The following is a 57,671-nucleotide window of genomic DNA, read 5'->3' on the forward strand; positions in this document are numbered from 1 at the left end:
CCGGGCCTCGCTGCCGCGGCGGGGCGACAAGGGTCGAGATGACCGGCTGTTTTTGGAGGCCCTGCATTATGTCTCCGTTAACAATATCACCTGGCGCGGCCTGCCGGAGCGCTATGGACATTGGAACAGTGTCTGGAAGCGCTGTTCCCGATTGAGCAAGGCGGGTGTTTTTGAGACTTTCTTCGAGCACCTTGCCAACTTGAGCACGTCGGCCGATCTGGTTCAGATGTTCGATAGCACCGTGGTGTGCGCGCATGTTTCGGCAGCAGGAGCAAAAGGGGGCAATATGGCCAAGCGCTTGGACGCTCGCGAGGCGGCTTCTCTACCAAAATCCACCTGAAGACCGATCCCATCATCCTCTGTGCACATATTGTCTGTCGTCGAATGATTTGAGACTTTTCCTGCTCTGGAAGATTGGAGTTTCCGGCTCAGTTTACGTGTTGATTTAAGCCGCTTTGGCCTGGTGGTTCAAGCGGCGCTGTCTGATTGTGTCTCGTTTGATCCTTTCGCGTTCCAGCAGGATGGTCTGGCCGCGTCCGAAGTAGACGTCGGCCGGAGTGAGATTGTCGAGGCTCTCGTGATGTCGGCGATGATTTGTAATGCTCGACGAAGGTCGCGATCTGCGCCTCAAGGTCCTCCTGGAAGAAGTCGTTTTCGAGCAAGATGCGGTTCTTGAGCGTCTGGTGCCAGCGTTCGATTTTCCCTTGTGTCTGTGGATGGCCGGGAGCTCCATGGACCTGATCAATCTTATATTTCTCCAGCCATGCGCCGAGATCGGCGGCCACGTAACACGGGCCATTGTCGGATAGCAGACGCGGTCGATGTTCGACCTTGACTTTGTCGCAGCCTGAGGCGGTCAGTGCCAGGTCGAGCGTGTCTGTGACGTCATCGACCTTCATGCTGGTGCAAAGTTTCTAGGCGATGATGTAGCGGGAATAATCGTCGAGGATGGTCGATAGGTAGAACCAGCCCCAGCCGATGACCTTCAGATAGGTGAAATCGTTCTGCCACATCTCGTTTGGCCGCGTGGTCTTGTCCTTGAGCTCGTCGTTGGCCTTGATGACAATATAGGCTGGCGAGGTGATCAGGTCATGGGCCTTGAGCAGACGATAAACCGAAAGCCTCGGGACTGTCAGGAATTTCGTGTACGGGAGTGCATAATGGGTATGATGGAGACCACCCATAGCACGACGGAAAGAGCCGGTTATCCCGGACACGATATTGGACCAATTGCTCGGCGGGGCTGATGCCAAGACGGCCTTTGACGGCGGCGGTCTGCTCGACCAGTTGAAGAAGGCGCTTGCGGAACGGGCGCTGAACGCGGAGATGGATCACCATCTCTCAAGCGAAAGTTCCAGCGGCAACAGCCGCAATGGCTATGGAAAGAAGACTGTTTTGACAGACGGCGGTTCTCTGGAACTGTCGATACCGCGGGATCGGCAATCGAGTTTTGATCCGCAGCTTCTGGCCAAATATCAGCGGCGGTTTCCCGGCTTCAACGACAAGATCATTTCGATGTACGCGCGAGGGATGAGCACACGCGAGATCGTCGGCCATGTGCAGGAACTCTATGGTGTGGATGTTTCGCCGGACCTGATCTCGGCGGTCACTGATGCTGTGCTCGATGAGATTGCGACCTGGCAATCGCGTCCGCTGGAGCCGGTCTATCCGCTGGTGTTCTTCGATGCGCTTCGGGTCAAGATCCGCGACGAAGGCACGGTGCGCAACAAGGCCGTCCATGTGGCGCTCTGCGTTCGCGGCGATGGAACCAAGGAAATTCTCGGTCTTTGGATCGAGACCAACGAGGGCGCAAAGTTCTGGCTGCGCGTCATGAACGAGATGAAGAATCGGGGCGTTAGGATATCCTGATCGCCGTCGTCGATGGGCTGAAGGGCTTCCCCGATGCCATCAACGCGGTCTTTCCGCAAACGACTGTGCAGACCTGCATCGTCCACCTGCTCAGAAACTCGCTGGATTTTGCCTCCTGGAAAGACCGCAAGGATTTGGCGCGCGCCATGAAGCTGATGTATTCGGCCGTCGATGACACGGCTGCTGAAGCCGCACTAACCTCGTTTGAAGCGGGCTTCTGGGGCCAGAAGTTCCCGGCTATCGGCCAAATGTGGCAGCGCGCATGGCAGGAGGTCATTCCCTTCTTTGCCTTTCCCAAGGACGTGCGCCGGATCATCTATACGACGAACGCCATCGAGGCTTTGAATTCCAAGCTACGCCGCGCGGTGCGCGCAAGGGGGCATTTCCCCTCCGATGAGGCGGTGACCAAACTCCTGTATCTGGTCTTGAACAGATCGGAGAAAGAGTGGAAAATGCCGCCAAGAGAATGGGCAATGGCGAAATCCCAGTTTGCCGTTCTCTTCGCGGATCGCTTCCAGGCCGCGAGGGCGTAGACAGAAATGTTCAACCGCACGTCCGTACACGAAATTCCTGACAGTCCCCGCTGGTTCGGTCTATCGCCACGTATAGATGGAGCTTCGCCTCGGCAGTACGCATTTCGACAATGTCGATGTCAACGGACCGAGGCTGCGCAGCAGCGCCAGAACGACCCGAGAATTGTGGTCGGCAATATCCTCCGGGCTGATACCCGGTCCCGTGCGGGTGCCCTAACCTGTGCGCGCCTTGGTCTTGGCCAACGTCTCGTCCACACAGACGAGACGTGAGGGGCTCTTTTGCAGAGCGGGTTGACGATGTTCGCGCCACTCATCGCGCTCCCGGCGCATGTCGGCGGGTTCGCGTTCTGATGTCAGCAGTGTTTTTTATATGTCATCCGCAGCACGTCTGCTTTCCCAGACCATTGCTGTTGCCTGCCCCCGCAGCGCCCAACACTGAACGTTCGTCTCTGATAATCAAATTTCATCAAGAGATTGCAGCTCTTCTCCGACGGCGCAAGCCTTGCTCAAATGAGAGCGCAGACGGTCTTGGTTTCCAGATAATTCTCCAGTCCCAGTGCGCCGTTTTCATAGCCCCAGCCCGACTGGCGGTGGCCGCCTTTGGGCAGTTCGGGCGAAAAATAGGAATGGCAGTTGATCCAGATCGTGCCGGCTTTCACCTGTGCCGCCAGGCGGTGGGCGCAGGACAGGTCTTTCGTCCAGATGCTGCCGGCCAGACCGTAAGGGCTGTCATTGGCATAGGTCAGGGCTTCTTCCACATCATCAAAGGGTGTGACCGCAACGACGGGGCCAAAGATCTCCTCGCGCATCAGGCGCATCTCCGAGCGCACGGCCGTAACCACAGTCGGCGCGTAGAAAGTGCCACACTCGCCGCTCTGGGTACCGCCACTGGCGATGTTGGCGCCCTCTGCCTGTCCCTCTGCAACATAGGCGGCGACACGATCCGCCTGGCGGCGGTTCACCAATGGGCCAAGATCGGTTGCCGGATCAAGCCCATGGCCGAGCCGCAGCGCCGACGCCGCCTTGGACAGCCTGTCCACCACCGCGTCGCAGACCGATCTGTGGGCATAGACGCGCGAGGCGGCAACGCAGACCTGGCCGGAGTTTGAAAAGATACCGCGTGCCACGCCATCGATCGCCAGTGTCATATCGGCATCGGGCAGGATGATAGCAGGTGATTTTCCGCCCAGTTCCAGCGTCAGTTTTTTCAGGTTTCCGGCCGCAGCCGCAACGATCATCTTGCCCACTTCGGTGGAACCCGTGAAGGCCACCTTGTCGACATCGGGATGGGCGGTGAGGGCTGCTCCGACAACCTCGCCAAAACCGGTGACGATATTGACCACGCCGTCCGGCAATCCGGCCTCCAGCATCAATTCGCCCAGCCGAAGCGCAGTCAGCGAGGTTTCCTCGGCCGGCTTCAGCACCACGGTGCAACCGGCCGCCAGTGCGGGCGCAAGCTTCATCGCGGCCATCAGCAGCGGCGAGTTCCACGGCGTGATGGCGGCCACCACGCCGACCGGTTCACGCGTCGTATAGGCAAAGATCTGTTTTCCCGCCGGCTGGTAGCTGATCGAGGTAGGAATGGTGGTGCCGAGGATTTTCGTGCAGAAGCCGCCGAAATAGCGGAACTGTTCGGCAGAGGCTGGAATTTCAGCAAAGCGGCTGGTCCTGAAGCTCTTGCCCTGATCGAGCGTTTCCAGTTCGGCCAGTTCGTCTGCATGGGTGTCGATCAGTTCAGCGATTTTCCACAACAGCTTGCCGCGCTGCGACGGCGTCAATCCCTTCCATGCGGTCGAGGAAAGGGCAGTGCGGGCGCTTGCCACGGCTTCATCGACATCAGCCACCGTGCCTTCGCAAAGTTCGGCAAGGATCTCGCCAGTGGCCGGATCAGCCGTTTCAAACCAGCTCGCCGATGCGCCGTTCCGCCATGCACCGCCAATCAGTATCTGCTTGCGGCGCTTTGCCAGAAAATCTCTGGCTCCCTGGCTCTTCGGGGCGATGGTGGTGAGTGCAAGTGTCATGCCGGTGTTCCTTCAGCGCAACTGAGCGGTGCGGATGCGGGAGGCAGCGTTCAGCGCGCCCCTGATGATCGAATGATAGCCGGTGCAGCGACAGAGATTGCCTTCAAGTCCGGCGCGGATTTCCCTCTCCCCGGCATCGGGTTGTTCGGCAAACAAGGCAACCAGCGCAAGTGAGACGCCAGGTGCGCAGTAGCCGCATTGGAAGGCGTTTTCCTCCGCCAATCCTTCCCGCACCGCCTGTCCCAGCGGATGCGCTAGGAGCCCTTCGACGGTCATGATATCTGCGCCCTCAAGCTGGAACGCCATCAGCAGGCAGGCATTGGCCAGCCGGCCGTTGATCAGAACCGAACAGGCGCCGCAGCGGCCGATGCCGCAGGCAAGCTTGGTGGCCGTTCGCGCCAGATGCTCGCGCAGGATGTCCGTCAGGCGCGTATCGGCCGTGCATTCGAGCAACACTGGTTTGCCATTGAGAGTGAAATCGAGGGTCATTCGGGCACCGCGAGACGGGACAGAAGGGCTTCCGGGTCAATTGGCGTGACAGCCGGGCAATAGCCGGTGGCGGCAAAAATGGCGTTGGCGATGGCCGGTGTGATTGCCCCGATACCAAGTTCGCCTGCCCCGCGCGGCCCAAGCTCGTCGCCGGCATCCAGTTCCTCCCGTGCGAAGATGCTGAGGTCAGCCGGTGCATCCTGGATGCCGGGCAGCATGTAGGTGTCGAGGTTGGTGGCAAGATGGGCACCGTCACGCATCTTGCAGTCTTCGCTGAGCGTAAAGCCCAACCCCTGCACGGCACCACCCTCAAGCTGGCCGAGATAGGCGGCAAGATCGATGATCGGGCCTGCGGCAGAATGCTGATGCAGATCGAGCACCCGCAACTGGCCCGTGACGCGGCTGATCGCAACGCGGGCCAGCGCGGCCCCGAAGGCGAAGATATAGCGGGCATTGCTGGCGGGATAATCGGTCTTCGGAAATTCGTAGGTTACCGTCACAGAGGGAAGATCGGCGTCCGGCAGGTGGTCGGCCAGCTGCCGGTAGGTCACGAGCAGTTTCCCGCTATTGCTGCCTGCCTCCGCCAGCCCGCCGGGCGCGAACACCAGCCGCTGCGGATCGCATCCCAAAAGGCCTGCGGCCGCGTCACACATCTGCCGGCGGAATTCAGGGGCCGCTTTGCGCGCGGATGCCCAAACGACATAGGTGCCGCGTGAGGCCGTGGTGGAGCCTGAATCCGGCGCCAGCCGCGTATCACCCGTGAGCGGCCGAACATCGGAGCGCGCGCAGCCAAGCTCTGTGGAAACCGCGCCGCAGATCGCAGTGAGCAGCCCCTGCCCCATCTCGTCCAGCCCGTAGGCACCTTCGATGAAGCCATCCTTTGTCAGGGCAAGCCGACCGGCGCAGGGGTCGGGGATGACCGATCCGAGGCCATTTCCCTGGTAGTTCATCGCCATGCCCGTGCCGATCAGCCATTCTGCGTCATCGCAAAGCCCCTGCGGCCGCCTCCAGAGCGGGCTCGCTTTGGCTGCCGCCAGCATTTCATCCAGCCGTTCGCTGGGGGCAACCGTCTGACCAAGATAACCGGGGGTGCCGGGGAGGCGCAGGTTACGCTGCCTGATCTCCACGGGCGACAGATCGCACAGGGCTGCCAGCCGGTCCATCTGGCATTCGATGGCAAAGGTCATCTGGTTGGCGCCAAAACCGCGAAAGGCGCCGCAGAGCCCGTTATTGGTATAGGCAAGGCGACCGCGCGTGGCGATATGGGAAACGTTATAGGGTCCGGCTGCATGCTCCATCGCGGTTTCCAGCACGCCGGGACCGAGAGAGGCATAGGCACCCGCATCCGCCAGCAGATCCACCTCCTGGGCGAGAAGAAGGCCGCTTGCATCGCAGGCGGTTTTCATGCGGATCGTCATCGGGTGGCGCTTTTGGCCGGCGAGCACGGATTCAGCGCGCGTCAGTTGCAGGCGCACCGGCTGCCCTGCCTTCAGCGCCAGAAGCGCCAGGGCCGGCTGCACGGAAAGCTCATCCTTGCCGCCGAAGGCTCCGCCTGTCGGGGACGTGACAACGCGGATGTTCTCCTCCGGCAGGCCGAGAATGCGCGACAACTGCAACCGGTCGCGCCCGCCGTGCTGGCCGCCGGCGCAGATGTTCAGCGTTCCATCCGGATCGACGAAGGCATAGCCTCCTTCGGTTTCCATAAAACCGTGCATCTGCCGGGGGGTGACATAGGTGTCTTCCACCACATGGAAGGCTTCTGCAAACCCCTGCGCCACATCGCCGCGCGAAAACAGGATTTCCCGTTGCAGGTTGCCGGTTTCATGCACTGCCACGGCCTGCGGCAGCAGGGCCGCCTCGACATCCGTGACGGGGGCAAGCGGTTCATAGACAACTTTGATCAGCGACAGCGCCTTTTGCGCCGTCGCATCATCGACGGCGGCAACGGCTGCGACCGGATCGCCGCGGTGGCGAACCTTGTCGAAGCAAAGCGCCGGTTGATCCTGCACAACGATGCCGAAGGCATTTTCACCCCTGATGTCGCGGTGCGTGACGACGGCGGCGACGCCGGGCAAGGCTTGCGCCTCTGTTGTGTCGATGGAGAGGATGCGCGCATGGGCGATGCCTGCCCGCAGGATGCGCCCGACAAGCATGTCGCTCTGGCGATGGTCGGTGAGATAAGTCAGAGTGCCCCCGATCTTGGCGGGCAAGTCCGGGCGGATATGCCAGCGTTCCGGCGATCTGGTGCGGCCAAGCGCTAACTCGACCTTTCCCGTTTGTGAGCTATGAGGCTCGATGGCGACCGACATTGCGGGGGCACGGGCCGGCAGGTAACCGCCAAGACCAAAGGTCAGCGCATTGGCCGCAACGGTCCGGCGATAGGCGGCGGAACGGACATCATCGCCCGGCGCGTCAATGGTCGACAGCAGGACCGCATGAAGTGCTGCCCAGTCGCCATCGCCACAGGCGAGCGCTTCCGCCTCCCGCAGGCGTGCCGGCGAAACAATGCCGCCACCGACCGCAAGACGGGCAAAGCGGGGGCTATCTCTGCCCGGCAAAATCCGGCCGGCGACATTGATGACGCTTGGCGTGAAGGCGGCGCGTAGTCCTGTCTTGCGAAACACGAAACGTTCGTCCGGATCTTGGGGCGCGATGTGGATCGCGGTGAGGATTTCCGGCTCTCGGTCGGTATCTGCAAGCCAGTCCTCCAGCGACAGGCTGACGCTTCCGGCAGCGCCTGCAACGTCGACAACCGCATCAAGCGCCAGAAGGGCTGGCAGAAGACAGCCGGTTCGCCCGGCAATATTGCCGCCAATCGTTGCCAGATTTCGAACCGACGGGCTTGCCACCACGCGGATGGCTGCGGCCAGAAGCGGCAGGTGCGCGGCGATTTCTGGCGCGCGCAAAAGCTCTGCAAGCGGCGTCATGACCCCGATACGAACTGCGCTTTGTCCTTGCATAACGCCTGAAAGGCCTGGAATGCGGGCAAGGCTCACCATCCGCCGGGGCTGGACACACCCCTTTGCCCACTCAAGCTGAAGTGCCGTGCCCCCAGCAATGAGGCGCGTTTCTGGCTGACTTGCTTCCAGAAGCGCTTTGTCCAACGTGTCGGGGGCCAGAACCTCCATCTCAGGCGGCCCCGGCCGTGGTGCCGAAACGGATGCCTTTTTCTTTCAGCCAGCGGCGATAGGCAATCGAGGAGGAATCGGCGCGTGTCGGAATTTCCGCCCGCGGTTCCAGCGGCAGAAGCAACGGGCGCTGGTTTTCCACGATGATGCGGTCCTGCAGGAAGATGACCTGTTCGAAGTTGAGGAGCGCCTTGTGCGGCGAAACCGCATCAACCAGATACATCACCGGCTGGGCGCGACAGAGCCCCTCTTCCATCGGCTGGATGAAGAGCGCAATCGCATCGAGCCGGTTCGGCGACGTTGGACAGACCCGGTAGAGCATCACCACGAAGGGTGATGGCACACGGTAGGTCAGTTGCACGAAATCGCCCTCGCTTTCGGTGGCAGCGATGCGCGGCTGGAAGAAGGTGCAGTTGGTTGCCCAGACCTCGTCCACGTCGCGGCGGATCTCGGACAGGTAATTCGGCACTTCCGTATACGGCTCGGAGCCGAGGATATCCGTATGGACAAAAGGAAAATGCGCCATATCGAGGAAGTTCTCGACCACCCGAAGGCCGGAGGCGCGCATGGTCACCCAGCCGCACAGCACAAAGCGTCGATCCGTCTCCAGGGCTTCCTCGATATGGACGATATCCTTTGCCGGCGTGCCGAGCGTGACGAATAGACAGCCGTACTTCACCTGAACGGGCAATGCCGGTCCGGGCTGGCCGGCCGGACCGATTTCCCGCACAAGCGGTGCGCCGTCCGAGCCGAGCCGCATTTCGATATCCTGGCCGAGCAGCTTTGTGCGCACCGGCTCTGCCGTCAGATCTCCAGCCGTTGCAACGGCATACCAGTCATCCAGCGCAACCCGGTCCGTCGTCTTCATGCGACAGATGCCTTTTCGCTGATCCATTGCTTGGTGCCGCCGCCGTTTGCCGCAAGCCATTCGGCACGGCGGGCAAAATGGGCCGGTGCCATGGCATGGATATCGGCAATGATCGCCTTGATATCACCGGTCTTCAGAACCCCATCTTCGACGATAATCTGCCCGTCCACCATGGTCATGGCAACATCGCCACCGCGCACGGCGTGGACGAGATTGTGCTGAAGGTTGAAATAGGGGCCTTGCCCGAACAGCGGCGTCATGCGCGGCGTATCGGTACGCACCGCAATGATATCCGCCCGCTTGCCCACTTCCAGCGAGCCGATCTCGTCTTCAAGACCGATTGCCTTGGCGCCCAGACTGGTTGCCATGCGCAGGCACTGCCAGCTATCCATGGCCGAGGCATCGTGGTGGCGCAGCTTGCCCAGAAGCGAGGCCGTCTTCATCTCCTCGAACATGTCGAAATTGTTGTTTTCCTTTTCACCATCGGTTCCGAGCCCGACGGGAATGCCAGCTGCCAGCATGTCGGCAATCGGGGCGATGCCGGAGGCAAGCTTCATGTTGGACACCGGATTATGGGCGACCGACACATTGTATTTGGCAATCAGCTCGATTTCCGCATCATCCAGCCAGACCGCATGGGCAAGCATCGTGCGCGGCGCCTCGAAGAAACCGAGATCCTCCAGCACATGCATCGGCCTCTTGCCGTAGGTTTCGAGGAACCCACCAACCTCCACCTCCGCTTCCGAGCAATGGGTGTGAAAGCCGGTGTTGTGGCGCTTGGCCATGGCAATCGCCCGGCTCTGGCCTGCCGCATCGGCGTAAAACAGATGTTCAAGGCCAACCCAGACATTGATGCGGCCATTGGCCTTGCGGTGCCATGTCTCGATCATCGCCTCGTTCATGTCGAGCGTGTCAAAATAATTGTAATCGGGATGTTCGCCGACATAGGGCACGGCCACGAGCCGGGTGCCGATCGCCTCGGCGGCCCGCGCGCTTCCATCCATGTAGCGCCACATGTCGACCACTGTCGTGGTGCCCGACAGCGCCGATTCCGCGTAACAGAGATAGGACGCCGCTTCTGCCTCGTGGGGCAGCAGTACGCGGTGCATCGGGTTGATGTGGATGGTCAGCCAATCCCAGACCGGCAGGTGTTCGGCCGTGCCGCGCAGGAAGCCGGAATGGGCGTGGGCATTGATGAGGCCCGGCATCAGCAGCGCGTTATCGATCCTCTTGACGGGAAGCGTCGGATGGCTGGCCTTGACCACCTCCAGCGTGCCGACCGAGACAATGCGCCCATCCTCGATGGCGACGGCGCCTTCCGGAATGACGCTGTTTTGCGCATCCATGGTCAGAAGATAATCAGCCGTCAGGATCGTTGCGGTCGAGGTCATGGTCTGCTCCAGGGTTTCAGGACGAAGGACGCAAGTTTCACACCGCCTCCAGAAGAAAGGCGGCGGCCCGCTCGCCGATCATCGTGACGGGCGCATGGGTGTTGCAGGTGGGAATGACGGGGATGACCGAGGCATCGGCAATCATCAATCCGTCGAGCCCGTGCACGGCAAGCCGGCTGTCGACCACGGCCATGTCGTCCCGACCCATTTTTGCGGTGCCGACCGGATGGAAGAAGGTGGAACAGCCGTTACGGGCAAATTCGCGCAAGGCCGCGCGCGACAACCGGCCTTTGGGGGCGGCAAACCCGTCAAACAGGGTGGAAAAGGCCGGGGTCTCCGCAAGCGCCATCACCGTCTCGATGGCACCCACAGTCGCCTCAAGATCGGATGGTTCGGCAAAATAGTTCGGCTGGATGTCGAGCGGGCCGAATGGATCGGCTGACAGCAGGCGCAGGTCGCCGATGCTTTTCGAATGCATCAGCCCGGCGCCCAGCGAAAACACCGTGCCCGACATATCGTGGAGCGCGCGAAGGCCGGGGGCCGCACTGTTTCCCTGCACGGGAAAGCTATGCACGTCCGGCTGCGCAAGGCCGGCTTGCGATTTCCAGTTCATCATCGTGCCGCCGCCATTGTCGAGGACCTCGCCCAACGGCAGTTTCGAGCGACAGACGACGGCCTGCACCAGCGGATGATCCTGGAGATTGCGCCCGACGCCCTTCAACGCATGGACCAGCGGAATGCCGAGCCGCTTCAGTTCGGCCGGATCGCCAATGCCCGACAGCATGAGGAGGCGCGGCGTATCGAAGGTGCCGGCCGACAGCACCACCTGCGTTGTCGCACGGGTCTCGACAACGGTTCCATTCACCAGATGACGAAGACCGGTGCAGCGTCCCCTTTCGAGCGTCAGGCCGATGGCCTGCGAGCCGGTCAGCACCGTCAAGCGCGGGTGATCGAGGATCGGATAAAGATAGCCATGCGCCGAACTCCAGCGCCTGCCATCGGCGATGTTGAGATTGGAGGGGCAGGCGCCCTCGTTACTTTCCCCATTCGGATCGGCAATCACAGGAATGCCAAGATCGGCCGCGCCATCCAGCATCGCCTGCGCCACCGGATGCAGCTTTTTGCTGGTGGTGATTTTCAACGGCCCACCGGCCCCGCGCCAGAAGCTTTCGCCGCCTTCCCAATCCTCCGCCTTTTTGAAGAAAGGCAGCACATCACGGAAGGACCAGCCGTTACAGCCGGCCGCCTGCCAGGCGTTATAATCGTTCGGATGACCGCGATACCACATCATCGCATTGATCGCCGATGACCCACCGAGCGCCTTGCCGCGCGGAATGCCGATCGTGTGGCCGTTGACGCGGGGCGTTGGCGTATAATCATAACCCCAGTCCCAGCGGCCGCGCCCGAGCGGCACCCATTGGCGCGGATCCTCGATCTCTGCGATGCCAAACCCCGGTTCGCCCGCTTCCACCAGAAGCACGGTGGCATCCGTGCCATCGATCAGGCGCCGCACCACCGGCAGCCCGCCGGAGCCCGCGCCGATGACGATATAGTCATAGGCTTTTTGCAGCGCGCGGTTCGGCAGGATCGGCGGGATGTCGGTCATTCCATCGGTCTCAATTGTGCTCGCTCGGCCCCATGATCACGATGCCTTCGGTCGCCTCCACATGGCGCACGAAAATATACTTGTCCTCGCGCCCGTCCGAATGCTTGCGCTTGATATCCGGCTGCACGGTGCCGGCCACCTTGGCCACGACCACGTAAGGAACGTCAGCGACAAGGCCCGCCGCGCAATGGGTCTCGAACTCTTCAAGCGTGCGCACTGTGTAGGCATGCTCGACGCCGGCACCACGGGCAATGGCGGCAATATCCACGCGCCCAAAGGCGGTATGCGTCGGCGGCCCGCCGATCGACTGGTAACATTCGTTGTCCCAGACGACGATGAAGAGGTTCTTCGGCTGCTCATTGCCAAGCGTGGCCAGAATGCCGAGGTTGAACATCATGCCGCCATCGGTATCGAGCGAGATGATGCGCCGGTGCGGCAGGCCGGTTGCAAGACCAAAGGCCTGCGGCGTGACGCAACCGAGCTGCTGCTGGAAGAGGCTTGCCGCGCGCATGTGCGGGGCTGCATTGTACCATTCATCGACGGAGGCGCCGAGTGACAGGATCACCAGCTCGTCCTTCAGCCGTTCGGCCAGAAGTTTCATGCAGTCATAGCGCTTCATCGAACGATACTCCCGCCAAGGGCGATGGCCGAATGGTAATAGGCATTGTAGGACCAGTTATAGGCATCGACGATCGACTGCTCGATCTCGTCTTCCTCGCGCACCACGCGGTAGGGAATGCGCAGCGCATTCAGCACCGGTTCCATGGTGATGCCGTGCGGAATGGCCCACCAGTTGTTTTCGCCCAATTCACCGCGATAGCTCATCAGCATGATGACGGGTATGCCTGCCCCCAGCCCCATGCGTGCCAGCGGCTCGACGGAGGCGCGCAGGCCGGAATTTTCCATGATGAGTGCTGCCCGCTTGCCCGAGAGAAAGATGCCGCCGCAGATGGCAGCACCTTCGCCCTCATTTGTAACGCGGATGGTGCGGATATCCGGATCGGCATCGAGCGCCGGGTAAAGCTCCTTGAAGAGCGAGTCCGGCAGATAGCAGACGGTGCTGACGCCGGCTTTCTTCAGCCCGCGGATCACGGCATCGACGGATGATGGCTTCATGGTTTTCCCTCGTTTCGAGCAAAGGATCGCAAACCTGAAGTGTTCCGAATAGCTGGTATCTTCTGAGGTATTCGTTGCGCAAAAGGCAACATCTCAAGGTGCCTTTCCCAATCCCTGCCCACCCGTCTGCCCCGATGGCTGCGTCAGCTGCTCAACCGATTGTTCCAGCAGCCGGCCGAGTGCGCTTGCCGCATCCGACATTTCCTTGGTCGAGCGGGACAGCAGCATCAGCTTGCGGTTGGGAAGCCGGGTGTCGGTGAGCGGCACGAAGACAAGAAGACCCTGTGCCAGCTCCTGTTCCACGCCGACGCGGGTTTGCAGCACAAGCCCGAGATCTCTCAGCGCGAGTTCAACCATCAGGCCGATGGAATTGGTGCGCGAGCGGCGCGACAGATCGAGTAGAGAGCGGTTCAGCGCATCTTCCACAGAGGCGCCGAGTGTCAGGCTCTGATCGGAAAGGATGACCCGCCGGTTGGCGAGATCGAAGAGTTTCAGCTCGGTGCGCGCTGCCAGGTCGCTTCCCGGCAGCGCCAGAACCCCGATCGGCAGCGAGACGCTGGCAATGCGCCGCACGGTGCGCGGCACGCGCACGTCAAACAGCACGGCGAGATCGCATTCGCCTTCGGCCACCGCATTGGCGGCCTCCTGCGAGGCCATCACCTTGATATCGACGGTGATGGCCGGATGGCGCGCCCAGAACGCGGCAAGGGCTGCCGGAAGCAGGCCGCGCGCCACGCTCTCCACCACGGCAATAGAGACTGTTCCGCGATGCAGGCCATGCAGGTCATTGATCTCCGCGCAGGCGCGGGCAAGCTCCGAAAGCGAGGCCCGCGCGTGATAGAGCAGAAGCTCGCCGGCGCTGGTCAGCTTCAGGCGCTGGCGCACCCGCTCAAACAGCGGCGTGCCCAGTTCGTCTTCGAGCTGTCGCAGGATCCGGCTGACCGAAGACGGCGCTACATTCAGCGACAGCGCCGCCTGGCGGATCGATCCCAGCCGCGCCACCAGCTGGAAATAATGGATGCGGGTGGCAACCAGACCCAGCCGGTAGGCGTCCATCAAGCCGCCTCGAACGGCGGGACGATGGCCATCTGGGGCACGGTGACAAGGCCCTTGTCGGTGATGCGGATTTCCGGGATGACCGACAGCGGAATGAGGTTGAAGCCCATATAGGGAATGGTGCAGCCGGCCTTTTCCCACTCCACCTTCAGGGCCTGCACTTCCGCCGAGACCTCATGCACGCGCTTGTCGGACATCAGGCCCGCGACCGGCAGCGGCACCATGGCCGTCACCTTGCCATCCTGCACCACGCAGACCCCGCCCTGATGCGCCTCGATGGCGCGCAGCGCCACCTGCATGTCGGCCTCATTGGTGCCAGCGATGATGATGTTGTGGCTGTCATGGCCAACGGACGAGGCGACCGCGCCGCTTTTCAGCGCAAAATTCGACAGAAGCGCATGTGCCACATTGCCATCCGATTTCCCATGGCGCTCGATGACCGTGACGAAGCAAAGCCCGTGACGGGAGAAATGGGTTTCCCAGTCATTGGCCGGCTCCAGCGTGATTTTCTCGTGGCCAAGGATGATGCCCGGCAGTTCGGTGCGGATGGTATTGGCAATCACCGTGCCGCCCGGCAGATCCGGGGTCAGCTTTACGTCCTTCGGCAGCTTGACCGTGTGATAGGCCGCCTCCGGATAACGCCAGCGGTTGGAGAGGGCGGCATCGAGCGCCGGCGTGATGGCCTTCTGGTCCACCACCAGTTCGCCGCCATACCAGGTGCTGACCGGGTTCAGATCATCATCGAGCAGCACCAGATCGGCGCGCCGGCCACCGCCCATGCCGCCGATATCGCCTTCCATGCCAAAACGGGTCGCGCCGTGGAGCGAGCCCATCGCCCAGGCCTGTTCCGGCGTCATGCCGGCGCGGCGGGCTTCGCGCACCACCCAGTCGAGGCCGAAGGCAAGAAGATCTTCGGCGTCGCGGTCATCGGTGCAGACGGCAATGCGCTTGTGCGAGGCACCAAGCTCGGTGACGGTGCGGATCGCATCCGGCAGCGAATGCCAGGGCGTCGTCGGTGGTCCGCCGCGCAGGAACAGCCAGATGCCGGCTTCCAGAAGGTCATCGGCAATATCCCGGTCGATGGCCTCGTGCGTATCCGTGACGCCGGACGCGGCATAGGCGGAAACAAATTCGCGGCCATAGACATGGCCAGAGACCGGCCTGCCGCGTGAAAGCGCTGCGGCCAGTATGGCGTGGGCGCGCTCGTCACCCATGGTGACGGGCACGAAATCCATCTTTTCCCCCAGCGCCACGGCTTCCGGCCATTTGTCGAACAGAGCGGCGATCTTCTCTGCCGTCAGATCACCGCCTGCCGTTTCAAGATCGGGCGATGTTGCCGGCACGGTGGAGGGGACCGTGAGGAAAATCGACAGCGGCGCATGCCGGGCATCCTCCAGCATCGCCTCGACGCCCGCCACATCCATGACATTGCCGATCTCGTGGCTATCGCAGAAGATCGTCGTCGTGCCGTTGAGAAGGGCCGCTTCCGCATAGGCGCAGGCCGTGACCATGCTGGATTCGATATGGATATGCGGGTCAACCAGCCCCGGCGCGATAATGCCGCCTCGCGCATCATAACGCTTCGCGCTTGTGCTTTTCGACGTGCCGGACGGTTTGACGGCCGCAATCCGGCCACCGGCGATCCAGACTTCTCGCTCCGGCAGGATGCGCTCCGAATAGGTGGAGAGCACGCGTGCCCCGGTGATCACCAGATCCGGGCTTGCACGTCCGGAGGCGACATCGGCCAACCGCCGCGTCATGCTAGCAAGCGGGGCGACGGAAAATCGGGTGAGCGCCATGGCAAGATCTCCTCTTGTGACGGGATGTGCCGGTTGCGGCTCCCGCCTTGTCTTCAATGATAATCTGGAATGCCCGGCATGGTGCGGAACCCGGGCAGGATGCGGAAGCGCCGCAGCCAGCGGCGAAGGGCGGGAAACTCGTCATGGTCGATGCCATAATCGCGGCTGAGCGCAAAGCTCGGCAGAAGCGACAGATCGGCAATAGTCGGGGTGTCTGCCGCAAACCACTCAAAGCCTTCGATATGGCGCAGGACCATGTGATCATCCATGATGCGCAGCGCCTGGCGCGCCTCTCTCGTCAGGGCCTCCAAATCGCCGGCAGTGCCGAATACCGCCACGCGGCGGGCCTCGATGGCGCAGGCGAGTGCCGTGGCGGAAAAGAACGTCCACTGCATGACGCGTGAAAAGGTGGCGGGTTCAAGCGGCAGCCAGACGCCGGCCGCATTATGGGCACGCGACAGATGGGCAAGGATCGCCTGCGTACCATAGAGCACAAGGTCTCCATCCTTGAGAATGGGAAGGCTGCCAAGCGGGTTGAGCGCCCGCATCGCCGGCCCCTTTTCCTCATGACCGGGCACCATGTCGATGGCCACGATCTCATGGGCAATGCCGAGGAAGGAGAGCATCAGCCGCACGCGGTAACAGTTCTCGTCGAGATCGTGATTGTAGAGGGTGATTTCAGACATCACGCCACCTCCGCAACGGTTACAGGCGCTTCAAGGGCAAGCCGCAAAGCCTGCGCCCAGCGTGCAAGGGCTGCAATCAGATCCACCGACCCCTCGTCGGCCAGGATATGTAGCCCGATCTTTTGCGGACCGATCACCTGAACGGCAATCGACAGGCTGAGCGCGCCGGCCTCAAGGGTCCAGGCATGCGGGGTAACGACCTGCAGCCGGGCGGGATACGTCTCGTCTTTCCCGACAGGCAGTTGCGTCTGTTTCAGGATGGCAAGAGCGTGGGCCGCGGAACAATCTGCATAAAGGCTGCGCACCGGAAGGTTTGTGCCCATAGTGGGAAGCGGATCGGCAGCCTGCGCAGCGGTTGCGAGCCGCGTCCAGATCACGCCGCCGGCTTCTTCGACGGCATAGGTGGCGATCTTGATCGTCTTTGGGACGTCGAGATCGGGATGGGCGGGAATATGGCGACATTGTCCGGCCGTATCATAGGACCAGCCGTGATAGAGGCAGGCAATATGGTCGCCGCGCACAAAGCCGAAACTCATGCGCATGCCGCGATGCGGACAGCGGTCTTCCCACACATGCGCCACGCCCTTGGCATCGCGCCAGACAACCAGTTCAGCCCCCTCGACAACGGCGCCAGCCGACGTGCCCGGCTCGATGGAGGCCGAGAGCGCCACCGGCACCCATGCTGCTTCACTCGACATAGTTCATTCCCCTTGAATTCTGAAAACTTGCGCCTCTCGACATCAGGCATCGCTGCGCGTCACATCCATCACGATGCAGTCTGTTGGGCCAAGGCTGCAGGCCATTTCAAACATGTCGACCAGTGCCTCCTGCCCGCAAACCGACAGGCTGACGCGTGTGCCGCTGCAGGCATTGACGTCAAGATCGATATCGAGCCTGTCGGCCCGGTGGCGGGCAAAGCCGAGAAAGCTGTCGCAATCGAACGCGCCCTCGAACAGGAAATGCACCGGCGGGTTCATGGGGCGACCCCAGGATGGCGCCCGGCAAGCCGTGTTCGATCCGCCCTCTCCTGCCCGTTCATGCTGCTGCGGCGCATTTCGTCTCCGATTGTCTGCATCTTGGGCATATGACTAAACTTTGATCATGCCTTAATTTTATTCAGTCTAGCCTCAGCCAGAGCCCGCTTTCAAGCAAATTCTGTCCGGGCAGATGTTGCCTTTTGCGCATGCTTCCGATCTATTTTTTTCGACTATGCGGAACACTGGCGATTTGAAAAGCTCGGGCTCGAAGGGTGTTGGCGGGCTTTCCAGCTGGAAGCCGAGGTGTCGCTGCGCATCTTCAGGGCAGTCCGATTGGGCAGGCAGCAGGCTTGAAGGGACGCGCAAAAGCTGGGCCACGGCCCGCTGTCTTGCCCCAACACTGTCGCTTTGCGGTTTGGCACAGGAGTTGCAGCAGATTGGCTGCCAATTTCAGGCCGACGGGGGAATGCCGCTTCCCATCGCATATTCGAAACAGAAACAATAAGGGGTTCCAATGATCGACCTGCGTAGTCTTTCCCGTCGCGGCTTCCTGAACATGGCGGCGGCCGGCAGTGCCTCGCTTGCGCTGCCCGGCCTTGTGCGCTCTGCCTCTGCCGCAACAGCACTTCCTGCCGTCAACGAGAAGAATGCCGTGATCGGCTTTGGCCATGTCGGCCCGGTCACCGACGAGGGCTGGACCTGGTCGCACCATCAGGGCGTTCTGGCGGTCAAGGAAAAATTCCCCAACCTCAAGAAGGTGCTTGAGGTGGAAAACGTGCCCTATTCGGCCGATGCCACGCGCACCTATCGCCAGTTCGTGTCAGAAGGCGCGAACATGATTTTTGACACGTCCTCTACCGGTGACTTCCTGCACGAAGTGGTGCGCCGGGCCAAGGATACGGCCTTCATGGAATGCAACGGCCATGTGCTGATGGACAATCTCGGCTGGTATTACCTGGCGCACTGGTATCCGACCTATGTGCTGGGCGTTGCCGCCGGCCATCTGTCAAAGAGCGGCAAGCTCGGTTATGTCGCCTCCTTCCCGGTTGCCTCCGTCTATACTTCCACCAATGCCTTCCTGATGGGCGCGCGCACAGTAAACCCCAGCGCCACCTGCCAGACCATCACGATCAATTCCTGGTTCGATCCGCAGGCGGCGGCCCAGGCCGGCACGGCGCTGATCGACAATGGCTGCGATTTCCTGTTCGGCATCATGGATGAGGCGGCCTATCTGCAGGTGGCCGAAAAACGCGGTGTCTGGGCCGCCATGTGGAATACCGACATTCGCCGCTATGGCCCCAGTTCCTATGTCTCGTCGATTATCATCGACTTCAAGGAATATTACGTCGAACAGGTGCGCAAGCGGCTCGCCGGCGAATGGACACCAACCGAAAGCCTGTTTGCCATGGGTGCCGGCGTCGACCGTGATGCCTGGGGCGAAAAGGTTCCGGCAGATGTCGGCAAGGCTGCTGACGCGGTGCGCACAAAAATCCTCGGCGGCTGGTCGCCCTTCGTCGGCGAACTGAAGGATTCCAAGGGGGCGGTGCGTTTGGCAAAGGGCCAGAAGATGTCGGAAATGGATCTTTACAACTGGGATTGGTCCGTCGAAGGCGTCACCGGCCTCTGACCGCACCGGGATAACCGACGACATGCGGTATCGGGCGCTGACGTGCCCGATACCTTCCGCCAGCCTCTCATGCCGGTAGCGCCCGAATGACTGAACCAAGCCATCGATACGTGGTGCCGACAGGTGCAGCACCGCTCGTGCAGCTGAAGGGCATCGCCAAGTATTTCCCCGGCGTGATTGCCAACCAGGATGTCGACCTGGAGGTGATGCCGGGCGAGATCCACGCACTGCTTGGTGAAAACGGCGCGGGCAAATCCACGCTGATGAATATTCTGACCGGCATCTACCAGCCTGATGCCGGCGAAATCATCATTGATGGCTACGCATGCCAGTTTGCCTCGCCGGTTCAGGCCATCGCGGCCGGCATTGGCATGGTCCACCAGCACTTCAAGCTGGTCAACGCCTTCACCGTTGCCGAAAACATTCATCTCGGCTGGAGCGAGACGCCAAGGCGTGCCTCTGCCCCTGCCCTGGAAGAACGCACGGCGGCACTTGCGCAGAAGTTCAATCTCCAGGTCAAGCCATCGGCGCGCATCACCGAGCTTTCGACCGGTGAACAGCAGCGGGTGGAAATCCTGCGGGTTCTGGCGCGCAAGGCTCGCGTGCTCATCCTCGACGAACCAACCGCCGTTCTGACGCCGGCCGAAGCACGCGAACTGTTCAAGGCATTGCGCGATTTCGTGTCTACCGGCAATGCCGTGATCTTCATCTCGCACAAGCTGGACGAGGTGCTTGAAATCTCAGACCGCATCACGATCCTACGCGGCGGCAGGAAGGCGGGCACGGAACTTGCGGCCGATTGCACGCCGGCAAAACTTGCCCGCCTCATGGTCGGTCGCGATATCGTTCTGGCAGACATGCGCGCCCGCCCCCCAGGGGCGGCTGCCGTGTCGTCCTCGCCGGTGCTGCGTCTGCGCGACGTCAGCGTGTTGAACGATAATGGACATACGGCTCTGCATGGCATCTCACTCGATGTCCGCGCCGGCGAAATTCTGGGCATTGCAGGTGTTGCCGGAAATGGGCAACGCGAACTGTCGCAAGTGCTGACTGGAACGCGGCCGGCCGCAACCGGCGTGATCGAAATCGATGGACACGCCATTGCCCATGCCAACGCTGCCGATTTCGTGCGCCGCGGCATCGGCCATATCCCGGAAGACCGGCTGCACAGCGGGCTGGCGCCGGGCCTGTCGATTACCGCCAATGCCGTGATGCGCGAATACGCCAAGCCGCCCGTCACCATTGCCGGCATTTTTCGCCCGCGTGCCGCAAAGGCTCTGGCCCGCCAGATCGCAAGCGTTGCGGACGTGGCGATCCCCGATTTTGCCATGCCGATCCGCAACCTGTCGGGCGGCAACCAGCAGAGGCTGGTCGCGCGGCGCGAAATGCGCATCGCCTCCAAAATTCTCGTTGCCGCCTATCCAAGCCGCGGGCTCGACGTCGGCGCGATCAACACCATGCTGCGATACATCGTGGACCTGCGCAATGCAGGCGCCGGTATCGTGCTGATTTCGGAGGAACTGGAGGAATTGCTCAACCTGTCAGACCGCATCGCCGTGCTTTACGAGGGCCGCATCATGGGCGTGCTTGACAATGACCGGGTGGATATCGACGAGATTGGCCTGATGATGGGCGGGCGCCTGCGGGGCGAAAAGGGTGCAGCCCATGGCTGATTTTCGTCTGCAACGCCTGCCCTCCACAACGCCAGCCGCAGCGCTTGGCGCGCGCATCCTGGCAATCGCTCTTGCGCTTGTCATTGCCGGTGTCATCCTGGCCTTCGTCGGAAAAAACCCGCTGGCGCTTGGCCTGCAGGTCGTCACCTCCTCACTCGGATCAAGCTTCGGCCTGGAAGATCTCGGGCTTCTGGTCATTCCGCTGATCCTCACCGGACTTTCGGTGACGGTTGCCCAGCAGATCGGCGCGTGGAATATCGGCGCGGAGGGGCAGTTTTATGCAGGCGCCTTTGCCGCCAGCGCCGTCGGCCTTTTTGCGCCGCTGTCGGGAGGCTGGAGCCTTGTTGGCATGGGTGTCGCAGGCGCATTCGGCGGGCTCGTCTGGATCCTCATTCCCGCCCTTGCGCGTGCCTATGCCAATGTCAACGAGCTGATCACCACGCTGCTGCTCAATTTCGTCGCCATCCTGCTCGTCTATTATGTCTCGACCGACGCCTGGCGCGAACGCGGCGGTGTTGCCAATTCCGCCACACCGCGCATCAAAGCCGAAATACCTGAATTCTGGGGACTGGTACATTGGGGCCTGCCGATTGCCGTCCTGCTTGCCCTGGCGATGGCCGGCCTCCTTGCCTTTACCCGCTGGGGCTATGAGGTACGGCTCATCGGTTCCAATCCGGCTGCGGGCAAATATCTGGGCATTGCGGCGCGCCGCCACCTGATCACCGTCATGCTGATATCGGGCGCTATTGCCGGCCTAGCTGGCATGCTGGAAATTGCCGGCACGGTGCATCGCCTGCAAGGCGGCATTTCCAACAATTACGGCTATCTTGGCATCATGGTTGCGGTTCTGGCGCGCGGCTCCTCGATCGGTGTCATCTTTGCCGCAGCCCTGATGGCCTTCATCCTCAATTCGGGCATCATCCTGCAGACGCAGGGACTGACCACCTCCACCGTGCTGGCGATTACCGGTCTCATCCTCTTCCTGACGGCCATTGGCGACGAGCTGTCGCATTACCGTGTCGTGCGCGACAAAAGCTGAAAGGAACCCGTGCGATGGATCTCTTGACCGGACTTCTGACGACAGCCTTTCTTGCCGGCGGCGTGCTGGCGCTGGCGGCCATGGGCGAGGTGCTGGCCGAACGGGTTGGTGTCGTCAATCTGGGTGCCGAAGGGCTGATTGCCATGGGCGCCATCACGGCGGTTGCCACCGTCAGCGCTTACCCCTCGCCGCTGGTCGGTTTTTTGGCGGCCCTGTGCGTCGGCGCCCTGTTCGGCGCGCTGTTTGCCCTTGCTACCGTCACCATCCGGGCAAACCAGGTGCTGTGTGGCCTTGCCCTGACGCTGATCGGCACGGGCCTTGCCCAGACGATCGGCAAATCCTATTCCGGCATGCCGGTTGCAGCGACATTTCAGGGTGTGGAAATGCCGCTCCTGTCAAAACTGCCGGTCATCGGCCCGGCCTTCTTCAGCCAGAACATTCTGGTCTATCTCATCTACATCATCCTGCCGTTCGGCCTTTCCTACCTGATGTTTCGCACCCGCCACGGCATGAACATGCGTGCGGTGGGCGAAAACCCGGCGGCGGCCGATGCTGCGGGCATTCCGGTTACCCTCTTTCGCTTCGGTTATGTCTGCGCAGGTGCCGCCCTTGCCGCCGGTGCCGGCGCCTATCTGGTGCTTGCCTTCGTGCCGGCCTGGTCGGATGGGGTTGTGGCCGGGCGCGGATGGATTGCCGTGGCTCTCGTCATCTTTGCCGGGTACCGGCCCATTCCGGCCGCCCTTTCCGGCCTGCTCTTCGGTTTCATCACGGCGCTCGGTTTTGTCGGGCAGGCGCGCGGCTGGCCGATTGCGCCGGCCTTCCTGTCCATGCTGCCCTATGCCGGAACCATCGCCTTCATCATCGTGCCCGTCATCGCCTGGCAGCGCATGCGCCGGCTGATGGCGGCACCGGCAGCCCTTGGGCAACCCTATTTCCGCAGCGTCCGGTGATGGACAGCATGGGCAAACGGCGTAAAACTTATCCGAAGGCTGGAAACGACAGGCACGAGAGGGTTTTTCCATGAAGGCGACAGACCGGGCGTCACTCGATCAGTGGTATCCAATCGAGACGGAGGCCGAAATCCCCTACGGCACCTCGGCCAACCGGCTGCTCGGCACCGATCTCGTGGTGACCCGCACCGCGCAAGGCGAAGTGACCGTTCTTGCCGAAGGACAAGGCCTGCCGCTTCCGATCAAGCGCCGTTATGGCTATGTCTGGACCACGCTCGGCACGCCGGAAAAGGACATCTTTCCTATTGTGGAAGCAGACGAGCCGGATCGACGTTATGTGCCCTGCGGTGCCGTGTCGGTAAAGGCATCCGGCCTGCGCATCATCGAGAACTTTCTCGACATGGCGCATTTCCCCTTCGTCCACACCGATATTCTCGGCTCCGAACCGCATACGCAGGTGGAGCAGTACAATGTCGAAATCCGCCGCGATGTGGATGAAGTCTGGGCAACCAATTGCCAGTTCTTCCAGCCGCAGGCTGCCCTTTCGGCAAAAGACGGCCTGATGACCCAATATATCTACCGGGTGATGACGCCGTTCTCGACGCTGCTTTACAAGACCTGCCCGAATTCCGCCAACCGCTGGGATGTAATCTGCCTCTTCGTACAGCCGCTCGATCCGGGTCGTTGCCGCGCCCATCCGGTGATGTACCTGATCGACGACCAGTCGACCACGGCCTCGTTGATCCAGTTCCAGCAGCTGATCTTTCTGCAGGACCGCATTATTCTGGAAAACCAGCGCCCGGTTCTCCTGCCGATGGAAGCGCGATCCGAAATTCCGACGCGGGCAGATGCAAGCTCGATTGCCTATCGTCGCTGGCTGAAGGAAAAGGGCGTGACCTACGGCACATCGCTGCAGGCGGCCTGATGTTTCTCCACGATGATTGCGCCAGCGCTTGCGTTCTGAGGGCCGCAGATTTGACGGGAAGATCTGCATGCGCGATCTGAGGAACAAGGTGCTGCTGGCGAGCGGCTTTCACGCGCCGGTGCCGGGCGAGATCGAGGTTTTGAAGGACAGCCTCATTGTGCTCGATGGCGAAGGCATCATCCAATCTGTTCTTCGTCCGGGTGATGAGGCCTATGGGCTGCAAAAATCCGATGCCGAGCGGCAGGAACGCCTGTGCCGGCTGCCAGCGGAACATAGTCTGCTGCCGGGATTTGTCGATTGCCATGTACATGCGCCACAATATCCGCAGCTAGGCACGGCACTCGACGTGCCGCTCGAAACCTGGCTGCACACCTACACCTTTCCGCTCGAGGCACGTTACACCGATCTTGCCTTTGCGCGACGCGCCTATCGCCTGCTGGTCGAGGATCTCCTGGCAAACGGCACAACGACGGCGCTTTATTTCGCCACCATCCATCAGGATGCGACGCGGCTGCTGGTCGATATCTGCCTGGAGAAAGGCCAGCGCGCCCTGATCGGCAAGGTCGCGATGGACAACCCGGACGAATGCCCGGACTATTACCGCGATGCTTCGCCCGATGCGGCGATCAAGGGCACAAAGGCGCTGATCGATTATGTGCGCGCGCATCCGGACAATACCGCCGGCACCGTTTTGCCGGTGGTAACACCGCGTTTCATCCCGGCCTGCACGGATGCAACGCTTCAAGGTCTGGGTGAGCTTGCAACCGACTGCGGCTGCCATGTGCAGACCCATTGCTCGGAAAGTGACTGGGAGCATGGTTATGTGCTGTCCCGCCACGGCATGACCGATACGATGAGCCTCGATCGTTTCGGGCTTCTGACCCGGCGCAGCATGCTGGCCCATTCAAACCTTTTGACGCCTGACGACATGGAGCAGATCAAGGTGCGCCAAGCGGCGGTTGCCCATTGCCCGCTGTCAAATGCCTATTTTGCCGGCGCGGTGTTTCCGCTGCGGGCCGCACTCGAAAAGGGTCTGCATGTCGGGCTTGGCAGCGATATTTCCGGGGGGCCGAGCGCTTCGCTGCTGGAAAATATGCGAGCGGCCATCCTTGTCTCGCGAATGCTGGAAAGCGGCGTTGATGGCAATCTTCCACCCCATCTGAGGGCAAGCGGGGCAAAGGCCCGCATCGATTTTCGCCATGCTTTCCACGTGGCAACGGCTGGCGGCGGCAAGGCGCTGGATCTGCCGGTCGGCCAGTTCACGCCGGGCTATCGGTTCGACGCGATCACCATCGATCCGCAAGCGAATGGCGGCACGTTGCGCCTGTTCGACGGCGACGAGGGCAGCGAAGCGGCCTTGCAGAAAATCATTTTCACAGCCTCCCGCGCCAATATTGCCGCAGTTTACGTGGATGGCCGCAAGGTGGCGTAAGCGGCGGGCATCTGACTTGGCATGCTCTGCGAGGTTTCAGCCATGATGCATCGACATTTTCGAGCACGACGTCTTGACCTCGGTGTTCATCTTTTCGGTGCTCCCCATAAAAGGCGACGCGGTCAGTCGCCGACATGCCTGCTGACAGCATCGTAAACTTAACACGACGAAGACAAGATCTTGGATTGGCGCTTTGCCTCAGGCTCAACAAAGGCACGCGATTTGTCACCACGCTTTCATGGCCGTTGCTCTTTTTACGCTACGCCTTGCTGGTGGTTGCGCTCGCGTTTTCCGCCAGTTGCGCGGCCTCGACCGCCAGCTCGGCCAGAGCAAGGGCTGCTTCGCGGGTCTTTGCCGCCGCAATGAAGCGTCCATTGTGGCAGAAGATTGCCCCCGTCACGCCGCTTGCCGCTTCCAGATCCGCATTCGTGAGACCCGCCCAAGATGCGGGAAGATCTGCCCGCAGCGCAAAGCCGTCCTCGTCGCGCCGGATACCGGTGACACACCAGTCCGTGTCACGCGGATGCACGACAAAAAGCAGATGATCGGCGCCAGCCTTGATGATGGCCGGGCGAAAGGGCATGCCCATCGGCAACTCCAGAACGCGCCTGTCACCGGTGGCAGCAATCGCATCCAGCACAAGCGATTGCGCCCTGAGCTTGGCCGCGTGACGCCCAATGGCCGCCTCGACAAAATGACGGGCAATCGCCAGCGCCTGGTGAAATGCCCGGTCGTCCGCTTCCGGTTCACGGTCATCAAAGACCGGCTTCAGCGTTTCCAGCAGGGAGGGCAGCGTGAGACCGGCCAATAGTCCGGCACTGGAGGGGCTGAGCACACCATTGTCCACGAGATCGATCGGGAGGACAAAGCCCGCGTCAAATGCTGCGTGAACCTGATCGACATGACCATTCGGAACGCCGAAGGCCAGCAGGTATTCTCGACCGTAATGTTTCCAGATCAGGCCGAACGAGCTGTAGGGCTGTCCATCTTCGCGCAGCGGCGCGCCACGCTGGTGATGGTCGAAGATCGCTGCATCCGCATCATAGGCGCCACCGACATCATAGATGATCCGGTCCTTGGCTGACGTGATCCATTCGGGCGCGCGGCTGCGCACAAGGCGTGCTTGCGGGAAAAGCCGGGTGAGGATGACGCTGGACAACAGCTCATCGGCATGGAAGCCACCGGAATGCGTGACGAGGAAAGCCGGGATCATGAGCGGATGGACCTTGCTGGTTCGGGGCTGGTTGCGGGGCTGATTGCGCGCGCCGTTCTTGGCGACCAAGCCCATAGCCTGACACGGCAACAAGCTCAACCCGCACTGTTGGCATTATACCATCGGCCCTAGGAGCGATCGAAATTTGCTCGCGAGGGCGCTGCCAAGGGATGCAAATGTCGGAATCGAACCACTAGCGGCTGGCCATGCGCTGGGAGACGGTTGCCGTCGTCCAGTGATGCCATTGTTCCTCGGTGCCGGCAAACACGTTGAGATCGATCTTCTCGTTGACGCCCTGCGACAGTCCGGAGCCGGAATACTGCCAGAACACCCATTTGCGGCCCGGATAGATCTTCGACGGATGGGCCGCCACCGAACGTAGCCAGAAGGGATAATCGAGGAAGGCGTTCTGCAGATTGTCCTTGTAGAAATCCGGTGCCGTGTAGATCACCGGACGCTTGCCATAGTGGCGCTCCAGGATATCCATGAACACCTGCATCTTTTCGCGGATCTTCTCCGGCGACAGGCGACGCTTGCAATCGGACAGATGATTGTATTCCACATCGATAACCGGGGGCAGCGCATCGGGATCGTTCGGCACGTTACGGATGAACCATTCCGCCTGCTCACTGGCAACGCGGCACCAGTAGAAGAAGTGATAGGCGCCGCGCTTGACGCCGGCTTCCTTGGCGCGGTTCCAATTGGTCTTGAACATCGGGTCCAGATGGTCACCGCCATCTGTGGATTTGATATAGGCGAAGTTGGCGCCCTGCGAGCGCAGCTTCGGCCAGTCGATTTCGCCCTGCCAGCGCGAGACATCCACACCATGAACCGGGTGATGCTGCGGCGTGACGCGGCCGAAATTCATCGGCTTTGCATCGCGAAAGCGCTGGCTGTAGACGCGGCCACGCTTGATGTTCGGATTATAGGCTTCCGGTGCCGCCGGCATGGTGAGCGCAACGGGCCGGACGGCGGGGCTTGGCAGTCCCGCCTGCGGCGCATTGGTCGGGACGCCATGCGCCTGTGGCGTATTGCCGGCCCAGGCCAGTTCATGTGGTGCGGGAGCGGGCATTGCAACGGGCATGGGAGCGGGCGCGGCGACCGGCGCAGACAGGGGCGCACGTGCGGCTGCAACATCGCCAACCGGTGCCGGCGGCGCCATCGGCGATACGGCATTGGTGATCTCGCGCGACGGCGCCAGATTAAGGACCTCTTCCGGGTCGCTCGACCGGCAGCCGCCAAGAACGAGGCAGCCGATGACGATGGTGGATAGAGCCTTGATACGCATGAACACGGATACTCTGTACGCTTGGGACCGGACGAGGAGACTGTCTCGACCGTGACCACGGGTGGAGTTGCTAACAGAGGATTACCGGAAAAACCTAAATGCAAACTTTACCGGAAGGCGTGTTTCGTGTTTTTTAGCGATAGCTGATGATAAAATTCGCGTGTTCGTTGCGTCTATTGCAGCCGGTCGAGCGCTTTGTAATACAGGCCCACAAGCGGCAGGAACCAGGGCTTGCCGAAATGCCCGGGGACGGCTGGCCAGGAAAGACCGTTCAGCGGGTTGCGATCCGGCCGTCCGAGAATGGCATCGGCCAGCATTGTTCCCAGATGCGTGGAAAGCTGCGCACCATGGCCGGAATAGCCCATGCCAAACCAGATACCATCCTGGTAGCCGGCGCGCGGATAGCGGTCCTTCGTCATATCGACGAGGCCGCCCCAGCAATAATCAATCTCGACCTTTGCCAGTTGCGGAAAGATCGCCGCTAAGCTTGCGCGCAGGATCTCGCCGCTTTTGGCGTCCGATCGCTGGTCTGATGTGGCGGAAAACCGGGCTCGCCCGCCGAAGATCAACCGATTGTCCGGCGCAAGGCGCCAGTAATTGCCAATGTTCATGGAATTCACGCAGGTGCGGTTGCCGGGCATCACGTCTGCCACTTCCGCATCGCTCAGCGGTCGCGTGGCAATGATGAAACTGCCGACCGGAATGATGCGGCGGCGGAAATAGGCGAAATTCTTCGTCGTATAGCCACCCGTGGCGACAATGACATTGCCGGCGGTCAGGCGCCCGCGACTGGTTTCTATACCATGTTTGCCATTTGCCTGCGTATGGGCGGTCACAGTAGCGCCTTCGAAAATCGTCGCGCCATACCGGCTGGCGGCCTCTGCCAGTCCCACCACATAGCGCCCCATATGCATCATGGCGCTTTTCTTCGACAACATGGCGCCATGGAAGGGCGAGCCGAGTTCGCTTTCCAGGTCCCTGGTCGATAGAAGCGCGGTATCGGGATCGACCTCGGCATGGATTGCCTCGAAATTGCGGGCAATCGCGTCGAAATGCTGCGGTTTGGAGGCAAGTTTCAGCTTGCCGGCACGGCGGAAATTGCAGTCGATCTTTTCCTCGGCAATCAGATTTTCCAGCGTATCGATGGAATCATCGAGCGCCTGGTAGAGCGCAATGGCCCGTTCCTTGCCAAGCTCTGCCTTGGCGCCCAGATAGGAATGCGCCAAGCCATTGTTCAAATGTCCGCCATTGCGGCCGGATGCTCCAGAACCGATATGCTGCGCCTCCACGACGGCCACGCGCGCACCGGCTTTTGCCAGTTGCAGTGCAGCCCCAAGACCGGTGAAGCCGCCGCCGATCACGACGACATCATAATGGCCTTCGAGCGGGCTTGTGGCGGCGCCGGCAAAGCGGGGCGCCGTGTCGTGCCAGTAGGAGAGGAACTTCATCGGTTCATGCTTTCTTCAAAGACCGACAACGCCGGCAAGGCCCGAGATATCGGCAATCTCGACATAGCCATAATAGGGATTGGCCGGCTCATGGCCACGATTGACCCAGACCTTGTTCTTGACGCCGAGATCATGTGCCGACATCAGGTCATAGCGGAAGGAGGAGGAGACATGCAGCATGTCCTCCGGACCGCAGCCCAGCATGTCGAACATATATTCGAACGCCTTGAAGCGCGGCTTGTAGGCCTGTGCCTGTTCGGCGGTATAGACGGCATGGAAGGGAGCGCCAAGCTTGTCCACGTTCGACATGATCTGCGAATTCATGGCGTTTGACAGGATGACCAGCGGGATTTCGCGCGCAACCTTGGCAAGGCCGGCCGGTACATCGGCATGTGGACCCCAGGTCGGCACGCGTTCATAGACCATCAGGGCATCTTCCGGCTTGAAGGCGACATTATTGCGGGCGCAGGTGCGCTGAATGGCATTGTGCACCACTTCGGCATAGGGCTTCCAGTCGCCCATGATCTCGTCTAGCCGGTAGGCAGCAAAATTCTTGATGAACTGCGTCATCTCTTCCTCAGACAGACGCTCGCTATAGAGATCGCGTGCGGCTTCCGCCATCTGGAAGTTGATTAGCGTGCCGTAGCAATCGAAGCTGATGTATTTCGGGCGAAATGTCGTCATCGGGCGTGTCCTTCGAAAATGGAGACGTTGGAAGAGGCGTCTGATCGTGCTGCCGAGCATAGGCGCAGGCAACGCGCGCTTCGCACCCTATTTTCGTGCCCATAAAGCAGATTGTTGCGTATCTGGAGCCCGCAAAAGCAGAGAGTTGCGCCGCAAGCCGGGGCTCTCTGCCATTTCTCACGCAATTTCCTGCTTTGAGCCGGGCAAGGCATGTGGTGTGCGGCATAAGATGCGGTGATGGCAGCAGTGGACGGCGAAAGATGCCGTTGGTCCGCAAAGCTCGGGACGATCTTCTTGGGCTGCCCGTTTACACATGATGGGACAGACAAGGGAGACTAAGGTGCAGGCCGCAGTGATCGATCTTCAAGCCATGGAACCGCAGCATCTGGAAGGCGCGCTGATGCTGTCGCGCCAGGCCAAGTGGCCGCATCGCCTGGAAGACTGGCACATGCTGCTGACGCTCAGCCGCGGTCTTGTGCTGGTGGATGTCGGCCGGGTGATGGCGACGATATTTCTCACGCCCTTTGGCGAGGATGTCGCGACGATCAACATGGTCATCGTCGATGAGAGCCTGCGCGGTCGCGGCATCGGCAAGGCGCTGATGCAGGAGGCGCTGGCACTGGCTGGCGATCGCGAATGCCGGCTGGTGGCAACGACGGACGGCCTGCCGCTCTATCGAAAGCTTGGCTTCGTCGAGACCGGGAACATCCTGCAGCAGCAGGGGCCGCTCTCAACGGTGCCGCCAGCACCCGCCGATGTGATCTGGGCGCAGGATGCCGACCGGGCCGAGATCCTTGCGCTTGACCGTCACGCGCTGGGGGCGGATCGCTGCAATCTCATCGATTATCTGGCAGTCCATGGACGGATCGCAGTTCTGCGCCGTCATGGAGAGCTTGTCGGCTACGGTGTCATTCGCGATTTCGGCCGCGGCGAGGTGGTCGGTCCCGTGATTGCGCACGACAATGAAGACGCCCGTTCGCTGATTTCATTCCTGTTTTCGACGCGCCAGGCCGGAAGCTTCCTGCGTGTCGATACGACATCGGATGCCGGGCTTGCCGACTGGCTGTCCACCCACTGGCTGGTCAATGCCGGTGGCGGCATTGCCATGACCCGCGCCGGCAAACGATCGGCCTTGCCTTCTGATCCGACCATTCACCGTTTTGCCCTGGCAAGTCAGGCCCTGGGCTGAAGAGAGAAGACCATGTTCAGCAATTCACTCATCGAACTTGACCGTGCCCACCTGATCCATCCCGTCGCCTCCTATCGCGGGCACGAGGCTGCCGGTGTGCGGGTGATCGCCTCGGCCAGGGGCGCGACCGTGACGGATGCGCAGGGCCATCAGATGATCGACGGTTTTGCCGGTCTTTGGTGCGTCAATGCCGGCTATGGCCATGAAAGCATCGTGGAAGCTGCCGCCAAGCAGATGCGCGAACTGCCCTATGCCACCGGATATTTCGGGCTGGGCAGCGAAGCCGCCATCCGCTTTGCCGCAGAACTTGCCGAGCGCACGCCGGGCGACCTCAATCACGTCTATTTCACGCTGGGCGGATCGGATGCCGTTGATAGTACCGTGCGCTTCATCCGCTATTTCTACCATTCCCAGGGCCGGCCACAGAAAGACCAGTTCATTTCGATGATGCAGGGCTATCACGGCTCCTCGACCGTCGGCGCTGGCCTCACCGCCCTTCCCGCTTTCCATGCCGGCTTCGGCCTTCCCTTCGACTGGCAGCACAAGATCCCCTCCCCCTATCCCTATCGCAATCCCGTCGGCACGGATGGCGCAGCCATTATCGAGGCGTCCAAGGCCGCCCTTCGCCAGAAGGTGGAAGAGCTTGGCCAGGAGCGGGTTGCGGCCTTCTATGCCGAGCCGATCCAGGGTTCCGGTGGCGTGATCGTTCCGCCGGATGGCTGGCTGAAGGCCATGCGCGATCTTTGCCGCGAACTCGATATCCTGTTCGTTGCCGATGAGGTGATTACAGGATTTGGCCGGACGGGCCCGCTGTTTGGCTGCGCGCATGAAGATGTGGTGCCTGACCTGATGACGACGGCCAAGGGCCTCACCTCCGGCTATGTGCCGATGGGTGCGGTCTTCATGTCCGAGCATGTCTACAACACGATTGCCGATGGCGCCGGTGCGGCAGCCGTCGGTCACGGCTATACCTATTCGGCACATCCCGTCAGTGCGGCCGTCGGTCTTGAGGTGCTGAAGCTTTACGAGGGCGGGATCCTTGAAAATGGCCTGAAGGCTGGCGCACGCCTGATGGCGGGTCTCAACAGCCTTGCCGATCATCCGCTGGTGGGGGATGTGCGCGGTCGCGGCATGCTGGCCGCTATCGAACTGGTGACCGACAAGGACAAGAAGACGCCGCTGCCGGCATCCGCCGAGCCGGCCAAGCGGATCTTCGACCGAGCCTGGAACAATGGGCTGATTATCCGCGCCTTCGCCAATGGTGCGCTGGGCTATGCGCCGCCGCTCTGCTGCACCGATGACGAGATTGACGCCATCATTGCGCGCACCCGAAAGACACTGGACCAGACGCTGGAGGATCCGGACATTCGCGCCGTGATGGCCTGAGACGACAAGGGCCTTGCCGCGAAATACCGCGAAGCGCCCGGATTCGGAATTTTCTGCCGCCGCAGCTTGCCCATTCAGCGCACAAGCTGCGGCCTTCCTGCCAAACTGCTCTTCAACAATAGACGGAAAGCCCGGAAAACATGGGCATCCGCAAGGGAACGCGGAAGATCCCGGAACGGGTGCCGCAATATAAAATTCTGCAGGCGGGGTTTTGCCACGCCGGCGTTGAGGGTGATGACATGACAAGGCCTCTTGCCGATTTCAAATATCTGAGCTTCGATGTCGTCGGCACGCTGATCGATTTCGAAGGTGGCATCAAGGAATGCCTGGCGCAGATCGCTGCCGAATCTGGTGTCAGCATCGATGGCGAGGCAGCGCTCACATTTTACCGTTCAGCGCGCTATGCCGATGATGCCGGTCTGTTTCCCGATGATCTGGTGCGCGTCTACCTGGCGATTGCGCCGGAACTCGGCCTGCCGGCTGAAAAGATCCTCGGCGAGCGCCTGCGTGATTCCGCCAAAACCTGGAAGGCCTTTCCCGATAGCGCCGAAGCGCTGGCCACGCTTTCCGCACGCTACAGGCTGATCGCCATGACCAATGCGCGGCGCTGGGCCTTTGAGCATTTTTCGCAAGCGCTGGGCAATCCCTTCTATCGCGGCTTTACCGCCGATGATACCGGCACGGAAAAGCCCGACCCGGCCTTCTTCCATCAGGTCTTTGCCTTCGTGCAATCTGAAGGGTCAAGCAAGGACGATATCCTGCATGTGGCGCAGAGCCAGTACCACGATATCGGCATATCGCGGACACTCGGGATGACCAATTGCTGGATCGAGCGCCGTCACGCCCAAAAGGGTTATGGCGGCACAATCGAGCCGGAAAGCTTCACGACGCCCGATTACCACTTCACCTCCATGGCCGGCCTTGCCGAGGCAAGTGCTGCCTGAAGGCCCGCGCCAATTCATTACCGCAGTCAAAAGCGGCAGGCATGCACCATCAACAAAAAGGGGAATGCACATGACTGATAAGGTTACCAACTGGACCGGCGCAGACGATGCCATGGTCGAAAATGCCATTCGTCGGGGCGCCACGCGCCGCGAACTTCTGCAACTGATGCTGGCCGGTGGTGTTGCGGCCTCGGCAAGCGGACTGATCCTCGGTCGCGCCGGTTCTGCCATGGCGGCAACGCCCGTCAAGGGCGGATCGCTCAAGGCTGCCGGCTGGTCTTCCTCCACGGCTGACACGCTCGACCCGGCCAAGGCATCGCTTTCGACCGATTATGTCCGCTGCTGCGCCTTCTACAACCGACTGACCTATCTCGACAAGACCGGCGTTCCGCAGATGGAACTGGCCGAAAGCATCGACAGCAAGGATGCCAAGGTCTGGATCGTCAAGCTGCGCAAGGGCGTGACCTTCCACAATGGCAAGACGCTGTCTTCGGCCGACGTCGTCTATTCGATGAACCGTCACCTCGACAAGGCGACCGGTTCCAAGGTCAATTCCATCGCCAAGCAGATGACCGAGATCAAGGCGATCGATGATCTGACCGTACAGATCACACTGGCCAATCCGAATGCCGACCTGCCGACGATTCTGGCCATGCATCACTTCATGATCATTGCCGACGGCACGACGGACTTCACCAAGGCCAACGGCACCGGCGCGTTTACCTGCGAAGTGTTCGAGCCGGGTGCACGCTCGGTCGGCCTGCGCAATGCCAACTATTTCAAGTCCGGCGGCGCACATCTCGACTCTTTCGAATTCTTCGGCATCCCGGATGATTCCGCCCGCGTCAATGCGCTTCTCTCTGGCGATATCCAGCTGGCAGCGGCGATCAACCCGCGCTCGATCCGTCTCGTCGAAAGCCAGCCGGGCGTGGTTCTGTCCAAGACAACGTCAGGTAACTACACCAATCTCAACATGCGCCTCGACATGACGCCCGGCGACAAGGCTGGCTTTATCGAAGGCGTCAAGCATCTGCTGAACCGCGAGCAGATCCAGAAGTCGGCCCTGCGCGGTCTTGCCGAGGTTGCCAATGACCAGCCGGTTTCGCCGGCCAGCATCTACCACAACAAGGATCTGAAGCCGAAGGCCTTCGATCCAGACAAGGCAAAGGCGCTGTTCCAGAAGGCAGGGCTGATCGGCCAGAGCATTCCGGTCGTGGCCTCCGAAGCTGCCGGTTCCTCCATCGACATGGCGATGATCCTGCAGCAGGCCGGCACCGAGATCGGCATGAAATTCGATGTCCAGCGCGTGCCCTCCGATGGCTACTGGTCGAATTACTGGCTGAAGGCGCCGATGCATTTCGGCAATATCAACCCGCGTCCGACCCCGGATATCCTGTTCTCGCTGCTCTACGCTTCGGATGCGCCGTGGAACGAAAGCCAGTTCAAGTCGCCGAAATTCGACAGCATGCTGATCGAGGCCCGCGGCCTTCTGGATATCGCCAAGCGCAAGGAAATCTATAACGAGATGCAGGTGATGATTGCCGACCAGGCCGGCACTGCCATCCCGGTCTACCTGTCGAACGTCGATGCCATCTCGGCCAAGCTGAAGGGTCTGGAAGCCAATCCGCTCGGCGGCATGATGGGTTACTCCTTTGCGGAGTATGTCTGGCTCGAAGCCTGATCCTCACCGTGTACGGTATGCGTGAGGGCGACTGCTTCGCCCTTGCGCATGCTATCATTGATCTCGTCGAGGTCAGGTCACAGGAATGGGGTCATCGATGAACAGGCATGTTCTCAATCTCGTGCTCGCACGTCTGATGATCGCGGTCATCACATTGCTCATCGTGTCGTTCACGGTGTTTGCCGCCACCGTGCTTTTGCCCGGCGATGTTGTGGAAGTTCTGCTGGGCCAAGCGGCAACGCCGGAAGCGGTGGCCGGTCTGCGGGCCGCCATGCATCTGGACGATCCGGCCATCTGGCGTTTCATCCAGTGGCTTGGCGGCATATTCACCGGCGATTTCGGCATTTCCTATGCCAATAACATGCCGGTGGCGGACCTGATCGGCCCGCGGCTTGCCAATTCCCTGAAGCTTGCAGGCATTACCACGCTCGTCTCCGTTCCGGTGGCGCTGACGCTTGGCATCACGGCTGCTATGTGGCGCGGTTCCTGGTTTGACCGCAGCGTGACGATCCTCTCCATCGGCATCGTATCCGTGCCGGAATTCATGGTGGCAACCTCTGCCGTTCTGGTCTTTGCCGTCTATCTGAAGTGGTTGCCGGCACTGTCCTTCGCCAATGAGATCCACACCTTCGGCCAGTTGCTGCGGGTCTATGCCATGCCGGTGATCACGCTCTCCTTCGTCATCTCCGCTCAGATGATCCGCATGACGCGGGCCGCCGTCATCGATACGCTGAACACACCCTATGTCGAAATGGCACTGCTGAAGGGCGCATCGCGCAAGCGACTGGTGCTGAAACATGCGCTTCCCAATGCGCTTGGCCCCATCGTCAATGCGGTTGCCCTCTCCCTCTCCTATCTGCTTGGCGGCGTCATCATCGTTGAGACGATCTTCAACTATCCAGGCGTTGCCAAGCTGATGGTCGATGCAGTCTCCACCCGCGACCTGCCGCTCATCCAGACCTGCGCCATGCTGTTTTGCATCGTCTATCTGTTCCTGATCACCACGGCAGACATCATCGCGATCCTGTCCAATCCGAGGCTGAGATAGTCATGGTGCGATCATTTTTCTCTCTGCGCGCCGCCGGCTATCGTTTCAATCTCGTTGGTCTCATCGGTTTCTGCCTTGTGGCGGGCTGGGCGATCGTTGCGCTTTCGGCACCGCTCATCATCCCCTACCCGATCGGTGAAATCGTCGATTACGATTATTTCGGCCCGATCAGCGGACAGTTCTGGCTCGGATCCGATTATCTTGGCCGCGATATCCTGTCGCGCATCCTGATGGGCGCCCGCTATACAGTCGGCATTTCGCTGCTTGCCGTGATGATCTCCTGCAGTGTCGGCGTCACGCTCGGCATGACGGCGGCCGTCATCGGCGGCTGGCTGGATACGCTGCTCAGCCGCTTCCTCGATGCGCTGAACTCCATTCCGAGCAAGCTCTTCGGCCTTGTCGTCGTCGCCGGTATCGGCTCGTCCATCCCGGTCCTGGTCTGCACGCTGGCTGTGATTTACACGCCCGGCGCCTATCGCTTTGCCCGTGCGCTTTCCGTCAATATCAACACGATGGATTTCGTCACTGTATCGCGGGCACGCGGCGAGGGCACGTTCTTCCTTATCCGTTCGGAAATCCTGCCCAATATTATCGGGCCGGTTCTCGCCGATCTTGGTCTGCGTTTCGTGTTCATCGTGCTGCTCCTATCGGGTCTCTCCTTCCTCGGGCTCGGCGTCCAGCCACCGAATGCCGATTGGGGAGCACTGGTGCGCGAGAATATCGGCGGCCTGCCGTTTGGCGCGCCAGCCGTGATGTTTCCCAGCATCGCGATTGCCAGCCTCACCATCGGCGTCAATCTGCTGATCGACAACCTTCCCCAGAAAATCCGCGATCGGAGCCAGTGATGACCAATCTCGTGGAAATTCGGGATCTGAAGATCGAAGCCAAGAGCGATGCCGGACGCATCATCGAGATCATCCGCGGCGTGAGCTTCGATATTGCCGAGGGCGAAATCGTCGCGCTGATCGGCGAAAGCGGCTCGGGCAAGACGACGATTGCGCTGAGCCTCATGGGCTATGCCCGCAGCGGCTGCCGTATCAGCGGCGGTTCCGTAACATTGGCCGGCAAGGACATGGTCACGCTGTCTGAGCGCGCCCGCGCCAAGGTGCGCGGCACGGAGGTTTCCTATGTGCCGCAAAGTGCGGCCGCCGCCTTCAATCCGGCACAGACCATCATGGAGCAGGTGATCGAGATCACCCGCATTCACGATCTGATGCCGCCGGCGCAAGCAGAAGCGCGGGCTGTTGATCTGTTCAAGGCCTTGAGCCTTCCCAATGCAGAAACCATCGGCAGCCGCTATCCGCATCAGGTCTCCGGCGGCCAGTTGCAGCGGCTTTCTGCCGCGATGGCGCTGATTGCTGATCCGAAGCTCGTCATCTTCGATGAACCGACGACGGCGCTGGATGTAACGACGCAGATCGAGGTTTTGCGCGCCTTCAAATCCGTGATGAAAAAGAGCGCCATCGCCGGCATCTATGTCTCACATGACCTTGCCGTCGTTGCCCAGATTGCTGACCGCATCGTTGTGCTGAAGGGTGGCGAGATCCAAGAGATCGGCACGACCGAACAGATCCTCAAAGCGCCGGCCCATGCCTATACGCGTGAGCTTCTGGCCGCCTTTGAGCCGAAACATTATGCCAGGCCGCTTGCCGAGACGGTTGCTTCACCCAAGCCGCCGCTTCTCGAAGTCCTGGATATCACAGCGGGCTATGGCCCGATCCAGGTCGATGGCCTGCCGCTGATGAAGGCCTTGAAATCGGTCAGTTTCCGGCTGGAGGCCGGGCGTAATCTCGGCGTGATCGGTGAATCCGGTTGCGGAAAATCGACGCTTGCGCGGGTGATTGCCGGCATCCTGCCGCAGGCGAAAGGCGATATCATTTTTGACGGACGGCAGATGGCGCAGACGGCTGCCGCACGCCAGAAGGAAGAGTTACGCAAGCTGCAAATGGTTTTCCAGTTTGCCGATACGGCGCTCAACCCGTCGAAATCGATCGGCGATATTCTTGGGCGGCCGCTCAGCTTCTATCACGGCATGAATGCGCGGGCGCGCGAAGCGCGCATCGGCCAGTTGCTGGATATGGTGCGCCTGCCCAGCACCGTGCGGCACCGGCGGGCAGCCGAACTGTCCGGCGGCCAGAAACAGCGCGTCAACCTGGCGCGGGCGCTTGCCGCCGATCCGAAACTCATCCTCTGCGACGAGATCACGTCTGCGCTCGATACGGTGGTGGCCGCCGCCATTCTCGATCTTCTGAAGGAATTGCAGCGCGAGCTTGGCCTATCCTACATGTTCATCAGCCATGATCTTTCGACGGTGCGGGCGATCTGCGACGAAGTGATCGTCATGTACCAGGGCGAAAAGGTCGAGGACATGCCGACCGGTCTCGATCAGGGGCCGCAACATCCCTATTCCAAGCTGCTCTTTTCATCCGTGCCGAAGCTCGATCCGGGCTGGCTCGACGGTCTGGAACAGGACCCGGAACTGGTGCGCGCCTTCGCCAAACGCTGAGCGCCAAGGCTTCAAGGGGCGGAGAACAGGGTCGTCAGCGGCATATGCGCCTTGGTGATCGGTGATTTCAGCACGACGAAGCTGAAATATTTGTCGATGCCGATTTCCATGTCGATCAGTCGTTCCATGATCGTCTGATATTCGACGATGCCGGCGGTGACGAATTTCAAGAGGTAGTCGTAGCCGCCCGACACAAGATGGCATTCGATGACCGAATCCACTTTTTCGACGGCGGCGAGAAAGCGGGCAAAATCGATCTGGCGATGGTTCTTCAACGTCACTTCGGTAAACACGGTCAAGGTCTGGCCAAGCTTTGCCACGTTGATCTGCGCCGAATAGCCGATGATATAGCCTTCGCTCTGCAGCTTTTTCACCCGCATCAGGCAGGGGCTTGGGGACAGGTTTACAAGGTCGGCCAGTTCGACATTGGTGATGCGCCCGTTCTTCTGCAGTTCGGAGAGGATCTTGATGTCGATACGGTCCAGTTTCATCGGTCTCTCCGGAGTGCACGGCAAGGGCCGGGCTTGAAACAGCATTTTATGCGCCACGCCATTCCAAGCAAGCACCCAAGGCATGTTCTTTTCCATTTAAACCTATGAAATTTCAGTGTGCAATTATACACCGGCATGCCGATGTTCTGCGGCATCAAATGCTGTGAACAGGCCTTTTGCAGCATGCGCGGATGTCGTTTGCCGTTAATATCGGACTGCTATTCGGAGAAAGATCATGCCCGCGCCGCTTCTACACATCGAGACGTCCCAGCCGCTGCCAGCTCAAGCGGATGCGGTGGTGATCGGCGCCGGCATTGTCGGCGTGTTTTCCGCCTATTACCTGGCCAGACGCGGCCTGAAAGTGGTGCTGCTGGAAAAGGGCCGTATCGGCGCCGAGCAATCCAGCCGCAACTGGGGTTGGTGCCGCCAGCAGAACCGCGATGCGCGCGAACTGCCGATTTCCACCAAGAGCCTGGCCCTATGGGACGAATTTGCCGCCGAAAGCGGCGAGGATACCGGTTTTCGCCGCTGTGGGCTTGTCTATCTCAGCAATGACGATGCCGAACTTGCCGGCTGGGCAAAGTGGGGCGAGTTTGCCAAAAGCGTTGGCGTCACCACGCATATGCTGTCGGCCGCGCAGGCGTCAGCACGCGCCGCCGCAACCGGCCAAAGCTGGAAGGGCGGCGTATTTTCTCCGACAGATGGCACGGCAAATCCTGAGCGGGCGGCGCCCGTCGTTGCTCGTGCGATTATCAAGCTCGGTGGTTCCGTACACCAGATGTGCGCGGCCCGTGGGCTTGAGACGGAGGGCGGCAAGGTGTCCGGCGTTGTGACCGAATCTGGCACCATTCGCACACCGCTTGTGGTTCTGTCGGGTGGCGCCTGGGCATCGTCCTTCTGCCGGCAGCTTGGCATCCGTTTTCCGCAGGCCTCCATCCGCTCATCCATTCTGGAAGTGCGGATCGGAAAGGGCAGCCTGCCGGATGCGCTGCACACCAAACAGGTCTCAGTGACCCGCCGCGGCGAGGATCATCTGCGGCTGGCCATCAGCGGCAAGGCGCGCGTCGATCCAACGGCCCAGCAATTGCTGTTTGCCCAGTATTTTCTGCCGATGTTTGCCAAGCGCTGGCGATCGCTCGCCCCCGGCGGGCTACAGGGTCTGTTGTCTGGGCATGAGAGCCTGTCGCGCTGGGCGCTGGATCAGGCAACGCCCATGGAGCGCAACCGCATTCTTGATCCCAAACTCGACCGGGCGCAGATCGAGCTGACGCTTTCCCGCGCGCGCGCTCTTCTGCCGGAACTTCAGACTGCACCGGTTGCCGCCGCCTGGGCCGGCTATATCGACAGCACGCCGGATGGTGTGCCGGTGATTGCCGATGTGCCGAGCCTTCCGGGCTTCGTGCTGGCAGCCGGCTTTAGCGGCCATGGCTTCGGCATCGGGCCAGGCGCTGGCCATCTGGTTGCCGATATCGTCACAGGCGGTGCGCCGATCGTCGATCCCCGTCCCTATCGCCTGGAACGGTTGAACGACGCTGCCTGGGGCAAGGTCGCGGAATTCTGATCAAGGGTATGGTTTCTCCAGGTTTTTCCCGGCTAATCCTAACCACTGATTAATCATGTCCCATTTTGGGTTTCATCAGAATTGGTGAATGTAACGCGAAACTGACCGGAAACGCTGAGATATAGCGGGCTTATCCTTTTGTTTTCATGACTTAATATTGAATTTTTTTGCAAAATTCAGCCGTATTTATGCGTCTCCCAAGCATTAGCAATTTGATAACGCATACTTCCTAGTTTGCCCCTGTCTCCATGCGGGGGACCCAAGGCAATGATGGCCCTGGTGATGAAACATGGGGTTTGGCGACATGCAGTTCGTCTCTATGCCGGCAATCATTGCGGGCGCACTTGGTATATTTCTGTTGTGGCTGCCAATGAGCCTTCAGGCTCAACTTGTGCTGAGCCTGACTGTGCTGGGCCTGATGCTGCTCTTCATGACGCGGCCAGACAGCAAGACCTTCCGGCAACTTTCCTTCGTCTTTGCGGCCATCATTGCGCTGCGCTATGCTTACTGGCGCACGACAGAGACGCTTCCCGACATTGCCGAACCCATCAACTTCATTCCCGGCCTCATTCTCTATCTGGCCGAGATGTATTGCCTGGTGATGCTCGCCATCAATTTCTTCATCGTCGCAGATCCCTTGAAGCGGGAGCGTCCCGACATGCCGGATGTGGCAGACCTGCCGACGGTCGATGTTTTTGTTCCCTCCTATAACGAGGCGCCGGACCTTCTGGCGCTGACGCTGGCCGCCGCCAAGGCACTGGACTATCCGCGCGAAAAACTGAAAGTCTACCTGCTGGACGATGGCGGCACCGATGCCAAATGCGCTCACAGCGATCCGCGCGTGGCGCATGCCGCCCGCCGCCGTCGCATGGAATTGCAATCACTCTGTCAGGCGCTTGGCGTGCATTATCATGCAAGAGCCCAGAACGACCACGCCAAGGCCGGCAATCTGAATGCAGGTTTGAAGGTCTCCACCGGTGACCTGGTCGTGGTGTTTGACGCCGACCACGCACCGGTTCGTGAGTTCCTGCGCGAAACGGTCGGCTATTTTGCCAAGGACGATCGGCTCTTCCTGGTGCAGACGCCGCATTTCTTCCTTAATGCCGATCCGCTGGAAAAGAACCTCGATACCTTTGCGCGCATGCCATCGGAGAACGAGATGTTTTATTCCATCGTCCAGCGTGGTCTGGACAAATGGAACGCCTCCTTCTTCTGCGGCTCTGCAGCCGTCCTTCGGCGTGCCGCACTCAATGAGACGGACGGGTTTTCCGGCCAGTCGATCACCGAGGATTGTGAAAGTGCGCTGGCGCTCCATTGCCGCGGCTGGCACAGCGTCTATGTTGACAAGCCGCTGATTGCCGGCCTGCAGCCGGAAACGCTGGTGTCCTTTATCGGCCAGCGCGTTCGCTGGGCGCAGGGCATGTTGCAGATCCTGACGCTGAACCGGCCCTTCCTGCAACGGGGCCTCACCGTTGCGCAGCGCATCTGCTACGCGGGTACGAACCTTTTCTGGCTCTTCCCCATGACGCGGCTGACTTTCATGTTCGCGCCGCTTCTCTACATCTTCTTTTCCCTGCAGATCTTCCAGGCCAATATCGTCGAGTTCATCTGCTATACGCTGACCTATCTCGTCTCGTCCTTTGCCATGCAGAGCTATCTCTTCGGTCGTGTGCGCTGGCCCTGGGTGTCCGAGCTTTACGAATATGTGCAGTCGGTCATGCTGTTCGGCGCCATTATCAGCGTCGTGCGCAATCCGCGAAAGCCGACCTTCAATGTCACGGCCAAGGGCCAGACGCTGGAAACGAGCAAGCTTTCGCCGCTCGCAGGCTCTTACTTCGCCATTTTCATCCTGCTGTTTGGCGCAACCGTCTATGCCATCTGGCGCTACCTGACCGAAGCCATGCCATCCGAACTGCTGCTGATCGTCATCGGCTGGAACCTCATCAATACGGGGCTTGCCGGGGCGGCACTTGGCGTGGTTGCCGAACGGCGGGAGCGGCGGCGCAACCAGCGGCTTACCGTGCAACGCCATGCACTGGTGCATGTCGATGAGAAATCCTATGCGGCAATCGTCAACGATGTGTCCAGCGGCGGCATCCAGATCGAGTTCTTCGAAGGCGTCCCGGACGGGATGGCTCAGGGCAAGACAGCGACGCTGGAACTGCGCCGGCAGGGCCGGGCGCTCAAGACGGAAATCGTCTGCCGCAGCGCGCATTCCGGCCAAGCGCACCCAAATTTCGGCTTTGCCTATAGCGAGCGCACGCCCGACACTTTCGTGATGATTGCCGAGATGATGTATTGCGACCAATCCCGCCTGCAGGAGCGCCTGACCCGACGCCAGAAGCCGGCCGGGTTCTTTCTTGGCACGGCCCGCTTTGCCTTCTGGACTGTGCGCGAAACGCTGCGTGCCTTTGTCTATGCCTTCGGTCTGGTCCGCGAAACGACGCAAACATCCCATCCGGATGCGGAATTGCAGCTTCAACCTGCACGGCTGAGCGGGCAGGACGGCCTGGGTGATACGAATGGCGTACCGGTGCTGAAGGAGCTCAGCTATGCGTAATCTCGCAGTTCTGACTGCCGTTCTTTTGGGTGGCGTGGTGCATGCTGCACTGGCTGATGCCGATACCTCTCTTTTGACCGGTCAGGCGGATGCGGCGCCTGAGCTGGCTCAATCCACCCAGCCGGGGGACAGCAGTTCGTCCCAAAAGATCTTGCCGTTTGTGCAATCCGCCTCGCAAATGCGCCTGACCGGCGAGGATGACACGCGCCGCCTGCACGTCTATCTGGCGGCTGATCAGGCGAAGGCTGCGGGCTTTGTCCGCATCGCCTATACCAATGCGGTTTCCGTTCTGCCGGATGGTGCAACGCTCTCTGTCAGCGTCAATGACACGGCGGTTTCATCGCTGCCGATCCGTTCGCCGCAAGGATTGACGACGCATGATGTGAAGATTGATGCGAAGCTGCTGCATGCGGGATGGAACACGATCACGCTAAGGGCGCGCCAGCACCACCGCGTCGATTGCTCCATGGAGGCGGTCTACGAGCTCTGGACCCAGATCGATCCGGTTCAAAGCGGTTTCGTGACGCAGGCCAAGGTGTCCAGCGCCGATCCGTCCATCCTGATGTCTGCCGGAAGAACCGACACTGGCCTGACGGAATTGCGGGTCATCGGCCCGACAGGTGCGACGGAGGCCATGGCGCGGCAATCGCTACCGGTTATCCAGTCGCTGGCACTTCTTTTGGGGCGGGACGATATCAAGGTCGTCTTTGCCGAAGCGGCAAGCGGCAAGCCCGGCATCGAGCTCTATATGGGCGATCCGGCGGGCAAGCTGCAATCGCCGGAGGCCCGCAGTATACTGAGCACAGCGCCTGCCGGCCTTTCCCAGCAGGATCTCGGCAATGGGCGCATTCGCGTCGTGTTGCGCGGCGCCTCGGAACAAGCCATGGCAACGGCCCTTGTGCAGGCCATCAATGGTCCCTTCCAGCCAGTGATGATCGGTGCCAAGGCGCTGGCGCAGACCTCGCACATCATGGCGGACAAACCCGGTCGCACGAGCCTGGGAGCGCTCGGTCACTCGGCTGATGCCTTTGCCGGACGGCTGTTTCGTACGAGCGTCGAGATTGTCATGCCGGAAGATTTTTATCCGGGCGATTATGCGGCGGTCAACATGCGGCTGAGTGCAGCTACGGCACCAAAACTGCTGCCCGGCGCGCAGCTTGTGGTGCGCGTCAACGAAAAGGCCGTGACGAGCCATTCGCTATATGCGGCAGATGGCGTAACTCTGCGCGACAAATCCATCGATCTACCGCTGCGGGCCTTCCATCCCGGTATCAACAAGGTGGATGTGCTGGCCGAATTGCCGCGCGAAGATGACAAAGCCTGCGACCTTGCCGCGCGCGACGAGGAGCGGCCGCGCTTCCTGCTCCTGTCCGAGACGAGCTTCGACATCCCCTCGCTTGCCCGTGCGGGACGTCTGCCGGATCTTGCAGCCTTTGCCGGGCGTGGCTACCCGTTCAACCGGCAGGACAAGGTTCAGCTCTTTGTGGAGCGCGCGAGCCCCGCGCAGCTGAGCGTGGCCGCGACGCTTCTGGTGCGGCTGGCGCTTGGCGCCCAACATCCCGTTTCCACGAACCTGCGCATCGGTGCGCCCGGCGCAGATCTGGCCGGCACGGCGCTTGTGGTTGGAACCGACGATCCGTCCATGGCGGAACTGGATGGCAAGAGCCTGCGAGCAGCCCGCTTTGCCTCTGCCGGGTTCGACAGCGTGACGACAGGATCGGTTGCCAGTACGCAAGCCATTCCGGGTTCGAATGCGGGCGCCGACATGCAGATGCTGCTGCAGGCCTTCCAGGATAAGACAGCTGACGAGCGCGGTGATCCTTCCGTTGTGGCTCGTGTCATGGACGGGCTGCAACGCGCATCCGACATGGTCAACAGCTGGCTTGAATACCGGGATGTTGCCGATCAGCCGCCGCATTTGAAGGCGTCCGAGGCTCTGGCGACGATCGTGCAGACCGGCAACGGTGCTCTCTCCTCGACTGTGACCACAGTCAGCGCAGCCAATGAAGATGACCTTCAGCAGGGTGTCGATGCCCTGACGGAGCCATCGGCCTGGAACACGTTGCGGGGTGGTTCCGCGCTGGTGCGACGCTCGGATCTTGCCGTCGTCAGCATTCAGCCATCCGCCTACAGCTTCTACCCTCTGACGGATACCAGCCTTGGCAATCTGCGTCGGCTGGCGGCTGCCTGGTTGTCCGATCATTTCATCGTCTATGTCGGCCTCATCCTCCTGCTGATCGGCAGCTTCGGCCTCTGGCTCGGCTATATCGTTCCCCGCAAAGGTGTGAGGACTGTTCCATGATATCGCCCAAGATGATCCTGTCGCGTCAGCTGTCGATGACGCTGGTGCTGACCCTGCTGGCGCAAGGGGCTTGCGCCGAAACCCTGCTGCCGTTGCAAAGCATGCCGCCCCAGCAACCGGCAGCCGGCGAGAGCAAGGCAGTTTCGGATGGGCCGGATGCGGTGGAACTGGCCGCCCTTTATTATTATGTGCGGCAGGGCGAGAAGCAGCGCGTCGAGCGGGAGATCCAGCGGATCGGTCTGAAGTTTCCGCAGTTTGTCGTGCCGGATGATCTCTATCAGCCGGCAGACGAGAAGAAGGTCGACGAAAGCTCGCTTTGGCGCGCCTACGAAAACGACGATTATGACGCAATCGAGCGGGAGATCACGAGGCTTGCCACGGCCAATCCGGGCTGGGAGCCTTCTGTCGATTTTCGCGAGAAGCTGGAGCGTCGCAAACTGCGCTACGACATGACAACGGCAAGCGAGGCGAAGAACTGGTCCGATGTGATTGCAGCCGGCAAGGATCTCGATCCGAAGACGGAGACGGAGGTCGATCTTCTCTGGATGCTGATCGATGCCTATAAAGGCAGCGACATGGCAACCGCGGCAGCGCCGATCTATCGCGGCATCCTGTTTCGGCCGGCAGAACAGCGGCTGAGCGATGATGTGATCCTGACGACGCTGCAAAAGGCGGTGGAAGATTTCCCGGCATCCGAATTGCGCCAGGTCATGCGGCTTGTCGCCCCCTCCCCTGAACTCAGCAGCCGCATGCAGGGTCTATCGCTTGATCTCATGCGGCGCGACATTGCCGATTATGCGGCGGGACGTGCGGACGCCACGGAACCAGCACCCGTCACGCTGCTGACCATTCGCCGGTCAGCCGATGCGACCGGCGGCGAAAAGGACCAGCTTCTGCTCGGTTGGTACTATCTGAAGGCCAAGCAGAACAAGGAGGCCGAAGCCTGGTTCAGCCGGTCATTGCAAGCGGCTCCATCCACCGAAGCCCTGAAAGGGCTGGTTCTGGCGCTGACCGCCGAAGGGCGCAATGAGGATGCCTTCCGCAGCGTGGTCTCTCATCTGGAGCTTGCGGCGGCAGATTGGGAGAGTTTTCTGCCCAGTCTCTCCTTCGCCTTCCAGGCGGGTGAACGCTCCGCCGTGGAGCCGGAGGTCGCCAAGGCCTATGCGCAGGCGATCCAGTCGGCCCAGTCGCCGGAAAACGCCGAGATTCTCGGTTGGTATGCTTATAATTCCCGCCAGTTCGAGGGGGCCGCCGCCTGGTTCGGCAAATCCTTCGAATGGAAACCTTCAGCTGGCAGCCTGAAGGGGCTGGCGCTGACGCTGATCCAGCAGAAGGATCGCAGCGGGCTCGATCAGCTGAAAATCCGTCATGAAAGCGCCTATCCGCAGGTTTTCGCAGAGCTGAAAACGGCTGCGGCTCCCTCGGGCGTCAAGGGGCAGGCCGTCGGCGAGCCGTCGCATCAGGCGCCGCCGCGCTATCTGGCCAGTTTCCTCGCCAAGCGCTACGGCGATTGCGTCACTGATCTGGCACGTCTGGAGGCCCGCAAGAGCCTGAGCCCTGATGAACAGTTGACGCGTGGCTGGTGCATGCTGGGGCTTGAACGTCTTGCCGAAGCGCGCAAGGCCTTCGAGGCAGCCCTGCCCGCCAGTGGCGGCAAGGGGGATGACGCAGCATATGGGCTGGGGCTTACTCTGCTTGCGGCAAAGCTGACGGATGACGCGGATGCACTTCTGTCGCGCCACAACCTGACGCCGGCCCGCGAACGCGAACTGCGCTCGGAAATCCTCTGGCAACGCGCCCGCACGGCCTTTGACCAGAAGCAGTATCCGCAGGTTCTATCTGCCTTGAACCAGCGTCTGCAGATTGCGCCGGAAACGGTCGGCATGAGCCAGATGCGGGCCTGGACACATTACCATCTCGGCAATCTTGGCCAGTCGAAGGCCATCTTCACCGAGCTGAACAAGGTGGTGCAGGACCCGGCCAATCAGCGCGGATTGACCTCCATCAACGAAAGAGCGGGAATTTACCGGTGAAGATCTGGCCCTTGGTTCTTGTCCTCCTTGCCCCATTAACGGGCTGTGTCACCGAAAACGATCCCTGGCTGACAAAGAGCGCCGGCGGGCTGCCCATGACTGGAGCAGAAGGCGGCGCCAACCGCTCACTTGCGCCCGATCTTGCCTCTGTACGGCTATCCGGCATCGGCGACAGGCCGATCTCGGTCCGCCGTCTGACGGGTGAAAGCACGGTGACGCAGCAGGTGATCTACCCCAATCACACGGCCTCTTCCGGCGAAAACATGCTGACCATCGAGACGGGACCGGCAGGTCTTGACCGCTTGCGCCGAGCTCCGACAAAGGCGGAACTTGCACAACAGATGCACAGCGCCTTTGCCAATGTGCCGATGCGCATCGATGAGACCTTGCGGCAGAACGCCTTTGGCCCCTATGGCGTGGCAACCGGCGCACTTCCAGGCGGCGGAGCTTGCGTCTACGCCTGGCAGGCGATTGCCGAATGGCGCGATCTCGACGGCAAGAGCGGCCAGGCGGCCAGCATTCGCCTGCGCCACTGCGATCCGCATGCCTCGCGCGAAAGCCTGGCCAACCTTCTATCGACACTGACGCGGAATGGCGGTGCCTATGGTTATTCCGCCGGTGAAGCCAGCGACGTGTCGCAGACTGTGCGGCAAGATGCGGCAAGCCCAGCTGTGGCCGCATCTTCAACATCCCCCGTGCGGCGCAGTGTTTCAGCATCGCACCGTGTGACCAAACAGCAGGCCGCGCCGGTTGCGGATGTGGTGGGCGCAAAGCCGGTCAGCATTCCACTACCCGACAATTGATTGGTTAATTCTGAAGCGCCTTGCAGGCCTTGGCATTCTGCGGTCGGTCCAGCGAGGCGCGCAGGCCGGCAAGCTGCGGCCGGTCGCCAGTGGCGGTCGGCTGGATGTTGAGCGCCTCCTCGGCTGGCCAGAAATCGCCGCCTGCCCAATAGGCCCAGCCGATCCATACATCGCTGTTCTTGTCGATGCTCTGCGTCATCTGCTGGGCGGTCTGGATGCAGGCGGGCGCTCGGGTCACGCCGAATTCACCCATATAGGCCTGCCGGCCCTGTTGTCTTAACCAGGTCGACAGTTTGTCGATGGCTGCAAGGGCATCAGCCGCCCGGCTGCAATTGTCTTTCTTGCCGGAGAAATCCTCGTCGAAATACTGGTGCAGCTCATAGGCGAAGTGATCGGCCGGGTCCTTGACGTTCAGCATCACGGAGGCGTTCGATCCGCCATACCAGTCATCGAACCAGCTATGCGCACCGGTCCATGCCGTGCCCGGCACAAGGATGAGGTTTTGCCGGGAGACGCGCCGAATGGCGGAAATCGCGCCATTGGCGGCGGTCAGCCAATCGGATGCCGGCATGTCATGTGGTTCGTTCATCAGGCCGAAGATGACGCCCTGATCCTGCCCGAACTGTTTTGCCAGCCGCTCCCACAGATCCTCGAAACTTTTCACCGGCACGGCGGTCGAGCCGATCAACTGGCCATTGTAGCGCGCATAGTTATGCGGATCGAGGATGACCTTCAGGCCGAGCACGCGCATGCGACGCACGCTTTCCGTGAGAAGCGCCAGTTCTTCCACGTCGAAGGGCTGTGACAATTTTGGTTGCAGCCGTTCCCACAGAAACGGCAGGCGCACGCTGTTGAACCCCTGCTGCGCGAAATAGGCAATGGTCTTTTCAGTCGGATAGAGATGGCTCTCGCCATGCTTGCCGGGCGGCGTGCCGAATTCCGCGCCGGCAAGGTTGATGCCTCGCAGACATGAGGCGGTGCCCTCTGCAAGAACCGGCGATGCCGTGGAGAGCATCAAAACGCCCGTGACCAGATGCCTGAAACTCATCGCCGCCTCGTTTTATGCCGCTTGCCTGCCGGTTTGGATCCGGCGATCGACAATCATCTTTAGGGTCAGGCAGGAAGGCTCGCAAGGGAGCGGCGAGCCTTGTGAACTTCAGGCGCCGACATCCAGCGACACCAGAAGATTGGCCAAGAGCGCCGTGCGTGGCGCAATGCTGCTGACGAGAATATGCTCCTCGAACGTATGGGCGCCTGCCCCATCGGCGCCCAGCCCGTCCAGTGTCGGCACGCCAAGTGCTGCGGTAAAATTGCCGTCCGATCCTCCGCCTGTCGCCATGCCTTCCAGCGTGATGCCGAGTTTAGCGGCGATGGCGGCTGTTCGGTCAAACAGCGCCCGACCTTCACCGCTCTGGGCAAAGGGCGGGCGGTTCAGCCCACCGCTCATCTCGAAACGGATGTCGGGGTCTTCAGGCTGCATGGCTTCGATCTTGCCGATCACTTCGGCAGCCGTTGCCGCATCCGGCAGGCGAAGATCAAGCTGCAGGCGGCATTCGGCCGGCACGGTATTGCGCCCGGTGCCGCCTTCGATCGTGCCGGTCGTCACCGTGATCCCGCGCGCCGGGTCATTGAGGGCTTCCAGTTGAAGTACCAGTTGTGCTGCGGCGCGGATGGCCGAGCGTCCATCCAGAGGCCGCACGCCGGCATGGGCTGCGCGTCCACGCACCGTGATATCGAACATGCCGACGCCCTTGCGGGCCGTGACGATCTTGCCACCATCGCGCGCCGGTTCCACCACCAGCGCATAGGCCGCGTCGGCGGCCAGGCGCTCGATGGCGGGTCGCGAGCTTGGCGATCCCACTTCTTCATCCGAGACGATCAGCAGATCGACGGGCAGATGCGTGCCCGCCTGCGCGGCAAGCCGCATGGCCTCTACGGCCATCAGTACCCCGGCTTTCATATCGTAAATCCCCGGCCCATAGAGCCGGTCGCCATCCTGGCGTAGCGGCAGTTTCTCATTGATCGTGCCATGGGCATGCACCGTATCGAGATGCGCAAGGATCAGGATGCTTTTGGTATTGGCGCCCTCTGCGCGCGGCGTGCGCACAATCAGCAGGTCGCCATAGGAAAGCGTGCCGGCAAGTCGCTCCGTTGCGAGCCCTGCAGCACCGGCATAGGCTTCCACATGGTCCACCAGCCGTGTCACGGCCGCTGCATCCTGACTTGGCGTTTCCATCTCGACCCAGAGGCGAAGTTCGGCCAGCATGGCGTGAAGATCGATATGGTCGGGCGTGATGGGCAGTGTCATCGGCATGCGGTCTTTCGGTGCGAGCAAATCGGATACTCCGTCCTAGCACCTTCCGCGTGGCGACTGTAGAGCCACGTATTGCCCGTCAGCCAAAGTCTTTTCAGCCCTCTTGCCGGCCAAGCGACTGGATCTTGGACACGAGATCGAGCGCCAGCCGCAGCGAAACGCCGGTTGCCATGGCCATGGAAGGCAGCAGCATCCATTCCAGCGTCCAGGCAGCGCCCGAGCGTTCCTGTTCATGCACCATGGACTGGTGCATGCCCGAGACTTGGACTGCATTGTAGCGGGCAAGCGAAACCAGCGCTTCAGCGGCCACCGGGTTCTGCTTGTGCGCCATGGCCGATGAACCGCCGCCGCCCGACAGGGTGATCTCGCCACCCATCTGGGCCAGCAGTGCGACATCCTGGCCCATTTTTCCAAGGCTGCCGCTTATCAGCGAAAACAGATCGGCGATTTCCACCATGATATCGCGCTGGCTCTGCCATTGCGGCTGGTCGACGAGGCCGAGATGGGTGGCAAGCCTCTGCCGGACTTCGGACGCCTTGTCGCCCAATCTATCAAGTGTGCCGGCCGCGCCGCCAAATTGGACGGGAAGCCCTGCGGCCAGAAGGGCATCAAGCCGTGCCCTATGCCTTGAAATCGGCAGCGACCAGGACTGGATACGGTCTGCAACGGTGATGGGAATGGCGGCCTGCATGCGCGTATGGCCCATCAGACTGTGCGCACCAAAGCGCGCGTCGAGTTCATGAAGCTGCTGCTCCAGCTCGCTCAGGCGATTGGAAAAGAGAGACAGGACACCTTTCAGGCGCAGGATCAGGCTCGTATCGATGACATCCTGGCTGGTTGCGCCCAGATGGACGTGCTGGGCGTCGTCACCGCCGACGGCACCCCTCAATTGCTTGACCAGTTCGACCACGACGACGCCATCCTTGGCAACGCCATGGCGAAGGCCGGACATGTCCGGCCGGAAACTGCCGCAGGTCTTGTCGATCTGCCGCGCAGCCTCCGCCGGGATAAGGCCCGCTTCGCCCTCGGCCAGCGCAAGTGCTCTCTCGAATGCCAGCATGGCTGCGATATCGGCCTGGGCTGCAAAGAGCGCGCCGGTCTCCTCGTCACCGAGGAGGCCGGACAGAAACGGATGGTCGAAGGCAAAGATGCTCATGTCGTCTTTCAGATGTCGAAGAATACGGTTTCGTGTTCGCCCTGAAGGTGGATGTCAAAGGTGACGACGTCACCCTCGCGCTTGCCGATCAGGGTTGGAACACGCACCCGGTGCTCGATCCGGCCAAGGATCGGATCTTGCGCGTTTGCAGCTTCCTCGTCGGAAAAATACATGCGCGTGTGCAGGCCGATATTGATGCCACGGGCCACCACCCAGAGCGTCACATGCGGTGCCATCGGGCGACCGTCGTTGAAGGGCACGCTGCCGGGCTTGATCGTCTCGAAGACGAATTCGCCGGTGACCATGTCTGCCGGGCAACGGCCCCAGCCGAAGAAGTTCGGATCGGCGGCCCCGCGGGTTTCAGACGGGCTGTTGTAGAAGCCGTTGGCATCCGCCTGCCAGATTTCGACCATCGCATCCTTCAGCGGCGTGCCCGAGCCATCGATGACCCGGCCCTTGATCGTCACGCGTTCGCCGCGCGTCTTGTCGTTGGCCATCGGGCCGGAGCCGAGATCGGTCTCATAGACGCCGTGGATGCCGGTGAAATTCGGCGTGCAACCGATATGCACATAGGGGCCTGCCGTCTGCGAGGCCGATTCTTTCAGGTAGTTGAGCGGCTGTACCATGTCAGTTGCCCTCCTTGCGGTTTTCAAAGAAGGTGGAGCGGCGACCACGCAGAACGATATCGAACTTGTAGGCGCGCAGGTCCATCGGCACGGTGTTGTTCATGTCGAGCGGCGCAATCAGTCGCTTGATCGCCTCTTCATCCGGGATCGTCTTGACGATGGGACAAATCCAGATCAGCGGATCGCCTTCGAAATACATCTGCGTGATCAGGCGCTGGGCAAAGCCATGGCCGAAGACGGAGAAGTGGATATGCGCCGGGCGCCAGTCATTGACACCGTTCGGCCAGGGATAGGGACCCGGCTTGATGGTGCGGAAGGCATAATAGCCGTTCTCATCGGTCACGCAGCGGCCAAAGCCACCGAAATTCGGATCGAGCGGCGCGAGATAGGTTTCCTTCTTGTGGCGATAGCGGCCACCGGCATTGGCCTGCCAGAATTCAACCAGCGCGCCAGCCACGCCTACGCCACGTTCGTCCAGCACGCGGCCATGCACCATGATGCGCTGGCCAATCGCCATCTCGCCCGGCTTGGCGAAGTTGACGATCAGGTCGTTGTCGAACTCGTTGATCATGCTGTGGCCGAAAACCGGGCCGGTGATTTCGCTCTTGGTGCCGTCCAGAGAAATCAGGGCGCGCTGGGGCGAGCGCAGCACCGATGTCTTATAGCCAGGCGTATAGGCAGGCGGATGCATGACCCGGTCGCGGGCAAAGAAACCGCCAGTTTCAGGCAGACTATTCTTCATTTCGTGTCCTCCTCAGTGGCCGCAGATGCCTCCATCCCGGCATAGACTGATTTTGCGATCTTGAACGCATGGTTGGCTGCCGGCACGCCGGCATAGATGGCGACGTGAAGAAGAGCCTCTTGGATATCTTCCTTCGTCGCTCCGGTATTCGCCGTGGCACGAATATGCATGGCCACCTCCTCGTCCTGTCCGAGGGCGGCCAGAAGCGCGATGGTGACAATCGACCTTTCGCGCTTGGAAAAATGTGGGCGTGACCAGACAGTGCCCCAGGCACCTTCGGTGATCATTTCCTGGAAAGGCTGGTCGAACGGCGTCTCGTTGGCGCAGGCGCGATCGACATGCGCATCGCCGAGAACCGAGCGGCGCGTCACCATGCCCTGGCGATAGCGATCGGAGGTCAGGGATTGATCGGCCATGTTATTCTCCCGGCAGGTCGGCGATGAAGCGGCGAAGATGGGTGAGGAAGGCCTCCGGCGTTTCAACGCACGGAATATGGGCGGCTCCCTCGATGATGTCGAATCGGCTGCCGGGCACGAGATCGGCCAGCGAGCGCACCAGATCCGGCGGCGTCGAGCCATCTTCGGCACCGACGAGGCAGAGCGTCGGAACGGCGAGATTGCGTGCTGCTTGTGTAAAATCGGCATCGCGGATGGCCGCGCATGTGCCTGCATAGCCCTCAAGCGGCTGGCGCACCAGCATGGTGCAATAGCCCTGGTAATCGGCGTTTTCCGGCACCCGGTACGGCGCTGTGAACCAGCGCGACATGATGGGTTCCAGAATGCTGTCAATGCCGTTCTGCAGAACCGCGTCGATGCGGGCCTTCCAGAATTCCGGCGTGCCGATCTTGTGCGCCGTATCGGAAAACAGGATGGCGCGCACCAGGTCCGGGCGCTTTTCAGACAGAGACAGCGCAATCAGCCCACCGACCGACAGGCCGCAGACGATGACATTGCTCAGCCCGTAATGATCGAGAAGGCCGGCGAGATCGCTGGAGAAATCCTCGATGCGATAGGGCGGCTGGCCGAGATCGGAAAGCCCATGGCCGCGCTTGTCGAAGGTCAGCAGGGTGAACTCTCCGGCAAGCGACGAAATCACTGCATCCCAGATGCGCCGATCGGTTCCCAGCGAATTGATGAAGACGATCGCGGGTTTTCCCGAGCCCTGACCATGAATGTCATGGCTCAGGACGACGTCGCCGATACGAACAAATCTCATGATATTCTCCTCCCCAACATTTATTGCATCCGTAAAATGGTTAGGTAAAATGACATTTGAGACCCTCAACATTAACCGCAGAGTTATGATTTGATAGGATCGCGCGTCAAGTATCGTCACCTGCACACCTTCGTTGAGGTGGCACGGCAAAAAAGTGTGGTGAAGGCGGCCGACAGCCTCAACATCAGCCAGCCGGCGGTGACCAAGACCATACGGGAACTGGAGGAGACGCTGGGCGTTGCGCTGTTTGAGCGTGATGGGCGTGGCATCCGCATCACCCGACCGGGTGAAGTGTTCTTGCGCCATGCGGCGGCATCGCTGACGGCGCTTCGCCAGGGCATCGATTCCGTATCACAGGAGCTTCTGGACAATGTGCCGCCGGTGCGCATCGGCGCTTTGCCGACGGTATCGACGCGCATCATGCCGCGGGCCATGGGGCTTTTCCTGCAGGAGCAGACACGCAGCCGCATCAAGATCGTCACAGGCGAAAACTCCGTGCTGCTGGAACAGTTGCGGGTGGGGGATCTCGATCTTGTCGTCGGGCGTCTGGCCGCGCCGGAAAAGATGGCCGGCTTTTCCTTCGAGCATCTTTATTCGGAACAGGTGCTGTTCATCGTGCGGGCCGGTCATCCGCTTCTGGCGGGCGGTTCCGTCTTTGACGGGCTGGCCGATTATCCGGTGCTGATGCCGACACGCGGTTCTGTCATCCGGCCCTTCGTCGAGCAGTTTCTCATCGCCAATGGCGTGGCAAGCCTGCCGACCCAGGTGGAGACGGTCTCGGATGCGTTTGGCCGCGCCTTCGTTCGCGAAAGCGACGCGATCTGGATCATCTCGAGCGGGGTTGTGGCCGGCGATATTGCCGATGGCATGCTGGCGGCCTTGCCGATCGATACCAGCGAAACCCGTGGGCCGGTTGGCCTGACGCTGCGCACCGATGCGCCGCCATCCCTGCCGCTGTCGATCCTGATGCAGACGATCCGCCAGGCGGCGAGCGAAGTGCTGCCCTATACGTAGTGATGGTTTGAAGCCGTTGACGCGCGCTTCCGCCAAATGCAACGGGCCGTGGTGATAGCACCACGGCCCGTTCTGGTTTTCAGCCGCAAAGGCGGGTGATCAATCCTTCGGCAGCGTCGCCATGTCGATCACGAAGCGATAGCGCACGTCGCTCTTGATGACGCGCTCATAGGCTTCGTTGATATCCTTGATGTCGATCAGTTCGATTTCCGGCAGGATGTCATGCTTGCCGCAGAAATCCAGCATGTCCTGGGTTTCCTTGATCGAGCCGATCATCGAGCCGGCCAGCGTGCGGCGTCCGCCGATCAGCGAGAAGGCATGCACTGGAACCGGGTTTTCCGGAACGCCGAGCAGAACCATCGTGCCATCGACCTTCAGCATCGACAGATAGGCGTTCCAGTCGATCTCGGCACTGACGGTGCACAAGATGAGATCGAATGTGCCGGCCAGCGTCTTGAAGGTTTCAGCGTCCGACGTTGCATAATAGGCCTTGGCGCCAAAGGCCAGGCCATCATCCTTCTTCGACAGGCTCTGCGACAGAACGGTGATCTCGGCTCCCATCGCCGCCCCGATCTTGACGCCCATATGGCCAAGGCCACCCATGCCGACCACGGCCACCTTCTTGCCGGGACCGGCCTTCCAATGGGCGAGCGGCGAATAGAGTGTGATGCCGGCGCAGAGCAGCGGGGCTGCGCGGTCGAGCGGCAGGTTGTCTGGAATGGAAAGGACATAACCTTCCTTGACGACCATGCTGTCGGAATAGCCGCCATAGGTCGGCGTCGTGCCGTCGGCTTCATAGGCGTTGTAGGTGCCGACAAGGCCCGGCTGGTATTGTTCGGTATCTACGTCACGGCTGGCGCAATGGACGCAGGAATCGACGAAGCAGCCGACGCCGACATGATCGCCGATCTTGAAGCGGGTAACGTTGGGGCCGATCGCGGTGACGATGCCGGCCACTTCATGGCCCGGTACCATTGGGTAGATGGAACCGCCCCATTCGTTGCGGGCCTGGTGGATATCCGAGTGGCAGACGCCGCAAAATTTGATGCTGATGACGACATCGTCCTCGCGCGGTTCCCTCCGTTCGAATGTGAAGGGTGCGAGCGGCTTGGACGCATCTGTTGCCGCATAGCCTCGTGCAATAGCCATGATGATGACCTTTCAATGGGATCGATGGGTCGATGTGGTTGAGCATAAAACGAAAACTGCTCCACGGTGGGAGCAGTCGTCCTTCATAACGCATAAGCTTGCCAACTAGTTTGCTTAGCGCGTCAGAATTTTTCCGCACCTTCGAGATAGGCGCGGTAACGTCCGATCAGTAGGGCAGGCCGACATAGTTTTCCGCCATGGCGGTGGAGGCGGCCGTCGAGTGGGTCAGATAATCCAGTTCGGCCTCCTGGATCTTCTGGCCGAAATTGCCGGTATCCGGGAAACGGTGCATCAGCGTGGTCATCGACCAGGAGAAGCGCACGGATTTCCACACACGCTTCAGGGCCCGGACCGAATAGGCATCAATGCCGGCTTCGGATTTTTCGCCGTAGAATTCGCGCAGGCCCTCGAAGAGATAGAACACATCGCTTGCGGCGAGGTTCAGGCCCTTGGCGCCGGTCGGCGGCACGATATGGGCGGCATCGCCGACCAGGAACAGTTTTCCGAAGCGCATCGGCTCAGCCACGAAGGAGCGCAGCGGCGCAATGGATTTTTCAAACGACGGGCCGGTGATCATGGCCTGCGCATGCTCTTCCGGCAGGCGGCGGCGCAACTCGTCGAAGAAGCGCTCATCCGACCAGTTCTCCACCTTGTCGTCCAGATCGCACTGGACATAATAGCGGCTGCGGGTTTCCGAGCGCATGGAGCAGAGGGCAAAGCCGCGGGGATGGTTGGCATAGATCAGTTCATGGGCCACCGGCGGAATGTCTGCCAGAACGCCAAGCCAGCCGAAGGGATAGACTTTCTCGAAATTCTGGATGGCGTTTTCCGGAACCGATTTGCGGCTGACGCCGTGAAAGCCATCACAGCCGGCAATGAAATCGCAATCGATGCGGTGGGTCACGCCGTCCTTGACATAGGTGACATAGGGCGCGCTTCCATCGAAATCATGCGGCTGAACATCCTGCGCATCATAGATCGTCGTGGCGCCCGAGGCATCGCGCACATCCATCAGGTCATGAGTCAATTCCGTCTGGCCATAGACCATGACGCGCTTGCCGGTGAGGCCATGCAGATCGATGCGATGATCGCGCCCGTCAAAGGCCAGCGAATAGCCATCATGCGGCAGGCCTTCG

47 protein-coding genes and 2 pseudogenes (1 of these 49 running past the window's edge) are annotated in these 57,671 nt (G+C 61.0%); 21 read left to right on the forward strand and 28 right to left on the reverse strand.

What is annotated here, in order from left to right; all coding sequences use genetic code 11:
- Positions 1-340 (forward strand): transposase (locus E8M77_RS11725; RefSeq protein ID WP_205910477.1); only part of this gene is annotated, 340 nt, incomplete at its 5' end.
- Between the two features lie 105 nt (positions 341-445).
- Here E8M77_RS11725 and E8M77_RS11730 read toward each other — a convergent pair.
- Positions 446-1,118, reverse strand: a pseudogene (locus E8M77_RS11730) (DDE-type integrase/transposase/recombinase); the annotation flags it as partial.
- A 64-nt stretch (positions 1,119-1,182) separates the two neighbouring features.
- Between E8M77_RS11730 and E8M77_RS11735 the strand changes: the two are divergent.
- Positions 1,183-2,402, forward strand: a pseudogene (locus E8M77_RS11735) (IS256 family transposase).
- Between the two features lie 506 nt (positions 2,403-2,908).
- Here the strand turns inward: E8M77_RS11735 and E8M77_RS11740 are convergent.
- From E8M77_RS11740 to E8M77_RS11800, 13 genes are all read right to left on the reverse strand, one after another.
- Positions 2,909-4,423, reverse strand: a complete 1,515-nt coding sequence (locus E8M77_RS11740) for an aldehyde dehydrogenase family protein (protein WP_137130821.1) — start codon at positions 4,421-4,423, stop codon at positions 2,909-2,911.
- A 12-nt stretch (positions 4,424-4,435) separates the two neighbouring features.
- Positions 4,436-4,912, reverse strand: a complete 477-nt coding sequence (locus E8M77_RS11745) for a (2Fe-2S)-binding protein (protein ID WP_137130822.1) — start codon at positions 4,910-4,912, stop codon at positions 4,436-4,438.
- Positions 4,909-8,040 (reverse strand): molybdopterin cofactor-binding domain-containing protein, encoded by a 3,132-nt coding sequence (locus tag E8M77_RS11750; RefSeq protein WP_137130823.1) that lies wholly within the window; start codon positions 8,038-8,040, stop codon positions 4,909-4,911. The genes E8M77_RS11745 and E8M77_RS11750 overlap by 4 nt, the downstream gene beginning before the upstream one ends.
- 1 nt (position 8,041) lies before the next feature.
- Positions 8,042-8,908 (reverse strand): aromatic ring-hydroxylating dioxygenase subunit alpha, encoded by an 867-nt coding sequence (locus E8M77_RS11755; protein WP_137130824.1) that lies wholly within the window; start codon positions 8,906-8,908, stop codon positions 8,042-8,044.
- Complete coding sequence (locus tag E8M77_RS11760) at positions 8,905-10,299, reverse strand: amidohydrolase (RefSeq protein WP_137130825.1); 1,395 nt, start codon at positions 10,297-10,299, stop codon at positions 8,905-8,907. The genes E8M77_RS11755 and E8M77_RS11760 overlap by 4 nt, the downstream gene beginning before the upstream one ends.
- A 37-nt stretch (positions 10,300-10,336) precedes the next feature.
- On the reverse strand, positions 10,337-11,905 hold the full coding sequence (locus E8M77_RS11765) for a GMC family oxidoreductase N-terminal domain-containing protein (protein WP_137130826.1): 1,569 nt from the start codon (positions 11,903-11,905) through the stop codon (positions 10,337-10,339).
- Positions 11,906-11,915: 10 nt separating this feature from the next.
- Positions 11,916-12,524: a thiamine pyrophosphate-dependent enzyme gene (locus E8M77_RS11770; protein ID WP_137130827.1), complete on the reverse strand. Its 609-nt coding sequence runs from the start codon at positions 12,522-12,524 to the stop codon at positions 11,916-11,918.
- Positions 12,521-13,021, reverse strand: a complete 501-nt coding sequence (locus E8M77_RS11775) for a thiamine pyrophosphate-binding protein (RefSeq protein ID WP_137130828.1) — start codon at positions 13,019-13,021, stop codon at positions 12,521-12,523. The genes E8M77_RS11770 and E8M77_RS11775 overlap by 4 nt, the downstream gene beginning before the upstream one ends.
- A 93-nt stretch (positions 13,022-13,114) precedes the next feature.
- Positions 13,115-14,077, reverse strand: coding sequence for a LysR family transcriptional regulator (locus E8M77_RS11780; RefSeq protein ID WP_137130829.1), 963 nt, complete (start codon positions 14,075-14,077; stop codon positions 13,115-13,117).
- The gene (locus tag E8M77_RS11785) at positions 14,077-15,876 is read right to left on the reverse strand and encodes an adenine deaminase C-terminal domain-containing protein (protein ID WP_137130830.1); all 1,800 of its coding nucleotides are present in this window, start codon (positions 15,874-15,876) and stop codon (positions 14,077-14,079) included. Before E8M77_RS11785 ends, E8M77_RS11780 begins: the two co-directional genes overlap by 1 nt.
- 53 nt (positions 15,877-15,929) lie before the next feature.
- Entirely contained in the window at positions 15,930-16,562 is a 633-nt protein-coding gene (locus E8M77_RS11790; RefSeq protein ID WP_137130831.1) for a glutathione S-transferase family protein, read from the reverse strand.
- Entirely contained in the window at positions 16,562-17,260 is a 699-nt protein-coding gene (locus tag E8M77_RS11795) for a Rieske (2Fe-2S) protein (protein WP_137130832.1), read from the reverse strand. Before E8M77_RS11795 ends, E8M77_RS11790 begins: the two co-directional genes overlap by 1 nt.
- A gap of 42 nt (positions 17,261-17,302) precedes the next feature.
- Positions 17,303-17,539 carry a hypothetical protein gene (locus tag E8M77_RS11800; RefSeq protein ID WP_137130833.1) on the reverse strand — a complete coding sequence of 79 codons (237 nt, stop codon included), beginning with the start codon at positions 17,537-17,539 and terminating at the stop codon, positions 17,303-17,305.
- 514 nt (positions 17,540-18,053) lie between these two features.
- Between E8M77_RS11800 and E8M77_RS11805 the strand changes: the two genes are divergently transcribed.
- The 6 genes from E8M77_RS11805 to guaD all read left to right on the forward strand — a co-directional run bounded on the left by E8M77_RS11805 (position 18,054) and on the right by guaD (position 25,182).
- Complete coding sequence (locus E8M77_RS11805) at positions 18,054-19,166, forward strand: BMP family ABC transporter substrate-binding protein (protein WP_137130834.1); 1,113 nt, start codon at positions 18,054-18,056, stop codon at positions 19,164-19,166.
- A gap of 86 nt (positions 19,167-19,252) precedes the next feature.
- Entirely contained in the window at positions 19,253-20,836 is a 1,584-nt protein-coding gene (locus E8M77_RS11810; protein ID WP_137130835.1) for an ABC transporter ATP-binding protein, read from the forward strand.
- Positions 20,829-21,875 carry an ABC transporter permease gene (locus tag E8M77_RS11815; protein ID WP_137130836.1) on the forward strand — a complete coding sequence of 349 codons (1,047 nt, stop codon included), beginning with the start codon at positions 20,829-20,831 and terminating at the stop codon, positions 21,873-21,875. The genes E8M77_RS11810 and E8M77_RS11815 overlap by 8 nt, the downstream gene beginning before the upstream one ends.
- Before the next feature lie 14 nt (positions 21,876-21,889).
- Positions 21,890-22,825: an ABC transporter permease gene (locus E8M77_RS11820; protein WP_137130837.1), complete on the forward strand. Its 936-nt coding sequence runs from the start codon at positions 21,890-21,892 to the stop codon at positions 22,823-22,825.
- 70 nt (positions 22,826-22,895) lie between these two features.
- A complete protein-coding gene (locus E8M77_RS11825; RefSeq protein ID WP_137130838.1) occupies positions 22,896-23,750 on the forward strand; it encodes an aromatic ring-hydroxylating dioxygenase subunit alpha in 855 nt (284 codons plus the stop codon).
- A gap of 67 nt (positions 23,751-23,817) precedes the next feature.
- Positions 23,818-25,182, forward strand: coding sequence for a guanine deaminase (gene guaD / locus E8M77_RS11830; RefSeq protein ID WP_137130839.1), 1,365 nt, complete (start codon positions 23,818-23,820; stop codon positions 25,180-25,182).
- A gap of 259 nt (positions 25,183-25,441) precedes the next feature.
- Here the strand turns inward: guaD and E8M77_RS11835 are convergent, their stop codons facing one another.
- The 4 genes from E8M77_RS11835 to E8M77_RS11850 form a co-directional block, all read right to left on the reverse strand.
- A complete protein-coding gene (locus E8M77_RS11835; RefSeq protein WP_137131092.1) occupies positions 25,442-26,395 on the reverse strand; it encodes an MYG1 family protein in 954 nt (317 codons plus the stop codon).
- Between the two features lie 193 nt (positions 26,396-26,588).
- Positions 26,589-27,683: a GH25 family lysozyme gene (locus tag E8M77_RS11840; protein WP_137131093.1), complete on the reverse strand. Its 1,095-nt coding sequence runs from the start codon at positions 27,681-27,683 to the stop codon at positions 26,589-26,591.
- 173 nt (positions 27,684-27,856) lie between these two features.
- Positions 27,857-29,131 (reverse strand): FAD-binding oxidoreductase, encoded by a 1,275-nt coding sequence (locus E8M77_RS11845; RefSeq protein WP_137130840.1) that lies wholly within the window; start codon positions 29,129-29,131, stop codon positions 27,857-27,859.
- 15 nt (positions 29,132-29,146) lie between these two features.
- Complete coding sequence (locus E8M77_RS11850) at positions 29,147-29,815, reverse strand: haloacid dehalogenase type II (RefSeq protein WP_137130841.1); 669 nt, start codon at positions 29,813-29,815, stop codon at positions 29,147-29,149.
- A 340-nt stretch (positions 29,816-30,155) separates the two neighbouring features.
- Between E8M77_RS11850 and E8M77_RS11855 the strand changes: the two genes are divergently transcribed.
- The 7 genes from E8M77_RS11855 (at position 30,156) to E8M77_RS11885 (ending at position 38,569) form a co-directional block, all read left to right on the forward strand.
- On the forward strand, positions 30,156-31,004 hold the full coding sequence (locus E8M77_RS11855; protein WP_137130842.1) for a GNAT family N-acetyltransferase: 849 nt from the start codon (positions 30,156-30,158) through the stop codon (positions 31,002-31,004).
- 12 nt (positions 31,005-31,016) lie between these two features.
- Entirely contained in the window at positions 31,017-32,390 is a 1,374-nt protein-coding gene (locus tag E8M77_RS11860; RefSeq protein WP_137130843.1) for an aspartate aminotransferase family protein, read from the forward strand.
- Positions 32,391-32,629: 239 nt separating this feature from the next.
- On the forward strand, positions 32,630-33,334 hold the full coding sequence (locus E8M77_RS11865) for an HAD-IA family hydrolase (RefSeq protein WP_170975830.1): 705 nt from the start codon (positions 32,630-32,632) through the stop codon (positions 33,332-33,334).
- A 70-nt stretch (positions 33,335-33,404) separates the two neighbouring features.
- Positions 33,405-35,015 carry an ABC transporter substrate-binding protein gene (locus tag E8M77_RS11870; protein ID WP_137130845.1) on the forward strand — a complete coding sequence of 537 codons (1,611 nt, stop codon included), beginning with the start codon at positions 33,405-33,407 and terminating at the stop codon, positions 35,013-35,015.
- A 97-nt stretch (positions 35,016-35,112) separates the two neighbouring features.
- Positions 35,113-36,063, forward strand: coding sequence for an ABC transporter permease (locus E8M77_RS11875; RefSeq protein WP_137130846.1), 951 nt, complete (start codon positions 35,113-35,115; stop codon positions 36,061-36,063).
- Positions 36,064-36,065: 2 nt separating this feature from the next.
- Entirely contained in the window at positions 36,066-36,908 is an 843-nt protein-coding gene (locus tag E8M77_RS11880; protein ID WP_137130847.1) for an ABC transporter permease, read from the forward strand.
- Entirely contained in the window at positions 36,908-38,569 is a 1,662-nt protein-coding gene (locus E8M77_RS11885) for an ABC transporter ATP-binding protein (protein ID WP_137130848.1), read from the forward strand. Before E8M77_RS11880 ends, E8M77_RS11885 begins: the two co-directional genes overlap by 1 nt.
- Before the next feature lie 11 nt (positions 38,570-38,580).
- Here the strand turns inward: E8M77_RS11885 and E8M77_RS11890 are convergent, their stop codons facing one another.
- Positions 38,581-39,060 carry an Lrp/AsnC family transcriptional regulator gene (locus E8M77_RS11890; protein ID WP_137130849.1) on the reverse strand — a complete coding sequence of 160 codons (480 nt, stop codon included), beginning with the start codon at positions 39,058-39,060 and terminating at the stop codon, positions 38,581-38,583.
- 235 nt (positions 39,061-39,295) lie between these two features.
- On the opposite strand from E8M77_RS11890, the gene E8M77_RS11895 reads away from it, so the two are divergent.
- From E8M77_RS11895 to bcsN, 5 genes are all read left to right on the forward strand, one after another.
- Positions 39,296-40,621, forward strand: coding sequence for an FAD-binding oxidoreductase (locus tag E8M77_RS11895; protein ID WP_137130850.1), 1,326 nt, complete (start codon positions 39,296-39,298; stop codon positions 40,619-40,621).
- Between the two features lie 289 nt (positions 40,622-40,910).
- Positions 40,911-43,181 (forward strand): UDP-forming cellulose synthase catalytic subunit, encoded by a 2,271-nt coding sequence (gene bcsA, locus E8M77_RS11900; RefSeq protein WP_246659231.1) that lies wholly within the window; start codon positions 40,911-40,913, stop codon positions 43,179-43,181.
- Complete coding sequence (locus E8M77_RS11905; RefSeq protein WP_137130851.1) at positions 43,174-45,483, forward strand: cellulose biosynthesis cyclic di-GMP-binding regulatory protein BcsB; 2,310 nt, start codon at positions 43,174-43,176, stop codon at positions 45,481-45,483. Before bcsA ends, E8M77_RS11905 begins: the two co-directional genes overlap by 8 nt.
- Complete coding sequence (locus E8M77_RS11910; protein WP_137130852.1) at positions 45,480-47,516, forward strand: hypothetical protein; 2,037 nt, start codon at positions 45,480-45,482, stop codon at positions 47,514-47,516. Before E8M77_RS11905 ends, E8M77_RS11910 begins: the two co-directional genes overlap by 4 nt.
- Before the next feature lie 95 nt (positions 47,517-47,611).
- Entirely contained in the window at positions 47,612-48,319 is a 708-nt protein-coding gene (gene bcsN / locus E8M77_RS11915) for a cellulose biosynthesis protein BcsN (RefSeq protein WP_137130853.1), read from the forward strand.
- Between the two features lie 4 nt (positions 48,320-48,323).
- On the opposite strand, the gene E8M77_RS11920 is transcribed toward bcsN, so the two are convergent.
- The 7 genes from E8M77_RS11920 to pcaD form a co-directional block, all read right to left on the reverse strand.
- Positions 48,324-49,367, reverse strand: a complete 1,044-nt coding sequence (locus E8M77_RS11920; protein ID WP_137130854.1) for a glycoside hydrolase family 5 protein — start codon at positions 49,365-49,367, stop codon at positions 48,324-48,326.
- 108 nt (positions 49,368-49,475) lie between these two features.
- On the reverse strand, positions 49,476-50,627 hold the full coding sequence (locus E8M77_RS11925) for a M20 family metallopeptidase (protein WP_137131095.1): 1,152 nt from the start codon (positions 50,625-50,627) through the stop codon (positions 49,476-49,478).
- A gap of 100 nt (positions 50,628-50,727) precedes the next feature.
- Positions 50,728-51,789 (reverse strand): 3-carboxy-cis,cis-muconate cycloisomerase, encoded by a 1,062-nt coding sequence (locus E8M77_RS11930; protein ID WP_137130855.1) that lies wholly within the window; start codon positions 51,787-51,789, stop codon positions 50,728-50,730.
- An 8-nt stretch (positions 51,790-51,797) separates the two neighbouring features.
- Positions 51,798-52,415 (reverse strand): protocatechuate 3,4-dioxygenase subunit alpha, encoded by a 618-nt coding sequence (gene pcaG, locus E8M77_RS11935; RefSeq protein WP_137130856.1) that lies wholly within the window; start codon positions 52,413-52,415, stop codon positions 51,798-51,800.
- Between the two features lies 1 nt (position 52,416).
- A complete protein-coding gene (gene pcaH / locus E8M77_RS11940; RefSeq protein ID WP_137130857.1) occupies positions 52,417-53,157 on the reverse strand; it encodes a protocatechuate 3,4-dioxygenase subunit beta in 741 nt (246 codons plus the stop codon).
- Positions 53,154-53,573, reverse strand: a complete 420-nt coding sequence (pcaC, locus tag E8M77_RS11945) for a 4-carboxymuconolactone decarboxylase (RefSeq protein ID WP_137130858.1) — start codon at positions 53,571-53,573, stop codon at positions 53,154-53,156. The genes pcaH and pcaC overlap by 4 nt, the downstream gene beginning before the upstream one ends.
- Before the next feature lies 1 nt (position 53,574).
- Positions 53,575-54,372, reverse strand: a complete 798-nt coding sequence (gene pcaD / locus E8M77_RS11950) for a 3-oxoadipate enol-lactonase (protein ID WP_137130859.1) — start codon at positions 54,370-54,372, stop codon at positions 53,575-53,577.
- 90 nt (positions 54,373-54,462) lie between these two features.
- On the opposite strand from pcaD, the gene pcaQ reads away from it, so the two are divergent.
- On the forward strand, positions 54,463-55,386 hold the full coding sequence (gene pcaQ, locus E8M77_RS11955) for a pca operon transcription factor PcaQ (protein WP_137130860.1): 924 nt from the start codon (positions 54,463-54,465) through the stop codon (positions 55,384-55,386).
- Between the two features lie 99 nt (positions 55,387-55,485).
- On the opposite strand, the gene E8M77_RS11960 is transcribed toward pcaQ, so the two are convergent.
- The gene (locus E8M77_RS11960) at positions 55,486-56,535 is read right to left on the reverse strand and encodes an NAD(P)-dependent alcohol dehydrogenase (protein ID WP_137130861.1); all 1,050 of its coding nucleotides are present in this window, start codon (positions 56,533-56,535) and stop codon (positions 55,486-55,488) included.
- 166 nt (positions 56,536-56,701) lie between these two features.
- Positions 56,702-57,671: the 3' portion of a 4-hydroxybenzoate 3-monooxygenase gene (gene pobA, locus E8M77_RS11965; RefSeq protein ID WP_137130862.1), read on the reverse strand. Its footprint extends 200 nt past the window's final position; the window shows 970 of its 1,170 coding nt (coding positions 201-1,170); the start codon falls outside the window, past its right edge; it ends in the stop codon at positions 56,702-56,704.

This window comes from Rhizobium sp. FY34 (assembly GCF_005222845.1).
In the GTDB taxonomy this organism is placed as follows: domain Bacteria; phylum Pseudomonadota; class Alphaproteobacteria; order Rhizobiales; family Rhizobiaceae; genus Neorhizobium.

Bases quoted from the DNA above. Each gene is read 5' to 3' on its own strand.
- E8M77_RS11740 (WP_137130821.1), bottom strand. From the start codon at position 4,423: ATGACACTTGCACTCACCACCATCGCCCCGAAGAGCCAGGGAGCCAGA.
- E8M77_RS11745 (WP_137130822.1), bottom strand. From the start codon at position 4,912: ATGACCCTCGATTTCACTCTCAATGGCAAACCAGTGTTGCTCGAATGC.
- E8M77_RS11750 (WP_137130823.1), bottom strand. From the start codon at position 8,040: ATGGAGGTTCTGGCCCCCGACACGTTGGACAAAGCGCTTCTGGAAGCA.
- E8M77_RS11755 (WP_137130824.1), bottom strand. From the start codon at position 8,908: ATGAAGACGACGGACCGGGTTGCGCTGGATGACTGGTATGCCGTTGCA.
- E8M77_RS11760 (WP_137130825.1), bottom strand. From the start codon at position 10,299: ATGACCTCGACCGCAACGATCCTGACGGCTGATTATCTTCTGACCATG.
- E8M77_RS11765 (WP_137130826.1), bottom strand. From the start codon at position 11,905: ATGACCGACATCCCGCCGATCCTGCCGAACCGCGCGCTGCAAAAAGCC.
- E8M77_RS11770 (WP_137130827.1), bottom strand. From the start codon at position 12,524: ATGAAGCGCTATGACTGCATGAAACTTCTGGCCGAACGGCTGAAGGAC.
- E8M77_RS11775 (WP_137130828.1), bottom strand. From the start codon at position 13,021: ATGAAGCCATCATCCGTCGATGCCGTGATCCGCGGGCTGAAGAAAGCC.
- E8M77_RS11780 (WP_137130829.1), bottom strand. From the start codon at position 14,077: ATGGACGCCTACCGGCTGGGTCTGGTTGCCACCCGCATCCATTATTTC.
- E8M77_RS11785 (WP_137130830.1), bottom strand. From the start codon at position 15,876: ATGGCGCTCACCCGATTTTCCGTCGCCCCGCTTGCTAGCATGACGCGG.
- E8M77_RS11790 (WP_137130831.1), bottom strand. From the start codon at position 16,562: ATGTCTGAAATCACCCTCTACAATCACGATCTCGACGAGAACTGTTAC.
- E8M77_RS11795 (WP_137130832.1), bottom strand. From the start codon at position 17,260: ATGTCGAGTGAAGCAGCATGGGTGCCGGTGGCGCTCTCGGCCTCCATC.
- E8M77_RS11800 (WP_137130833.1), bottom strand. From the start codon at position 17,539: ATGAACCCGCCGGTGCATTTCCTGTTCGAGGGCGCGTTCGATTGCGAC.
- E8M77_RS11805 (WP_137130834.1), top strand. From the start codon at position 18,054: ATGATCGACCTGCGTAGTCTTTCCCGTCGCGGCTTCCTGAACATGGCG.
- E8M77_RS11810 (WP_137130835.1), top strand. From the start codon at position 19,253: ATGACTGAACCAAGCCATCGATACGTGGTGCCGACAGGTGCAGCACCG.
- E8M77_RS11815 (WP_137130836.1), top strand. From the start codon at position 20,829: ATGGCTGATTTTCGTCTGCAACGCCTGCCCTCCACAACGCCAGCCGCA.
- E8M77_RS11820 (WP_137130837.1), top strand. From the start codon at position 21,890: ATGGATCTCTTGACCGGACTTCTGACGACAGCCTTTCTTGCCGGCGGC.
- E8M77_RS11825 (WP_137130838.1), top strand. From the start codon at position 22,896: ATGAAGGCGACAGACCGGGCGTCACTCGATCAGTGGTATCCAATCGAG.
- guaD (WP_137130839.1), top strand. From the start codon at position 23,818: ATGCGCGATCTGAGGAACAAGGTGCTGCTGGCGAGCGGCTTTCACGCG.
- E8M77_RS11835 (WP_137131092.1), bottom strand. From the start codon at position 26,395: ATGATCCCGGCTTTCCTCGTCACGCATTCCGGTGGCTTCCATGCCGAT.
- E8M77_RS11840 (WP_137131093.1), bottom strand. From the start codon at position 27,683: ATGCGTATCAAGGCTCTATCCACCATCGTCATCGGCTGCCTCGTTCTT.
- E8M77_RS11845 (WP_137130840.1), bottom strand. From the start codon at position 29,131: ATGAAGTTCCTCTCCTACTGGCACGACACGGCGCCCCGCTTTGCCGGC.
- E8M77_RS11850 (WP_137130841.1), bottom strand. From the start codon at position 29,815: ATGACGACATTTCGCCCGAAATACATCAGCTTCGATTGCTACGGCACG.
- E8M77_RS11860 (WP_137130843.1), top strand. From the start codon at position 31,017: ATGTTCAGCAATTCACTCATCGAACTTGACCGTGCCCACCTGATCCAT.
- E8M77_RS11865 (WP_170975830.1), top strand. From the start codon at position 32,630: ATGACAAGGCCTCTTGCCGATTTCAAATATCTGAGCTTCGATGTCGTC.
- E8M77_RS11870 (WP_137130845.1), top strand. From the start codon at position 33,405: ATGACTGATAAGGTTACCAACTGGACCGGCGCAGACGATGCCATGGTC.
- E8M77_RS11875 (WP_137130846.1), top strand. From the start codon at position 35,113: ATGAACAGGCATGTTCTCAATCTCGTGCTCGCACGTCTGATGATCGCG.
- E8M77_RS11880 (WP_137130847.1), top strand. From the start codon at position 36,066: ATGGTGCGATCATTTTTCTCTCTGCGCGCCGCCGGCTATCGTTTCAAT.
- E8M77_RS11885 (WP_137130848.1), top strand. From the start codon at position 36,908: ATGACCAATCTCGTGGAAATTCGGGATCTGAAGATCGAAGCCAAGAGC.
- E8M77_RS11890 (WP_137130849.1), bottom strand. From the start codon at position 39,060: ATGAAACTGGACCGTATCGACATCAAGATCCTCTCCGAACTGCAGAAG.
- E8M77_RS11895 (WP_137130850.1), top strand. From the start codon at position 39,296: ATGCCCGCGCCGCTTCTACACATCGAGACGTCCCAGCCGCTGCCAGCT.
- bcsA (WP_246659231.1), top strand. From the start codon at position 40,911: ATGGGGTTTGGCGACATGCAGTTCGTCTCTATGCCGGCAATCATTGCG.
- E8M77_RS11905 (WP_137130851.1), top strand. From the start codon at position 43,174: ATGCGTAATCTCGCAGTTCTGACTGCCGTTCTTTTGGGTGGCGTGGTG.
- E8M77_RS11910 (WP_137130852.1), top strand. From the start codon at position 45,480: ATGATATCGCCCAAGATGATCCTGTCGCGTCAGCTGTCGATGACGCTG.
- bcsN (WP_137130853.1), top strand. From the start codon at position 47,612: ATGACTGGAGCAGAAGGCGGCGCCAACCGCTCACTTGCGCCCGATCTT.
- E8M77_RS11920 (WP_137130854.1), bottom strand. From the start codon at position 49,367: ATGAGTTTCAGGCATCTGGTCACGGGCGTTTTGATGCTCTCCACGGCA.
- E8M77_RS11925 (WP_137131095.1), bottom strand. From the start codon at position 50,627: ATGACACTGCCCATCACGCCCGACCATATCGATCTTCACGCCATGCTG.
- E8M77_RS11930 (WP_137130855.1), bottom strand. From the start codon at position 51,789: ATGAGCATCTTTGCCTTCGACCATCCGTTTCTGTCCGGCCTCCTCGGT.
- pcaG (WP_137130856.1), bottom strand. From the start codon at position 52,415: ATGGTACAGCCGCTCAACTACCTGAAAGAATCGGCCTCGCAGACGGCA.
- pcaH (WP_137130857.1), bottom strand. From the start codon at position 53,157: ATGAAGAATAGTCTGCCTGAAACTGGCGGTTTCTTTGCCCGCGACCGG.
- pcaC (WP_137130858.1), bottom strand. From the start codon at position 53,573: ATGGCCGATCAATCCCTGACCTCCGATCGCTATCGCCAGGGCATGGTG.
- pcaD (WP_137130859.1), bottom strand. From the start codon at position 54,372: ATGAGATTTGTTCGTATCGGCGACGTCGTCCTGAGCCATGACATTCAT.
- E8M77_RS11960 (WP_137130861.1), bottom strand. From the start codon at position 56,535: ATGGCTATTGCACGAGGCTATGCGGCAACAGATGCGTCCAAGCCGCTC.